A 57,671-nucleotide genomic window follows, 5' to 3' on the forward strand; every position below is an offset into this window, starting at 1 on the left:
ACATCCGTTCCTGGGTGGCGAAAGCGGCACACCTGCCTTACCGGAGCTACCCATCAGTCGCTCAGAGATGTTCGATGAGCAATTTCATCTCGTATCGAGCGAAGGTGGCGAACCGTTACCCAATCAGCCCTACCGCATCACTGCCTCCGACGGGCAAGTCTGGGAAGGCATTTCCGATGCAGACGGCCTGACGGAACGGGTCTACACGCGGCAATCCGTCGATCTCAGTGTCGAAGTCCTGCCCCACGACCACGACGGGGAAACCATCACATGACCGACAAGAACAAAGGTAAGCCAAAGGCTACGGCCCAGGGCGCAACCTCGACCAACAAGACGAAGAAATCGCTCGTCAAAGTGGTGGTGGTCGAAGATGTCGGAAAGTGGGTTTCGCCGTCTGCAAAGCAGGAATTCTATATCGATGAAAGCGCGACCTTCCCGACCATAAATTTCGAGATAGACACGCAGGAGCCGCCGCCATACGCATGGAAGTGGTCGATCTCATGGGACGCCAAGGTCGGCACCAGGGAAGGCGGGAGCCGGGGAAAAAAACTAAAGACGTTCACCGAAAGCGGCACCTTCGATTCAAATGACAAGAAATGGACCGCCGATGTAAATAAAAAGGTGGTCGGCGGAAAACTAACCGTCGAGGTGACTGCTGGCGCCAGCAAATTCAAACGATTCGTCATCATCAAAGGTAAGAATCCGTCAGAGCAGTCGGTCAAGGATCTACTTGCCACCATCAGCGACGTCAAAGGCTTTGAAAAAATAATTACACAGGAAAGCCACTTCAAGAATTTCATCAATTCCGACGGCGAACCCATCGTTGCCTTCGATGGTGGCTACGGCCTTACGCAGATGACCACACCCGCTCCTACCTATATGCAAGTCTGGAATTGGAAGGAGAACGTGAAGGGTGGATGCTCGTTATACCAGCAAAAGCAAAAAGCGGCCAAAGCGCACCTTGGCCAAAGCAAACGGACCTATACGGACGAACAACTGAAACTTGAAACATGGTCACGCTGGAATGGTGGAAGCTATCACGTATGGGACGACAAAACAAAACAATGGGTGAGGAACGACAACATCCTATGTGACACCGAAACGGGAAACATAGGCTGGGATATGACGAAAGAAGACAATAAAGATAAGACAGAGGCCGATCTGCATAAACGCGACAAAGGCGAGTACAAAAAACCACCCGCCAAGAAAGATCGTAAATGGACATATACAGGAATATGCTATGCAGATCACCTCAATCAAGAATAGCCTTGCTCTGACCTTCTTCGTTGCTGCAGGATTAGCTTCATTCACAGCTTCGGCCCAAAATATCGATTTATCGCTTTCCAAAAATACTTCGCTAGAGCTAAAGCAGAAAGCCAGTAGCTTTACGACCGTTCTCCATGGGAGAACAGAGACCACACCTGCAAAATTGAACCGAACCTTGTCGGATGTCTTGAGCCAATCCGATCAAATCATTGTGCTATCGAAAAAATCCATCCCCTTCGATTCGGCAGAGGCTATTACTGCGATAGCACGCATCCCGTCATCAAAGAAACCCGATGGCTTTTGCGGGGCCGGGCATGAGGATTACCTGCTTTTTATCAAGGTTCAGAAACATCAGCTCCGGCTGGTCGACAAAGCACTTATCCAAAGCTGCCTGCACAATGTGTCTCTGGAGTCCGACAACGGCAGCGATGATCCCAAGGATGCCGTGGCGAGCGGAACGTTCCCGATCATCGCCCAATTCAAGGCAATGTCCCCTCCGGATTATGAAGTCAAAGAGTTGCAAGCCAAGATAGAAGAACACAAGATTACTATCGAGCAGCAGCAAGCACATTGAAGAAGATACTTCCACCTAGCTTTTCTAATTAAATAAAAGCGGCGTGGCGGTCCGCAGCAGACTCATCTTTCAACAAATCCGGACTAATCAAATTCCTGTCTGTCAGAAAGCCTAGTACGCCTACGCAATGTAGTAAGTAGGCATAGGGAGTTTCTATGTCCGACTTACGACAAGATATCGAGCGATCACAGCAGGCTCTATCCTGGTGCTCGGTTTTTCTTCGCCCTCAAGAGTACTTATGCAATGGCTCAATAGAGCTGAAATCAGCTCTATCGCATCAATGGCTGACGCCGCTCGATACCTTCTGGCCGGCTTTGCGGCCTCAGTATGTTCGCGGAAATGCGAAGCACCCGTGGATCACAGCCACACTCTAGCGACCGACTTTCTCTGCGTTGCGCAACCACGCCTCGTAAGTCGGCCTGTCCACCGGAATACCGTCGCCATTGCAGCTCCCCAGCTTGCACAACGCCTCGCGGATGCGCGGGGCGTGCTGGACGATGACGTGGAAGATCGCGTTTTCTTCCAGTTCGCCGTGGAAGGCGGCGGCGCCGGGGCCGTTGGTGAAGATGGCGACGTCTTCGCCGCCATGGGTCTCGCCGCCCAGCGGCACGGTCGCTTCCTGCATGTAATCCGGATCGGTGGTGTCGACCTGGGTGAGGTCCGGGCGGCCCTTGCTGATCGCGGTGTAGCGCTTGGGCTCGTGCGGGAAGCGTTTGGACCCTTCCGGCTGCTTGTCGCTGGCACCGGTGTAACCCGGGCCGTTGGCGAAGCCTAGCGTGGTGTACGGCAGTCCGGTGGCGTCCGGTGCGAGGCCGAGCGTGCTTTCCTCGTCGTAGCTGTCGGTGTGGCCCTGTACCTTGCCGAGGATGGGGTTGCCGCGGCGCGGGTAGCCGGCGAAGGTCATGGTGTGGCTGTGGTCGGCGGTGACCACGATCAGGGTGTCGGCCGGATCGGTGTGGTCGAGCGCCGCCTGCACCGCATCGGCCAGGCCGATGGTCTCGTCCAGCGCGCGGTAGGCGTTGCCGCCATGCAGCGCGTGGTCGATGCGGCCGCCCTCGACCATCAGGAAGAAACCGTTCGGGTTGCGCCTGAGTACCTCGATCGCGCTGGCGGTCATTTCGGCCAGGCTGGGCTCGCCTGCCTTGTCGGCGGCGCGTTCGTGCTCGTAGTTCATGTGCGAAGGCTGGAACAGGCCGAGCAGGCGCGGCGTGCGTGCCAGGTCGAGCGCCTTCAATTGCGCCTCGTTCCAAACGTATTTTCCATCCGGGTGTCTGGACGTCCATTCGTCGATCAGGTTGCGACCGTCCAGGCGTTGACCGGCCTTGTTGGCATACTCCGGGTCGGGCACGCCCTTCGGCAGGAATTCGGTGCGCCCGCCCCCCATCGCCACGGTGAGCCCATCGGGCAGCGGGAAATCGACCAGTTGCGCGGCGAAATCCTTGCAGCCCTGCGCGCGCGCCTGCGGCGTCATCGCCGCGTCGACCTCCCAGTTGCGCTCGGGCAGATGGCCGTAGGTGGCCGCGGGCGTGGCGTGGGTGATCCGCGCGGTGGTGACCGCGCCGGTGCCCATGCCGGCGGCGGCGGCCAGTTCCAGCATGGTGACCAGTTCCTGCCCGCGGGTGGCCGCGCAATCCTGCCGCCGCGGCACCTGCGACACGCCGATGTAGCCCGCCCGCGTCTTCACGCCGGTCATGATGGCGGTCATGGTGCCGGCCGAATCCGGGGTCTGCTGGTCGGTCTCGTAGGTGCGGCTCAGGGCGCTGAAGGGAAACCGCTCGAAGCTGAGCCGGTAGCTTTCGCCGTCCACGCCCTTGCGCTGGCCGGCCAGCACGTGCGCTGCTGCAATGGTGGGAATGCTCATGCCGTCGCCGAGGAACACGATCACGTTCCTGGCGGGCTGGCCGTTCGCGTTGGCCACCGCCGAGGCGGTTGCCGCCTGCGCCGCGCCGTTGCGGAACCACCATTGCGGCGTCTCCTGCTGCGGCCGCCGGATGGCGGGCACCTCGATCGCCGCGGCGGCCGTCGGACTCGCTGGCGCCACCGGCTGGGCCGCGCAGGCGGCCAGCAGCGAAACCGCCAGGGCCAGCAGGCCGTTGCGTGCCTGGGAAGGAAGATCGCTCATCGATACATTTCCGGAACTTGGGCGACAAGCGCCAAGGGCATCGATCATAGACGATGGTTTCGCATGGGACGGTTACAGCGGAACCTGCCTTCCCTCGTGCTGCCTCAAAGGTGCGTCTCCTGGAATGTGCGGCGCGGATGCCGCTTTCCTCGTCACTTAGGGCCTATTCAAAGTCTCCCTGCCGGACTGCTCCCCGCTCGTCGCCCCTGCGGCTTTCAACGGCCGCAGGGCCGGTCAATCAGAAGCCGCTTTTCAACAGTTGGAGGACTGGTCATCCAGCGACTTTCTTCCCTCAAAGCCTGGAGGCACTGGATCCCAGCTTTCGCTGGGATGACGTTCGCGCGGATAGGGCGGCGCATGCCGTTCCTATGGAACGGCGCGGTCCGCGAGCTGGGTCGGGCCGGGTGCACCGATCATGTTGGGGATATCTGGAGATCGTGAACAGGCTCTCAGAGCTTGAGGTAGCAGCGCTTGCGATCCATCGCGGCGACGATCAGCCACCACAGCGCGACGAAGGCCAGCGCCCAGGCCAGCGAGGCGATCCACGGGCCGGCCAGCGGCGTGATCCAGCTCGCGAAGAGGTGCCGGTAGAGGAAATCCTGCCAGCCCAGTGCGGGCAGCAGCACCTGCATCAGCTCCGAGCCACTGTAGGCGGCAATTGCATTCAGGCCGAAGCGGCGCCCCCAGGCGGGCAGGCCGCGGCGGTCGATCCCCAGGTGGGCAAGCCACAGCGCCACGCACGCCCAGCCCGCCGTCCACAGTACGAAGGACGGCGTCCACAGGTTCTTGTTGAACGGCAGCCAGTGCGACCAGGCCAGCCCCAGCAGCAGGGCGACCGCGCCGGCGACCGCCAGCCGCAGCGTCCTGCCCTGCCGCAGCCAGCGTCCGGCCATCAACCCGAGCAGGGTCGTCGCCAGCGACGGCAGCGTGCCGAGCAGGCCTTCCGGATCGTGGCCGCGGCCGGTCGCCGGATCGATCAGGTAGACGAAGCGCCCGAACAGCGCGCTGTCGCTGCGGCTGACGATATTGGCGAAAGGCTCCAGCGTGCCGCCGGCCAGCAGCAGCCCCGCATAGCCGAGCAGCAATACGACGATCGCCGCCCACTGCACCCGCGGGCGCGTGTACAGCGAGAACGCGGCGACGCCGGCAAAGCACAGCCCGATCCGCTGCAGCACGCCCGGGAAGCGCAGGTGCGCCCCCGGCAGCAGCCACCACGCCAGCAGGTTGATCGCCAGGCCCAGGCCGAGGATACGCAAGGCGCGCAGCAGCGCCGCCCGCATCAGCACGGACCGCTGCGCGCCCTGCTCCAGGCGAGGCTCGACCGCCAGCGCCGTCGACACGCCGACGATGAACAGGAAGAACGGGAAGATCAGGTCGGTCGGCGTGCAGCCGTGCCATTCGGCGTGCTCGAGCGGCGCGTAGACGTGGCCCCAGTCGCCCGGGTCGTTGACCAGCAGCATCGCCGCCACGGTGCAGCCGCGCAGCGCATCGACCGAGGCGAGCCGCTGGTTCAAGGCGCCGGCACCAGGCTTACCCGGCCCAGCCCGTACAGCGGCCCGTCGATCGGCGCGGTGTAGACCAGGCACAGCGCATGCTCGCCCTGCTGCGCGGGCAGCGCCGCCGAAAGCTCGACCTTGCGCGCGCTGCGGGCCGGGTCGGGCAGCGGCAGGCTGGCCAGCACCGGGCCGTTGCACTGGTCCAGGTGCACCACCAGCTCGCCGAACGGCGTGGCATGCGGACGCGATACCACCAGCCTCTGCTCGTGCGCCAGCGCATAGTTGCGTTCGATGCGCACCGCCTCGACCCGGATCGACTTCAGCCCGTCCAGCGACGTGGCGGGAAACAACTGGCAGCCGTCGAACACGTTGATGCTGTAGACCGGCGCCACCGACGCCGCATCCGGCAGCGGCTGCACGCGCAGGCGGAAATCGCTGCCCGGGCAGTTCGGCAGCGTGTTGCCGGCGAGGGTGAGCAGGCTGGCCCGATCCAGCATGCGCTGGCGCGGCGCGGCCAGCATGCTGCCGTCGCCGGCGAAGCTGGCGGCGCGCACGGTGGCTGGGAGCGTCACGTTGAACGGCGTGCCGTAGCGCGGCGAAGCCGGCGTGGGCGCGCTGCCGTCCAGGGTGTAATGGATGGCGCCGAAATCGGCCTGGTTGGAGAGCGTGACCGTGGCCCTGCCGGTGGCCAGCGCGAGGTTGCGATCCAGCGCGATGTCCACGGCGAAGGCGCTGTCGGCGTACGGGACGTGCTGCGCGCGATAGCGCGCGAGCTGCGCCGGCAGGCGGGCGAGGAAGCCCGGCCAGTCGCTGCCGGCGGACGAGGACCATGCCACGTCGCTGAGCGCGTCCAGCCGCGGGAAGACGGCGTGCTCCACGTGCGCGAACGTGGGCATGTGCTCGGTCCATACGTTGGCCTGCACGCCCAGCACATGCCTGGCCTGGGCCGCGCCGAGCACGCCGGGCACGGCCTGGAAGCCGTGCACGCTGCGCAGCGATTCCACGCCGAGGCGGCCGGCGTACTCGTCGGCCAGCTCGCCCTGCACGTGGTCGAAGTACAGGCTCGGCGAGGGCGACATCACCACATCGTGGCCCATCATCGCCGCCTTGATCGCGCCGTCGGTGCCGCGCCAGGACATCACCGTGGCGTCGGCCGGCACGTTGTCGCCCTCGAGGATCTCGTCCCAGCCCACCAGCTTGCGACCGTGCGCGTCGAGATAGCGGCCGATGCGGCCGATGAACCAGCCTTGCAGCGCATCCTCGCTCTTGATGCCCAGCTCGCGCATCTTCGCCTGCACTGCGGGCGAGGCCTGCCACTGGTCCTTCACCGCCTCGTCGCCGCCCACGTGGATGTAGGTGGACGGGAACAGCGCCATGACTTCGTCGAGCACGTTCTCGATGAACCCGAAGGTGGCGTCGTCGACGTTGTACAGGTACGGATTGACGCCCCAGTCGATCGACACGGCCGGTCGCCGGCCGGTGACCCCGAGCTGCGGGTAGGCGGCCACGGCGGCCTGGGCGTGCCCGGGCATGTCGATCTCGGGCACGATGGTGATGTGGCGCGCGGCCGCGTAGGCCACTACGCGGCGGATGTCGTCCTGGCTGTAGAAGCCGCCGTAGCGCTTCGGGATGCCGTCGTGTCCGGCGCCCGGCGGCGTGCGCCACGCGCCGGTGCGGGTGAGTTCGGGGTAGCGCTTGATCTCGATGCGCCAGCCCTGGTCGTCGGTGAGGTGCCAGTGCAGCGTGTTGAACTTGTGCTGGGCCATCTGGTCGAGCAGCGTCTCCACTTCGGACACGCTCTGGAAGTGGCGCGTGGAATCGAGCATCAGGCCGCGCCAGGCGAAACGGGGCCAGTCGCGGATGGACAGCGCGGGCACCTCCACCGCACCCCGCTTCGCGTCGGGCGTGAGCAACTGGTAGAGCGTCACCGCGCCGTTGAGCAGGCCGGCGGCGTCGCGCGCCTGGATGCGGATGCCCTGCGGCGTGACGCCGAGCGCATAGCCTTCGGCCTCGGCCACCGGGGCCTGCGGGTCGCGCTGCAGCACGATGGCGGGCGCGGCATCGTCGGCTGCGCCGATGCGCAGGCGCAGGCCGCGCGTGCGCGCGAGCAGGTCGATCAGGTAGTTCGCGGTCTGCCTCGTCGAGGCGTCGCGGTCGGCGAGCACCACGGGCGTGCTCTCGTCCACGGTGAAGCCGCCGTGCTGCAGCGCGAGCTGTGCCGGCAGCGGAATCAGGGAAGGCGGCGCGGCATCGCTGGCGCGCGCGGCATGCAACGGCAGCAGGACCAGCGCGAGCAGCAGGCAGAGGCCATGGGACGGTATGGAACGGCGATTCATCGGCGTCTCCTGTGCCGGCGACCCACTATGCCATCGTCGCAGCGGCCCGGACAAAAGTGCGGGCCCGCGAAACATCACCGGGCCCGCTCGGGGAGAGTACGCAGGCCGTCCGTGGCCTGCGTGCGTCGCAACGGTCAGAACGAGAGATGCGCGTTCAGGTAGTACTGGCGGCCGTTCTCGTAGAACGAGGTCGGGATGACCGAGCTCTGGTAGTACTTGTAGGTCGGGTTGTTGAGGTTCAGCGCATCCAGGCTGAAGCTCAGCCAGTCGGTGGCCTTGTAGCTGAGCGATGCCGACAGCGTGCCGAACTTGTCCTGGTAGTACGGGCTGGCGCCGGACAGGCCGATCAGGAACGCCGAGCGGTGGGTGTAGCTCACCCGCGCGCCGAAGGTGTCGTTCTCGAAGTAGGCGCCCACGTTGTAGGTGTTCTTCGAGGTGCCCAGCAGGTTGTGGCTGCCATCTTCCCAGGTGTGGTCGGTCGAGCCGTCGGCATAGGTGTAGTTGGCGTTGACGCCGAAGTACTTGCCGATCGGCTGGTCGTACGCCAGCTCCACGCCGGTGACCTTGGCGTCGGCGTTGATCGGCATCGAGACCCGGTACGTCTCCAGCTGGTGGCTGAGCTCGCTGAACAACTGCTGGTCCACGGTGCCGTAGGCGACGTAGTCCTTCAGGTTCATCGAATAGGCGGTGGCCGACAGCAGGCCGCGCGGCATGAAGTACCACTCGATGCCGGCATCGAAGTTGGTGGACAGCACCGGCTTCAGGTTCGGGTTGCCGGCGGCGCCGGTCTTGTTCAGATCCGAGCCCGAGGCGGACTGGCCCAGCGCGGAGTAGTCCGGCAGGGTCTGGGTCTGCGAGGCGGCGAAGCGGAACACCAGGTTCTCGGCCATGTTGAACTTGAGGTTCGCGCTCGGCAGCACGCGGTGGATCTTGTTGTTGGTGTGCAGGCGGACCCATTGGCCGAACAGGCTGCTCACGTCGGCGTCGGCCACATTGCTGACGGCGCGGTAGCTGTCGATGTCCTGGTCGATGCCGACGTAGCGCAGGCCGACGTTGCCGCTCCAGTTCTCGCCCTCGAAGTTGGCCTGGAAGTAGGCCGCGAAGTTCTTCTCGTTCACCGAGAACTCGCCGCCGTAGTTGTGGCGGCCGGTGGGGCCGTCGTTGTTGGACAGCCAGGTGGAGTTGGCCATGATGGCGCCCTTCAGCGCGCCCGGGGTGAAGTACCACAGGTCGCGCGGGAAGGTGCCGCCGATGCCGCCGGCGAAGTCGCCCGGGTAGTTGGCGGTGGCGCCGTTCTGCAGCGCGGGCCAGATGTTGCCCGGGGTGGCGCCTTCCGGCGACTGCGCGCGGCGCTCGTGCTTGGCGTAGCGCACGCCGTAGTTGAACGAATTCAGCACGCCGGTGTTGAAGTACTGGGTGAAGTCGGCCGTGCCCCAGTTCTCCTTGTCGGTGGCCTTGACCTGCTGGTTGCCCCAGGTGCCGAAGTTGCCGAAGCCGGCCGGGCTGATGTCGCCGTTCGTGCTCCAGTCGACGGGCGCGCTGTTGCCGTGCGTGGTCCAGCTCGCGCCGCCGCCGTTGCTTCCGGTCACCTCGGCGATGAACTGGCGCGGCGTCTCGCCCACGCCCTTGGTGGTGCCGGCCTGGAACTTCGCCGACAGGCTGTCCGACGCCTGCCAGTCCGCATCCAGGGTGTAGTAGCGCGTCTTCGACTTGGCTTCGCGGTAGATCATGTCGTACACGACGTAGTTCGTACCCGGCACGCCCGCGTAGTTGGCATGGGTCAGCACGCCGTTCTCGACCTTGTAGCCGGGCTCGGGGGCCTGGCTGGCGCCGAAGCTGTTGCCGAACAGCATGAAGTTGCGGTTGTAGTTGTTGGCGTCCATGTCCGAGCGGAAGGCGCTCAGGCCCAGCGTCAGGTCGTTGTTCGGCTTGAACTGGGCTTCGAGCAGGCCGCCCTTGCGGTCGCGGGTCTGCTCGAACAGGGTGGAGCCCAGCAGGCCGGGAATGGCCACGCCGACCAGGTCCGGATTCGTCGAGGCGACGCCATCGGTAGGCTTGATCGTGTAGAAGCCGCCCGGGATCTCCTGGGCCTCGCGGCGCAGGTGGCGCTTCTGCTTGAACACCTGCAGCATCACGCCGAAGGTGCTGTCGGCGTTCTTGTAGTTGAACAGGCCCGACAACTGCGGGTCCGTCTTGTCCGCCAGGGTGGAGTTGACCGCGCCGACGCTGAGGTTGGTGGTGAACTGCTTCTCGAAGTCGAGCGGCTTGCGCGTGATGATGTTGATGTTGCCGGTGGTGCCGCCGTCGGGCAGGCGGGCCTCGGACGACTTCTGCACTTCCACGCGGCTGACCAGTTCGGACGGCAGCAGGGTGTAGCTCACGCTGCGGCCCATGTTGCCGCCCTGGCTGAGCACGAACCAGTCGGCCGTGCCGACGCTGTGGCCGTCGATCAGGGTCTGCGTGAGGCTGGGGCTGGTGCCGCGCAGGCTGACGCGGTCGGCTTCGTCGAAGCCGCCTTCGTCGGCGCTGGACGAGCTGATGTTGACGCCCGGCAGGCGCTGCAGGGTGTCGGCCACGTTGTGGGCCGGCAGCTTGCCGACGTCCTCGGCGGTCACCACTTCGATGTTGGCGTTGGCGTCGCGCTTGATGTCGAGCGACTTCTCCACCGACCCGCGGATGCCGGTCACGGTGACGGTGGACAGGCTCTTCACGTCCTTCTTGTTCGAAGCGGCGCTCTGGGTCGTGTCCTGGTTCTGCGTGCTGTCCTGCGCATATGCGCCTACGGACAGGCACAAGCCGGCGACGATGCTCGCGGCCAACAACGTTTTGCGGTGTGACATGGTCGTCCTCCCCTCAAGATTTCCAGCGCCGTGCGATGGCTGGGGCGCTGCCTGGTTGTATGGGCTCGCGCCCGGTCGATTGCAGTTGTCGGTCAAACTCATCCGGACCCGGCACGGCCGGCGATCGCCATGCTTGCCGCGCCGATCACGCCGTGCTGGCCGTGCTCCATCAGTCGTACGGGTACCTGTTGCAGGAACGGGCGCATCACGCCCTTGTTGAAGAAACGCTCGCGGAACCGGCTGGCCGGCAGCAGTTGGCGAATCTGCGGCAGGATGCCGCCGGCGAGGAACACCCCGCCGCTGGCGCCGTACAGCAGCACCAGGTCGCCGACGAAGCTGCCGAGCAGGGCACAGAACACGTCCAGCGCCTCGACCGCGGCGGCATCGCTGCGCTCCAGCGCGTGCCGGGTCACCCCGGTCGGCTGGTCCAGCGTCGCCGGCGAGCCCTGCAGCTCGCTGATCGCGCGGTACAGGTTGAGCAGGCCGGGGCCGGACAGCGCGTGCTCGACCGACACGTGCGGGCGCTCGCGCGCGAGCACGCGCAGGATCTCGATCTCGCGCTCGGTACCGGGCGCCAGCGCGATCTGCCCGGCCTCAGTGGCAAGCACCGTGGCGTGCGGCGACCCGGGCAGCAGCACGGCCGAACCCAGGCCGGTGCCCGGCCCCATCACCAGCACCGGGCCGTTCGCGCGCGGCGCGCTGTTCTCGATGACCGGCAGCGTGTCGGACTCGGCGAGGAACTGCGTGGCATAGGCCACCGCCTCGAAGTCGTTGACCACCGCCAGTTGCGTCAGCCCAAGGCTGTCGCGGACGTCGCGGATCGATACCGGCCAGGGCAGGTTGCCGTTGACGATGGCGTCGTCGAGCACGTAGCCGGCGCTGGCCACCGCGCAGCGGTCGATGTGGAAGGAACGGTCCAGGTAGGCCACGAAGTGCTGCAGCACCGCGGTCAGGCTCGGCCACTCGGCGCAGGCGTAGCGCTCGTAGCGCAGCACGCTGACCGGGCCGGCGGCGCCGGCCGGCTGGCTGACCAGCCCGACGCGCACGTGCGTGCCGCCGACATCCGCGGCCAGCAGGACCTGGTCCTGCGCCACGCTGCGCACCGCATTCCTGTGCTTGACGATCTCGCCCACGCGTTCCTCCCCGAAACCGGGAGGTCACGCCCCTGCAACATGGCCTCCGATGCGGCCGGAGTCTGGTCACGCATGACAACGTTGTCAACGGGTCAAAAGTCCTAGTCGCCGGGTCGCCGTAGCGCACCGCAGCATCCGCCGGCGAATCCGCCGCCTGCGCGCGGCGCGCATTCCGCCCGGATGCCGTAAGACGGCGGGCGTCAAGCCAACGAAAGGTCGTCCGAGACGCCTTTCTGCGATGCAACATCGATTTCCCCGGGCGTTTCCCCGAGGCTGTCGCGCGCGCGGTCCGGGGCGCCACGGGCGCGGGTCGAAATTGACAACGTTATGCCTTGCGTCCCATAAAGCCAGCGGGGAGCGTGCCGGCGCACGCGGCTACATTCGTTACATCCATCCAAGCGGGGACCCACAAGCTCATGTCGTCCACCACCATCACGCCAGCGGCGGGCCAGGCCCAGCGCTCCACCCTCGGGCCGGTGATCATCATCGGCGTGCTGTTCTTCATCTTCGGCTTCGTCACCTGGCTGAACGGGCCGCTGATCACCTTCGTCAAGCTGGCCTTCGACCTGGACGACGTCAACGCGTTCCTGGTGCCGATGGCGTTCTACCTGTCGTACTTCTTCCTCGCGCTGCCGGCGTCGGCGGTGCTGCGCCGCATCGGCATGAAGAAAGGCATGGCGCTGGGCCTGTTCGTGATGGCGATCGGGGCCGCGCTGTTCGGCCAGTTCACCACCATGCGGCTTTACCCGGGGTCGCTGACCGGGCTGTTCGTGATCGGCGCCGGCCTGTCGCTGCTGCAGACCGCGTCCAACCCGTACATCAGCATCCTCGGCCCGATCGAGAGCGCGGCGCAGCGGATCGCCTTCATGGGCATCTGCAACAAGCTGGCCGGCGCGCTGGCGCCGCTCGCCTTCGGCGCGCTGGTGCTCAGCGGCATCGGCCATTTCGCCGACGAGGTCGCGGCGGCGCCGAGCGCCGAGGCGCGCGAGGCGCTGCTGTCCACCTTCGCCGCCAAGGTGCACCTGCCGTACATGGCCATGGCCGGTCTGCTGGTGGTGCTGGCCGTGTGGGTCGCGTTCTCCTCGCTGCCGGAGATCAAGCCGGCGGCGGCCAACGACGAGCATTCGATCGGCCATGCGCAGGGCAGCATCTTCAGCTTCCCGCACCTGTGGCTGGGCGCGCTGTGCCTGTTCCTCTACGTGGGCGCGGAGGTGATGGCCGGCGACGCGATCGGCACCTACGGCGCCAGCTTCCACCTGCCGCTGGCATGGACCACGCGCTTCACCACCTTCACCCTGGCGGCGATGCTGCTGGGCTACGTGGCCGGCCTCCTGCTGATTCCGCGCGTGGTGTCGCAGCAGCGCTATCTGGCGATCTCGGCGGTGCTCGGGGTGCTGTTCACCATCGGCGCCTACCTCACCTCGGGCTTCGTCTCGGTGGGCTTCGTCGCCGCGCTGGGCTTCGCCAACGCGATGATGTGGCCGGCGATCTTCCCGCTGGCGATCAACGGCCTGGGCCGCCACACCGAGGCCGGTTCGGCGCTGCTTATCATGGGCATCGCCGGCGGCGCGGTGATCCCGTACGTGTTCGCCCACCTCAAGCAGCACTACGATTTCCAGTTGGTGTTCGCCGCGCTGATGCTGCCGTGCTACCTGTATATCCTGTACTACGGCCTGCGCGGTCACCGCGTCGGCCTGCACGTTTCCCGATGACCGGCGATGTCGCGCGCGCCCCGTGACTACGCTGAAATCTTCACGGCCGGGTGGGCTACGATGCCCGACCGATCCAGCGGAGTATCCGTCGTTGCGCCACACCACCATCAAGGATGTCGCCAAGCGCGCCGGCGTCTCGCTGAAGACCGTGTCGCGCGTGATCAACCAGGAAGCCTCGGTACGCACGGACACCCGCGAGAAAGTGGAACGCGCCATCGAGGCGCTGGGCTACCGCCCCAACCTGTCGGCGCGCAGCCTGCGCAGCGCGCACTCGTACGCGATCGGGCTGGTCTACGACAACCCCAACGCGCACTACGTGATCAGCATGCAGGACGGCGTGCTGTCGGCCTGCCGCGAGCGCGGCTACGGCCTGCAGATCCATCCCTGCGATTCGTCGGTGCCGGAGCTGGCCGACGAGCTGTGCACGCTGGTCAAGCGCTCGCGCCTGGCCGGGCTGGTGCTGGCGCCGCCGATGTCGGAGCAACCCGAGCTGATCGCCACGCTGAAGGCGCACGACATCGCCTTCGTGCGGATCATCGCCGCGCGCAAGGACCCGCAGGACGGCTCGCCCTGCGTCTACGTGGACGACCGCGACGCGGCCTACGCGATCACCGAGCACCTGATCCAGCTCGGCCACAAGCGCATCGGCTTCCTGTGGGGCGAGCCGCACCACCGCTCCAGCCCGGAACGCTACCAGGGCTATGCCGACGCGCTGAAGGACTACGGCATCGCGCTGAACAAGAAGCTGGTGCTGCCCGGCCGCTACGCGTTCGACGACGGCTTCCGCGGCGCGCGCAAGCTGCTCGCGCTGAAGGAGCCGCCCACCGCGATCTTCGGCAGCAACGACGAGATCGCCGCCGGCGTGCTGGCCGCGGCGCGCTCGGCCGGCCTGGACGTGCCGTGGGACCTGTCGATCGCCGGCTTCGAGGACAATCCCTTCTCCAAGCAGGCCTGGCCGGCGCTGACCACCGCCCGCCAGTCGACCAGCGAGATCGGGCGCCACGCCGCGCTGCGCCTGATGCGCGAACTGCAGCAGCACGACAGGGACGAGCACGCGGCGACCGCCAACGAGGGCTTCGTGCCCGAGCTGGTGGTGCGCGGCTCCACCGCGCCGCCGCGCAACGGCGGCCCGCGCAAGGACTGAACCGCGGCGGCGCCGCGCCGCTGCCGCACGCCTCGCACCGTTCCGATCGCGCCTTTGCGGCGCGCGCCCCCGCTCGCCTCGACGGCGGGCGCGGCGGCCCCCTCTCCTCCATCGTTTCCGCCACCGGATTCCCGCATGAAAGACGCCAGTGACACCCTGATGTACCGCGAGGCGCGCTCCAGCGCCGAGGTGGTCGAGCGCCAGCTCGCCGCCAACGCCGGCCTGCTCGCCGCGCTCGGCCAGCGCCTGCGCGAGCGGCCGCCGCGCTTCATCGTGACCTGCGCGCGCGGCAGTTCCGACCATGCCGCGGCCTACGCCAAGTACGTGTTCGAGACGCGATTGGGGCTGATCACCGCCTCCGCCTCGCCGTCGGTGTCCTCGATCTACGACGCCGACCTCAAGCTCGACGGCGCGCTGTTCGTGGCGATCTCGCAGTCGGGCAGGAGCCCCGACCTGCTGCGCAGCGCGCAGGCGGCGAAGGACGCCGGCGCGGAGGTGGTCGCCTTGGTCAACGTGGAGGATTCGCCGCTGGCCGCGCTGGCGGACACGGTGGTCCCGCTGCGCGCCGGTCCGGAACACAGCGTGGCGGCGACCAAGAGCTACCTGGCGACGCTGGCGGCGGTGCTGCAATTGACCGCGCACTGGAGCGGCGACGCCGACCTGCACGCCGCGCTGGCGCGGCTGCCGGACGACCTGCGGCGCGGCTGGGACGCCGACTGGAGCCCGCTGGTCGAAGGCCTGCGCGACGTGCACAACCTGTTCGTGGTCGGCCGCGGCTTCGGCCTCGGCGGCGCGCTGGAGGCGGCGCTGAAGTTCAAGGAAACCTGCGGCCTGCACGCCGAGGCGTTCAGCGCCGCCGAGGTGAAGCACGGCCCGATGGCGCTGGTCGGCGCCGGCTTCCCGGTGCTGTTCCTCGCCCAGGACGACGACACGCTGCAGAGCACGCTGGCGGTGGCCGCCGAATTCCGCGGGCGCGGCGCGCGCGTGTGGGTCGCCGCGCCCGGCGCCGAGGGCCCGGACATGCTGCCGCTGGCGGTCGGGCTGGCGCCGATCGCGACCCCGCTGCTGGCGCTGCAGAGTTTCTACCGCGCCGCGAGTACGCTGGCGCTGGCGCGCGGCTACGACCCGGACGTGCCGCCGCACCTGCGCAAGGTGACGGAGACGATGTGATGAACCAGCACGAACCCCTGCTCGCCCTGGTCAATGGCCGCGTGCTGTCCGACGACGGCCTGCATGCGGATCGCGCGGTGCTGGTACAGGGCTCGCGCATCGTCGCGCTGGTCGATGCCGGCGATGCGCGCCTCGCCGATGCCCGGGCGCACGACCTGCACGGCCACCTGTTGCTGCCCGGCTTCATCGACGTGCAGGTCAACGGCGGCGGCGGCCTGCTGTTCAACGACGCGCCCACGGTGGAGACGATCCGCGGCATCGCCGCCGCGCACCGCCGTTTCGGCACCACCGGCTTCCTGCCGACCCTGATCACCGACACCGCCGAAGCGATGCACGCCGCGCTGGCCGCGGTCGACGAGGCGATCGAGCAGGGCGTGCCCGGCGTGCTCGGCATCCACCTCGAAGGCCCGTTCCTGGCGCCCGCGCGCAAGGGCATCCACAACGTCGACCTGTTCCGCCTGCCCGAGGTCGACGACCTGATCGCGCTGGGCGCGCGCCACCGCGGCGCGGTGATGCTGACGCTGGCGCCGGAACGGGTGGCGCCGGAAATCATCCGCCAGCTCGGCCAGGCCGGGGTGATCGTGGTCGCCGGACACACCGCGGCCGACTACGACACCGTCCGCCGCGCGCTCGACGCCGGCCTGCGTGGCTTCACCCACCTGTACAACGCGATGACCCCGCTGGGCAGCCGCGAGCCCGGCGTGGTCGGCGCGGCGCTGGACGACCCCCATAGCTGGTGCGGCCTGATCGTCGACGGCCACCACGTGCACCCGGCCAGCCTGCGCGTGGCGATCGCGGCGAAGGCGCGCGGCAAGTGCGTGCTGGTCACCGACGCGATGCCGCCGGTCGGCGCCGACCGGCCCGACTACAAGATCAACGGCCAGACCATCGTCGCCCGCGACGGCATCTGCCAGAACGAGGCCGGCACCCTGGCCGGCTCGGCGCTGGACATGGCCGGCGCCGTGCGCAACGCCGTGCAGTTGCTCGGCCTGCCGCTGGAGGAAGCCTCGCGGATGGCCAGCGCCTACCCGGCCGCGTGGCTCGGCCTGGAGCGCAGCCACGGCCGCATCGCCCCCGGCCAGCGCGCCGACTTCGCGGTGCTCGACGATGCGCTGGTGGTGCGGCAGAGCTGGATCGGCGGCGTGCCCTACGGCGTGGACTGATGCCCGGCGGCGGCCGCGCCATCTGCCCGGCCGTCGATGCTCCTGCGGGTAACCCGGCTTCGCCTGGCCGCCGCGGCCCTACGGCACGCGGCGGCAACCCTCTTGCTCACTCGTAGACGTGCAGCCGGCCGAACGTCCAGGCGTGGTAGGACTGCACCAGCGCCGGGTTGGCGCAGTCGGTGTACAGGCCGGTGCAGCGCGTGCGCAGCACGGTCTCCGCGGAGAAGTACGGATCGGTCGGCACGCCGGCCGCCTGCAGCACCATGCTGGGCAGGTAGGCGATGTCGAGCATGGGATAGCTCGGCAGCGGCGCGCCGGCGAAGTTGCTCTTCAGCACGAAGTAGGTGAGGTAGTGCTTGTACGCCCCCAGACCGGGCGGCAGGGTGCGCGGCAGGTCGCGGATCAGCCCGTCGAAGGAGGGCTGGTGGTCGCCGAAGTGCAGCAGCACGGTGGGCTGCGTGCGGTCCAGGAAATCATGCTCCAGCATGCGCATCGCCCGGTCCGAGTCGCGCAGCCGCGACAGGTAGGTGTCGAAGTTCAGCGCGGCGCGCGCCGGCAGGCCGCGCAGCACGCCGCGGTCGAACGGCGGCGGCAGGGTGTTGCGCGGGTCGATGTCGTGCGGGCCGTGCTGGTTCAGCGTGAGGATCATCACGAACACCGGCTGGCCCGGCTTCTTCACCTTGTCGTAGACGCGCTTGGCCGCGGCGAACATCTGCGCGTCGCTTTCCTCCCACTCCTCCAGGCCGAGTTGCTGGGCGTCGTAGAACTGCTCGAAGCCGTAGGCGTGGTACGCGTTGCGGCCGTTGAGGAAGCTGCCGTTGGTCGGGTAGATCGCCACCGTGAGATAGCCCAGCCGCTGCAGCGCCAGCGCCAGCGCGTCGTGCACGTGCGGCGCCAGCACGTACGGCGCGTACATGCCGCCGGGGCCGAAGATGTCCTGCGGCATGCCGGTCAGCGCGGCGAACTCGCTGACCCAGGTGCCGCCGCCGAAGGTGTGCACGCGCAGCAGGCCGTGCGCGCGGGTGCGCTCGTCCGGCCGGAACATCGCCGCGCGGCAGGCCGGCACGCTGCAGTCGGTGAAGATCGACGGATCGAAGGTGCTCTCCTCCAGCACCTGCACGATGTCCGGGTACGGCGGCGGCCGCGTCGTCGCCGCGCCGCGCGCGGTGGCCTGCCAGTCCCGCTCGGCCTGCGCCTCGCTGGCCTGCGCCGGCAGTTGCACGCCGGAGTCGTGCAGGTTGACGAAGAAGTTGGTCAGTTGCGCGTCGTCGGACAGCTTTTCCCACACGTTGCGCGTGTGCACCCGGGCGAACGGCCCGGCCGGCAGCAGGCAGGCCCAGAACGCCAGCGCGCACAGCGCCGCGCCGCCCGCGCGCAGCGCCAGGCCGAGGCGCGGCGGCCGGGTGCGCAGGATCCGCCAGTCCCAGCGCCAGGCCAGCCACAGCGCCAGCGGCACGCCGACGCACACCGCGATGCCCAGGCCGAGCAGGTGCGGGTAGTGGCGCAGGGTCTCCAGCAGGCTGGAGCGCAGGTAGTAGACGAAGTCCGACGCCATCAGCGGCGAATCGAGGTAGCGCAGCTTAAGCACCGACATGAACTTCAGCAGCGCGAACAGACCGCCGCTCACCACCAGCGCCGTGGCCACCCGCGCCAGCCCGAACAGCAAGGTGCCGAACACGCACAGCATCAGCGTCAGCACGAAGCCCTTCTGCAGGGGCTCCGGCTCCTGCCATGCGCTGGCACCCACGCAGAGGACGAAGAAAACCAGCGCGCACAGCGGCGCGACGCTGCGGCGCGCGACGCGAAACCCGATCCGTTGCATGTGCCCGAAGCCCCCTGAGGCCGGTGTCATCGAGGCGCCATCTTACGGTCACGCCCTTGTCGCCGTCAGCGCGGGCGCGATGCCCGTTCAACTGCCAGCATGCCGCGGCAGGGAGGAACCGGCGCGCCGATCTGCTACGTTCTGCGCCCAGTACGCATCACCGGAACCGCCATGACCGCTCGCCCCGCTACCCCGCGCCCTATTACCCCGCACCCTATTGCCCCGCGCCTCATTACCCCGCGCCTCATTACTCGGCATCTCGCCCCGCTCGCCCTCGCAGCCGCCCTGCTGGCCGGCTGCGCCAGCCCCACCCACAAGCCAGGCGGGCTGCCGGACGGCTCGCGCGCCAACGTGGCGATCCTGGAAACCACCGACATCCACTCCAACGTCCTCAGCTACGACTACTTCAAGCTGAAGGACGATCCCTCGGTCGGCTACGAGCGCACCGCCACCCTGATCCGCCGCGCCCGCATGGAGTTCCCCAACAACTTCCTGTTCGACAGCGGCGACACCATCCAGGGCACCGTGCTGGCCGACTACCAGGCCCAGGTGAAGCCGGTGGCCTGCGACGAGGAGCTGGCGATCTACCAGGCGATGGACCTGATCGGCTACGACGGCGGCACCGCCGGCAACCACGAGTTCAACTACGGCCTGCCGTTCCTGTCGCAGGTCACCGGCACGCCGATGAACGTCGACGGCGGCCACCGGGACCGCTGCGCCGGCCCGCACTTCCCGCTGGTGCTGTCCAACGTGTACAGCGCGCGCGACGGCCAGCCGATCTTCAAGCCCTGGGCGGTGGTCGAGAAAAGCATCGAGGCGTACACGCCGGACGGCAGCAAGCTCAGCGTGCCGCTGAAGATCGGCATCATCGGCTTCACCCCGCCGCCGATCCTCGAATGGGACAAGCAGAACCTGGCCGGCAAGGTCACCGTGAGCGGCGTGGTCGAGGCGGCGAAGAAGTACCTGCCGCAGTTGCAGGCGCAGCATCCTGACCTGGTCGTGGCGGTGCTGCACGGCGGCCTGAACACCGCCGACTACACCGCCGACATGGAGAACGGCGGCTGGTACCTGGCCGGCGTGCCGGGCATCGACGTGCTGCTGCTCGGCCACTCGCACACCCAGTTCCCCGGGCCGCGCTACGCCGGCATGAAGGACGTCGACGCCGAGCGCGGCTTCGTGCGCGGCGTGCCGGCCGTGATGGGTGGCTTCTTCGGCAAGGACCTGGGCGTGGTCAAGCTGGCGCTGGACCGCCAGCAGGGCCGCTGGGTCATCGACAAGGAGCACACGCACAGCGAGGTGCGCCCGATCTGCCCGGGCAAGCACGACTGCGTGCCGGCCGACGCCGCGATCGCGCCGGTGGTGGCCAAGGCGCACCAGGCCGCGGTGGCCTACGTCAACACGCCGATCGGCGAGAGCACGCTGCGCATGAGCAGCTACTTCGCCGACGAGGGCAACATGACCGCGCTGGCGCCGGTCAACGCCGCGCTGCGCGACTACGTGATGGCCGAGCTGCCGAAGCTGCGCCCGGACCTGGCCGGCCTGCCGGTGCTGTCCGCCGCCGCCGCCTTCCGCACCGGCTTCGGCGGCCCGGACGACTACACCGACGTGCCTCCCGGCCCGCTGACCCTGCGCAACGCCGCCGACCTGTACTACTACCCGAACACGCTCACCGCGGTGAAGGTCGACGGCGCCGGCCTCAAGGCCTGGCTGGAGCAGTCCGCGCGGCGCTTCAACCGGATCGACCCCGCCCTCGCCGGCGAGCAGCCGCTGATCAACAGCCGCTACGTCGGCTACAACTTCGACCAGATCCAGGGCGGCATCGCCTACGCCATCGACGTGTCCAAGCCCGCCGGCGAACGGATCGCCTCGCTCACCTACCAGGGCAAGCCGGTGACGCCGCAGCAACAGTTCGTCGTCGCCACCAACAACTACCGCGCCAGCGGCGGCGGCCACTTCCCGGGCCTCGACGGCGGCAACATCGTGCTGGCCGCGCCCGACGGCGCGCGCGAGATCCTCGCCCGCTGGCTGCAGCGCCACCGGCGCATCGCCGCCACCGACCTGCCGCCGCGCTCCTGGCATTTCGTCCCGCTGAAGACGCGCGGCGAAGTGGTGTTCAACGGCGCCAGCGGCAAGCAGGCGATCGCCAGGGACGCCGGCCTGCACGGCATCCGCCAGTTGAAGGACCACGGCGACGGCACCGCGACCTACGCGATCGACCTGTCGCGCTGACCTTGCCGCAGGCCGCCGCTCCCGCCGGGAAGGCGGCCTGCCCGCCCACGCGGACGTCCGGACGTCCACTCGCCCCGGCGCCCGCGGCGCGGATTCGTTGCAAAAGATCCCATTGACAGCGCCGCCGCACCGCTCCTAGTCTTCGGGACCATGTCGCCGCATTCCGCGCCCGCACGCATCCATCCGCTCCCGGTCCGTTCCGGGCGCATGGCCGCATGCGCGGGCGCCGCCGCTTCCACCGTCACCACGATTACCACCACCACGACCATTACCCGGTCGGGGTGGGGTTCCGTGCGCGACTAAGCTTCTCAACGCAACGGCCCGCCCTCGACGAGGCGGGCCGGCCTGCAGACCGACACCGCCAGCGAGCACGGGCCTCCTCCGGAGGTCATCGTGAACACCTGTGCGCCATCGCTCCAAGCCATCCACCCGCTGCCGCCGCGCGTCGCGCCCGTTGCGGCCACCCGCCGGCGCACCCTCGCGGTGGGCCTGATCGGGCCGGGCCGGGTCGGCAGCGCCCTGCTCGACCAGTTGCGCCAGGCGCGGCCGCGGCTGCTGCACGACGCCGGGCTGGAACTGCAACTGCGCGGCGTCGCCGCCAGCAAGCGGATGTGGCTGGACTGCGACGACGCCGAGCTCAACGAGCGGCACGACGGCGCGCAGACCTGGCGCCCCAGCGACCTCGACGCCTTCGCCGCGCACGTGCGCGGCACCCACCGCGACGCCCTGCTGATCGACTGCAGCGCCGACGAGGCGGTGGCGGCGCGGTACCCGTGCTGGCTGGCCGCCGGCATCCACGTGGTGACGCCGAACAAGCTGGCCGGCAGCGGCCCGCTGGAACGCTGGCAGGCGATCCGCGCCGCCGGCGCCGGCGGCGCGCGCTTCCGCTACGAGGCCACCGTCTGCGCCGGCCTGCCGGTGGTACAGACCCTGCGCGATCTGCTCGACACCGGCGACGAGCTGCTCGCGGTCGACGGCATGTTCTCCGGCACCCTGGCCTGGCTGTGCAACCGGCACGACGGCCACCAGCCGTTCTCCGCCCTGCTGCGCGAGGCGCACGCGCTGGGCTATACCGAGCCGGACCCGCGCGACGACCTCTCCGGGCGCGACGTCGCGCGCAAGCTGGTGATCCTCGCGCGCGAGGCCGGCTGGCCGCTGTCGCTGGACGAGGTGGCGGTGGAAAGCCTGGTGCCGCCCGCGCTGGCGGCCTTGCCGGCGGACGCGTTCATGCAGCGGCTGGACGAACTCGACGCGCCGATGGCGGCGCGCCTGGCCGAGGCCCGCGCCGGCCACGGCGTGCTGCGCCACGTCGCCAGCCTCGACCGCCACGGCCGCGCCCGCGTGCAACTGACGGTGCTGCCGGCGGGGCATCCGTTCGCGCATACCCGGCTCACCGACAACGTGGTGCAGTTCACCACCCGCCGCTACTGCGATAATCCGTTGCTGGTGCAGGGGCCGGGAGCCGGCCCCGAGGTCACCGCGGCCGGCGTGTTCGCCGACCTGCTGCGCATCGCCGAATCGCTGGAGGTGCGTGCATGAACGCCCACGCGCTGCTGCAGGAATCCATGAAAGCACCCTCCGCCCGCCCCGACCGCGCCGCCGCCTTCGCCCCCGCCTGCGTCGGCAACGTCGGCGTCGGCTTCGACATCCTCGGCCACAGCATGGCTGGCGCCGGCGACCGTGCCGAGGTGCGCCGCATCGACGAGCCGACGGTACGCATCGCGGCGATCCACGGCGGCGTCGAGCTGCCCACCGATCCGCGCGCGAACACCGCCGGCATGGCCCTGCTCTCGCTGCGCAAGGCGCTGGGGCTGCACCACGGCTTCGAGCTGACCCTGCACAAGGGCATCGCGCTGGGTTCGGGCATGGCCGGCTCGGCGGCGTCCTGCGTGGCCGCGCTGGTCGCCGCCAACGCGCTGCTTGAGAAGCCGCTGTCGCGCGAGGCGCTGTACGGCTTCGCGCTCGACGGCGAGGCGGTCGCCAGCGGCAGCCGCCACGGCGACAACCTCGGCCCGATGCTGCTCGGCGGCCTGGTGCTGGCCACCCACGACCGGCTGCTGCGCATCCCGGTGCCGGCCGACTGGCACTGCGCGCTGGTGCATCCGCACTACGTGCTGGAGACGCGCAAGGCGCGCGCCGCGCTGGCCGGGCACTACGCGCTGGGCGAGTTCGTCGCGCAGAGCGCCAACCTGTCGCTGCTGCTCGCCGGCTGCTACCGCGGCGAAGCGGAGCTGGTGCGCGAGGGCCTGAAGGACGTGTTGGTGGAGCCGCGCCGCGCGCCGCTGGTGCCGAACTTCGCGCAGGTGAAGCAGGCCGCGCTCGACCACGGCGCCCTCGGCGCCAGCATCTCCGGCGCCGGTCCCAGCGTGTTCGGCTGGTACGATCGCCAGTCCGATGCGCAAGCCGCCGCGGACGCGATGCGCGCCGCCTTCGCCGACGCCGGCCTGGACAGCGACGCCTTCGTCGCGCCCATCGACGGGCCGGCCGCCACCCTGCTCGAAGCCATCGACGGAGCGGTCGCATGACGGCACTGCATGGCCCCTGCCGTTCCATGCCCCCGCATGCCCGCCCGGCGGAGCGAACCCGGTCGCGGCAGCCTCGGCGCTGCACGCATGCAGCCAGGGCCGAAGCCCGGACGCCTCGCTTCCCGCCGTCTCTTCGCAGGCAAGAGGAGAAACAACGCCATCGTACGCATGGCCCCCAGCCCTATCCTCGGGAGGTGGCTGAGAAGCGATCCGCGCCCACCGTCGAAACGGGCTGCCGGAGGCAGGCATGAACGCGCCCTTGCGCTACGTCAGCACCCGCGGCGCCAGCCCCGCCGCATCGCTCGGCGAAGCGATCGCCGCCGGCCTCGCTCCCGACGGCGGGCTGTACGTGCCCGAAAGCCTGCCCCGGCTCGACCCGGCCGCCTTCGACCCGCACGGCACGCTCGCCGACACCGCCGCGACCCTGCTCGCGCCCTTCTTCGCCGGCGACACCCTCGCCGGCGATCTGCCGGCGATCTGCGCCGAGGCGCTCGACTTCGCCACGCCGCTGCGCCCGCTGGCGTCGCCGCCCGGCGCGCACGTGCTGGAGCTGTTCCACGGCCCCACCGCGGCGTTCAAGGACGTCGGCGCGCGCTTCCTCGCCGCCTGCCTGCGCCGCCTGCCGCGCCGCGACCCGCGGCCGCTGACGATCCTGGTGGCGACCTCCGGCGACACCGGCGCCGCGGTCGCCGCCGCCTTCCATCGCCAGCCGGGCGTCCGCGTGGTGATCCTGTATCCCGACGGCCGGGTCTCGCCGCGCCAGGCGCACCAGCTCGGCTGCTTCGGCGACAACGTGCGCGCGCTGCGCGTGGCCGGCCGCTTCGACGACTGCCAGCGCATGGTCAAGGCCGCGCTCAACGACGCCGCGGTACAGGCCGCGGTGCCGCTGTCCTCGGCCAACAGCATCAGCCTCGGCCGCCTGCTGCCGCAGATGAGCTACTACGCGCACGCCACGCTGCAATGGCGGCGCGTGCACGGCGGGCCGCTGAACCTGATCGTGCCCACCGGCAACCTGGGCAACGCGCTGGCCGCGCTGTGGGTGCGCGAACTCGGCCTGCCGATCGGCGAGGTGCAGCTTGCCTGCAACGCCAACGCCACCCTGCCCGACTATTTCGCCGGCGACGCCTACCGGCCGCGCGAAGCCGTGGCGACGCTGGCCAACGCGATGGACGTGGGCGCACCGAGCAACTTCGAACGGCTGCGCTGGACCTTCCCGGACGAACACGCGCTGCGCCAGAGGCTGCACGCGCACAGCGTCGCCGACGCGGACATCCGGCAGGTCGTCGCCCGCCACGCACGCGAGCATGGCGAACTGCTCTGCCCGCACACGGCCACCGCCATGCACCGGCTCGAACGCTTGTGCGTCGGCGGCGACACGGCCGCCTGGACGGTGGTCGCCACCGCGCATCCGGCCAAGTTCGAAAGCGTGGTGGAGCCGCTGGCCGGCCATCCGGTGCCGGTACCGGCCGCCCTGGCGGCGATGCTGGCGCGCCCCGCATCGGCCGATCCGCTGGCGGCCTCCGACGAGGCCTTGCACGCATGGCTGCTCGCGCGGAGTGCGGCCGCGGCCTGAACATGCTTCGGCCACCCTTCGCGGGTGGCCGGCGTTGGCGGCACACGATCGAGGCCTCCAGGCGCGCCGTGCCGGGAACTGCCCGCATGCATGCCGAAGAAAAGCAACCGGCCCCGAACCTGCACGCCTGGCACGGCACAAGCTGGTATTCGCGGAGCCTGGCCGCGATCTCCGACGCGACGCGCCTGGAATCGCCCCCATCCAGGCTCGCCCACATCGAAGCTGGAATGGAAACTCCGACTCGCAGCCGCAACCGTGCACGCAACACAGGCTAAGCGCCGCCAGAAGCCGGGAAAAACAAGAAGCGGGTTGCCGCTCCGAACCCATCCCAAATCTCCAGCCCCCTCCACAACCCGTCATCCCGGCGAACGCTGGGATCCAGTGCCTGTTGTTGGCGCGCCCAGATACCGGATGACCAACCCTGTGGCCACCGAAAAGCGCCCCTGCCCGCCCGGGAATGCCGAAGAAGACAATCGGATGGATCTCGAACAGGCACTCAGCTTTTCGACGGAGCGGTAACCACCGCCCCGCTTCGCTCCGCCGCCATGCGCTGCTGCGCCAGCATCAGCTTTTCCAGCACGGCGCGATCCACCACCGTGCTCATGTGCTGCTCGCCGAGCGTCAGCCGGCTGTTCCGCGTCTGCGTGATCTGTGCCATCAGCAGGCTGCTGAGCTCGGCCTGGGTCAGGCGCAGGCTCAGCGTGATCAACGGCTCGTCCATGACAGCCTCCCCCGTGGCAGGTTGCGCGCAGCGCGCGCGGTTTTGCCGCCAGTCCGTGGAAACGGTTGCGCCCGCTCGCCGTGGCGAAGCGGCCGAACCGTGGCGGCTCGCCAAAATAGCCACCTACAATTGCCATTGTCAACAAATTGAACTTGGATTTGCGACCTGGCCCGGATGCAAGACTGCGGGCGCATGAGTTCCAAAGCCTCCGCTCCCGGCCATTTCGGGCAGCGCCTTCAGCAAGCGCTCGACCGCACGGCCATCCCTCCGGGTCGCCGGCGCACGACGGCGCTGGCCAACCATTACGCCATCGCCCGCGAAACGGCCCGGCTGTGGCTGGCCGGCCGCGCCATGCCCGAACTGCCGCGGCTGATCGAGATCGCGGACGACTGCAAGGTCAGCCTGGACTGGCTCGCCACGGGACGCGGCCCGATGATCGTGCCGTTCGTCGGCGAGGAAGCCGGGAGCTACGAGATCCTCAGCCCCGAGGAGCAGAAGGTGCTCAAGGCCGTCCGCAAGCTGTCGAGCAAGCGTCGCCAGGGCCTGCTGGCCATGCTCGACACCCGCGACTGAGGGTCCCGGCGGCCCTTTCGATCCAGGGCGAAATCCCTCCAGAACGCCGTATCCGGCCGGGCGAAAACGTCCGCCCGACACTCCTTGCAAACTCCAGACACGACAACGGCTTGGCGCGGGCCGCCAAGCCGTTCGGACGGATAGCCATCCATACCGCCACGATGCGGGTCTGTAAAAATTTTCAAAAGAAACTGTTGACGGCGGGTTTCGACCTCGCGTAAGGTCGATCGCATGTCGCACCGCAGCAGCCACTGCCGCATCGCCGAAACGAACCGTCTCCTGACGGTCGCCGGCCTGCTGCAGCTTCGCGGCAGCCTCCTTCTTGCGCTCGTACTCGTACTCCTCATTACCAACGGAGGTGCGGGCTGAGGCGTATCCAGGCAAAGCAAAACTGACCTGAATAGGACCAAAGAACCCCGCACCCGGTAACGGATGCGGGGTTTTTTATTGCCTCGGCGACGCACCCGCGGAGCCACACAATGAACCCCCAGAACACCGCAGCAAGCCACGACGACGGCGCCCAGGGCGACGCCTCCGACCGCGTACGCATCTTCGACACCACCCTGCGCGACGGCGAGCAGACGCCCGGTTTCTCGATGGACCGCCGCGCCAAGCTGCGCATGGCGCAGATGCTCGAAGCGCTCGGCGTGGACGTGCTCGAGGCCGGTTTCCCGCAGGCCTCGCCGGACGATTTCGCGGCGGTGTCCGAGATCGCCCGCACCCTGCAGGGGCCCACGATCTGCGCGCTGGCGCGCTGCGTGCCGGGCGACATCGACAGCGCCGGCCGCGCGCTGGAACGGGCGCGGCACTCGCGCATCCACCTGTTCCTCTCCACCAGCCCGCTGCACCGCGAGCACAAGCTGGGCATGAGCAAGGCGCAGGTGCTCGACGCCGCGGTGGCGGCGATCGAGCGGGCGCGCGGGCTGTGCCATGAGGTGGAGTTCTCCGCCGAGGATTCGACCCGCACCGAGCCCGACTTCCTCGCCGAAGTGTTTAGCGCGGCGGTGGCCGCCGGCGCCACCACGCTGAACGCGCCGGACACGGTGGGCTACACCACCCCGGCCGAGATGGCCGAGCGCTTCGCCTGGCTGCGCCGCAACGTGAAGGGCGCGGAGCGGGTGGTGTTCTCCTGCCACTGCCACAACGACCTGGGCATGGCGGTCGCCAACAGCCTGGCCGCGGTGGGCGCCGGCGCGCGCCAGGTGGAGTGCACCATCAACGGCATCGGCGAACGCGCCGGCAACGCCGCGCTGGAGGAGATCGTGATGGCGCTGAAGGTGCGCGCGGCGCACTTCGGCGTGGACACGCGCATCGACACGCGCAAGCTGTATCCCGCCTCGCGCCTGCTCAGCCAGCTCACCGGCCAGGCCGTGCAGCGCAACAAGGCGATCGTCGGCGAGAACGCGTTCGCGCACGAGTCCGGCATCCACCAGCACGGCATGCTGAAGCACCGCGACACCTACGAGATCATGCGCCCGCAGGACGTCGGCATCGCCGAGACCAAGCTGGTGCTCGGCAAGCATTCGGGCCGAGCCGCGCTGCGCCAGCGCCTGCAGGCGCTCGGCCACGCTCCCGACGAGGCAGCGATGGACGGCATCTTCGCGCGCTTCAAGACGCTGGCCGACAGGAAGCGCGAAGTGCACGACGAGGACCTGGAGGCGATCGCGCTGGGCCAGGATCCGGACGCGCTCGGCCCGTGGCGCTTGGTGCAGCTGAACACCAGCACGCACCTGGGCGGCAGCGCCTCGGCCTCGGTGAGGCTGCGCCACGACGACGGCCGCGAAGCCGGCGAGGCGGCCATCGGCGACGGCCCGGTGGACGCGGTGCTGCGCGCGATCGAGCGCGCCACCGGCAGCGACCTGCAACTGACCGACTTCCAGGTGCGCGCGGTCAGCGAGGGCGGCGACGCCCAGGGCCAGGCCCGGCTCACCGCCCGCCACGACGCGCGCGACTGGCGCGGCCACGGCGTCAGCACCGACATCGTCGAAGCCACCGCGCAGGCCGCGCTGGCCATCGTCAACCGCATCGCGCGGCAGGTTCCGGCGGCGACGCCGGCGGCCGTCGCCAACCTGTAACCGCGAGGATCCCCATGAACGCTACGCCTTTCCTCTGGCACAACGGCCGTATCAAGCCCTGGGCCGACGCCACCGTCCACGTCAGCACGCACGCCCTGCACTACGGCTCCTCGGTGTTCGAGGGCGAGCGCGTCTACGCCACGCCGCAGGGGCCGGCGTACTTCCGCCTGGCCGACCACACGCGGCGGCTGTTCGAATCGGCCCGCGTCTACGACATCGACATCGGCTACGGCGAGGACGAGATCAACGCGGCCTGCCTGGAGCTGATCCGCGCCAACGGCATGCGCTCGGCCTACGTGCGGCCGATCGTGTTCCGCGGTGCCGGCGGGCTGGGCGTGCTGGCGAAGGAGGACGCGCCGGTCGAGGTGGCGATCATGGCGCTGGACTGGGGCGCCTACCTGGGCGACGCGGTGACGCGCGGCGCGGACGTGTGCGTGTCCTCGTGGCACCGGCCGGCGCCGAACACGCTGCCGAGCTGGGCCAAGGCCGGCGGCAACTACCTCAGCAGCCAGCTTATCGCCGCCGAGGCGCGCCGCGGCGGCTACGACGAGGGCATCGCGCTGGGCCACAACGGCCTGCTCAGCGAAGGCGCCGGCGAGAACCTGTTCCTGGTCAAGCGCGGCAGGCTGCTCACGCCGCCCTCCAGCGCCGGCATCCTCGCCGGCATCACCCGCGACAGCGTGATCGCCCTGGCCGCCGACCTCGGCATCCCGGTGGAGGAACGCGAGCTGCCGCGCGAGGCGCTGTACTCGGCCGACGAAGTGTTCATGACCGGCACCGCCGCCGAGATCACCCCGGTGCGCTCGGTCGACCGCAAGGCGGTCGGCGCGGGCGCGCCCGGCCCGGTCACCAAGGCCTTGCAGCAGGCGTTCTTCGGCCTGTTCGACGGCCGCACCGAGGATCGCCGCGGCTGGCTGAGCCCGGTGCACGCCGGCGCCGATGCACAGGAGGCCGCGTGATGGCCCGGACCCTGTTCGAGAAAGTGTGGGACGCGCACGTCGTCGCCGCCGAGACCGCCGACACTCCGGCGATCCTGTACGTCGACCTGCACCTGGTGCACGAGGTCACCTCGCCGCAGGCGTTCGACGAGCTGCGCGCGCGCGGCCTGCCGCTGCGCCGGCCCGACCTGGTGCTGGCCACGCTGGACCATTCCACCCCGACCTTGCCGGCGCATGCCGACGGCAGCCGCCCCTACGCCAACGCCGAGGCGCAGGCGCAGGTCGCGCAACTGGAAAGCAACTGCCGCGAGTTCGGCGTGGAACTGCACGGCTGGGACAGCGCCGACCGCGGCATCGTGCACGTGATCGGCCCGGAGCTGGGCGCCACCCGGCCGGGCATGACCATCGTCTGCGGCGACAGCCACACCTCCACGCACGGCGCGTTCGGCGCGCTGGCGTTCGGCATCGGCACCACCGAGGTCGGGCACGTGATGGCGACGCAGTGCCTGCTGCAGCGCAAGCCGAAGACCATGGCGATCCACGTGGACGGCGCGCTGCCGCCGGGCGTCGGCGCGAAGGACCTGATCCTGCACATCATCGGCACCATCGGCGTCGATGGCGGCACCGGCTACGTGCTGGAGTACCGCGGCGCGGCGATCGAGGCGCTGTCGATGGACGAGCGCATGACCGTCTGCAACATGTCGATCGAGGCCGGCGCGCGTGCCGGCATGATCGCGCCGGACGAGACCACCTTCGCCTGGCTGAAAGGCCGCCCGCGCGCGCCGCAGGGCGCGGACTGGGACGCGGCGGTGGCGCAGTGGCGCACGCTGCGCAGCGACGACGGCGCCCGCTACGACCGCGAGGTGCGCATCGACGCCGCCGCGGTGAAGCCGACGGTCACCTACGGCACCCATCCGGGCATGGCGATCGCGATGGACACGCCGGTGCCGGCGGCCGCCAACGCGCAGGAACGCCGCGCGCTCGACTACATGCGCAGCGAAGCGGGCAAGCCGATGCAGGGCACGCCGGTGGACGTGGTGTTCGTCGGCAGTTGCACCAACTCGCGGCTGTCGGACCTGCGCGAGGCGGCGCGCGTGCTGCACGGCCGGCGCGTCGCCGACGGCGTGCGCATGCTGGTGGTTCCCGGCTCCGAGGCGGTGCGCCGCGACGCCGAGGCCGAGGGGCTGCACCACGTGTTCGCCGCCGCCGGCGCCGAATGGCGCGTGCCGGGCTGCTCGATGTGCATCGCCATGAACGGCGACCTGGCGCAGCCGGGCCAACTGGTGGTGAGCACCTCCAACCGCAACTTCGAGGGCCGCCAGGGCAAGGGCGCGCGCACCGTGCTCGCCAGCCCGGCCACCGCCGCGGCATCGGCGATCGCCGGGCGCATCGCCGACCCGCGCGAGTACCTGGTGGAGGTGGCGGCGTGAAAAGCAGGAGCGAGGGGAGAGGAGTGAGGAGCGAGAGAGGGCAGAGGCCAAGCCTCGACGATTCTCCGCCCGCTTTTGCCCTTCGCCCTTCTCTCACTCCTCACTCCTCTCCACTCACTTCTCCCCCGAGCCATCCATGAAACCCATCACCCGCCTCCACTCGCGTACCGCCGTGCTGCCGGACGAGAACATCGACACCGACCGCATCATCCCGGCGCGTTTCCTCACCACCACCACCCGTACCGGCCTGGGCCGGCTGTGCTTCCACGACTGGCGCTACCAGGCCGACGGCAGCGACAACCCGGCCTTCCCGCTGAACCGGCCCGAGGCGCGCGGCTGCGCGATCGTGGTCGCCGGGCGCAACTTCGGCTGCGGCTCCTCCCGCGAACATGCGCCGTGGGCGCTGCTGGACTACGGCATCAAGGCGGTGCTGTGCAGCGAGATCGCGGACATCTTCCGCAACAACGCGCTGAAGAACGGCCTGCTGGCGATCGTGATCGACGAGGTCGAGCACCGCTGGCTGCTCAAGCATCCCGGCATCGAGCTGTCCATCGACGTGCGCGAGCAGGCCATCGAACTGCCCGACGGCGGCCGCATCCGCTTCCAGCTCGAACCGTTCGCGCGCCACTGCCTGCTCAACGGCGTCGACCAGCTCGGCTACCTGCTGCAGCACGCCGAGGCGATCACGGCCTACGAGCAGCGGATGGAAGCAGCCGCATGACACGGCACCTCCGATCCCGTCACCCCAGCACCCGCTTCCCCGGAACCCGTCACCCCAGCGAAAACCGGGGTCCAGTGCCTTCGGTCCAGTCCAAGTCTCTGGATAGCAGCTTGAGCGGCCCTTCGGCCGTTGAGAGCCGCCGGGATGACGTAGAGCCGACTCACACCCTCTCCCCCCCCCACCGCGGAAACGAATCCATGAAAGCACGCATCGTCACCCTGCCCGGCGACGGCGTCGGCCCCGAGGTCACCGCGGCGGCGGTTGCCGTGCTGGAAGCCGTCGCCGCGCACTACGGTCACCGTTTCGATTTCGACGAGCAGCCGATCGGCGGTTGCGCGATCGACGCCACCGGCGCGCCGCTGCCGCCGGCCGCGCTGGCCGCCTGCCAGGCCGCCGACGCGGTGCTGCTGGGCGCGGTCGGCGGGCCGAAGTGGTCCGATCCGAACGCCGCCGTGCGTCCCGAGCAGGGCCTGCTTGCGCTGCGCGCCGCGCTGGGCGTGTACGCCAACCTGCGCCCGCTGCAGGTGCATCCCGCGCTGGCCGCGCTGTCGCCGCTGAAGAACGAGAAGCTGGCCGGCGTGGACGTGCTGTTCGTGCGCGAGCTCACCGGCGGCGCCTACTTCGGCGCGAAGACACGCGACGCCGACGCCGCCACCGACGAATGCAGGTACACCGTGGCCGAGGTCGAACGCGTGGCGCGCCGCGCCTTCGAGCTGGCGCGCGGCCGACGCAGGCACGTCACCTCGGTCGACAAGGCCAACGTGCTGGAAACCTCGCGGCTGTGGCGCAGCACGGTGCAGCGCGTCGCCGCCGACTACCCCGACGTGGCGCTGGAACACCAGTTGGTCGATTCGATGGCGATGCTGCTGCTGACCCAGCCCAGCCGCTACGACGTGGTGGTCACCGAGAACCTGTTCGGCGACATCCTCACCGACGAGGCCGCCGCGCTGGCCGGCTCGCTCGGCCTGCTGCCGTCGGCGTCGCTCGGCGAGGGGCGCAACGGCCTGTACGAGCCGATCCACGGTTCGGCGCCGGACATCGCCGGCCAGGACGCCGCCAACCCCACCGGCGCGATCCTTTCCGCCGCGCTGCTGCTGCGCCACTCGCTGGGGCTGGAGGACGAAGCCTGCGCGGTCGAGGCGGCGGTCGAGTACGTGCTGCAACACGGCCCGCGCAGCCGCGACCTCGGCGGCAGCGCCGGCACCGCGCAGGTGCGCGATGCCGTGCTCGCCGCACTGGAGGAGCACGCCGGTGCCCACGCGGCGTTCTTCAGCGGCGTGCGCGCATGCGGTTGACGCGCGCCACCACGGTTTCCGCGGCAGGACGCTGCGCCTTTGCTGCCCCCTGCGTGCTTTCCCGCCGGGCCGCCTGCGTACCTCCCCATGGCGCCACGCGGCCCGCCCCTTTGACCTCCCCGGCACGCAGGGGGCGCTCTCTTCTCCGCCCTGGATACGGACCGGAATCCGCCGTGCACTACGGCCAGGTCGGGAGCGGCGCACGCCGCCCTCCCGCGCTCGCCGCACGGCAGGCGAGCACCGCCCGCGGCGCGTCCGCGAAACGTGTGCGCCCGATCGCTTCCGGCGACGTCACCGCCCATCCGTCCGTTCCATCCGGCACGGCCTTCCTTTCCCGGCACTTCCACCACGCCACTACCGCAGGAGTCACCGCATGAGCAGCAACACCAACGACACGCTGGCCAAGGCACGCATCGCCGTCCTCGGCTACGGCAGCCAGGGCCGCGCCCACGCCCTCAACCTGCGCGATTCCGGCCTCGACGTCGTGGTCGGCCTGCGCAAGAACGGCCCCTCGTGGGAGAAGGCCCGCGCCGAGGGCTTTGCCGTCGCCGAGCCCGGCGAGGCGGTGAAGGGCGCCGACCTGGTCGCCGTGCTCACCCCCGACATGGTGCAGCCGAAGCTCTACCGGGAGCACATCGAACCGAACATCAAGCCCGATGCGGCGCTGCTGTTCGCGCACGGCTTCAACGTGCACTTCAAGCAGGTCGAGCCGCGCAAGGACATCGACGTGATCCTGGTGGCGCCCAAGGGCCCCGGCGCGCTGGTGCGCCGCGAGTACGAGATCGGCCGCGGCGTACCGTGCATCTGGGCGGTGCACCAGGACGTCAGCGGCCACGCCGAGGCCAAGGCCAAGGCGTATGCCGACGGCATCGGCGGCGGCCGCGCGCTGCTGATCAAGACCGACTTCAAGGAAGAGACCGAGACCGACCTGTTCGGCGAGCAGGCCGTGCTGTGCGGCGGCGCCAGCTCGCTGGTGCAGGCCGGCTTCGAGACCCTGGTGGAAGCCGGCTACCAGCCGGAGATCGCCTACTACGAGGTGCTGCACGAGCTGAAGCTGATCGTCGACCTGTTCTACGAGGGCGGCATCGCCCGCATGCTGGAGTTCGTCTCCGAGACCGCGCAGTACGGCGACTACGTGAGCGGCCCGCGGGTGATCGACGCCGGCGTGAAGGAGCGCATGCAGGGCGTGCTGAAGGACATCCAGGACGGCACCTTCGCGAAGAACTGGATCGCCGAGTACGACGCCGGCCTGCCCAACTACAAGCAGTACAAGCAGGCCGACCTCGACCATCCGGTCGAGCAGGTCGGCAAGAAGCTGCGCGCGCGCATGCCGTGGCTGCAATCCGCCGCGCCGAAGGCGGCTGAGCCGCTGAAGAAGGCCGGCTAGGAGAAGGCCGGCCAGCGCGGAGGGCGGAAGCGCCCCAGGCGAGGGCGCGCAGCGCGGGAACGGATGCCTTGCCGGTTGGCCCGGTCCATGGAGTTCCATGGCCTAGGCGGCGGCAGGCAGGCGAACCGCGCGGCGCACTTCGCAGCCAGGGTGGCCTCCGCCCACCACGCCCCGGATCGCCCGTGACGGGCCGCGCGCACGAGACCGTGCGGCCCGTCCGACCAAGCACCATCGAACGAATAGAGAGAGGTCTGCCATGAAACGCTTCCACATCGCCCTGGCCGTTGCCGACCTGGACGCCTCCATCGCCGACTACAGCGCGCGCCTGGGCCAGCCGCCGCACACCGTGGTCGCCGGCACCTATGCGATGTGGCGCACCGACCAGCTCAACTTCTCGATCAACCGCGATCCCGCGCGCGCCGGCCAGTTGCGCCACGTGGGCTTCGAGGACGACGACGCCCGCGGCTTCACCTGCGAGGCCGACGTCAACGGCATCGCGTGGGAGAACTTCTCCACCGTGGCGCAGGACCTGAAGATCATCTCCACCTACGGCGTCCCCGTGCATGCCTCACCCGCCGAGGACGAGCTGATCCGCAACTGAGGGCCAGGCCGGGCATCTCCATCCGCGCCCCAGCCTCCGCTCGTCACCCCAGCTCCTAGCCGCCCGTCGTTCCAGCGAAAGCTGGAACCCAGTGACTTCCAGGCTCCACGCAAAGGCACTGGATTCCTGCTTGCGCAGGAATGACGGCGAGGCGAACCAGATACCCATCGCCATCCACCGGCCAATCGGCACATCCAGGAACCCATCGTGACCACCCAAGCACAGACGGCCACCGCCGCCACCGATTCCGACCGCCACCCGCTCGCCGGGCAGCCGATGACCGGCGCCGAGATCGCGGTGCAGGTACTCGCGGACGAGGGCTGCGGCGTGCTGTTCGGCTACTCCGGCGGCGCGATCCTGCCGGTGTACGACGCGGTGTTCCGCTACAACGCCGACCACCCGCGCACCGACGGCCGCGAGCCGATGCCGCTGGTGGTGCCGGCCAACGAGCAGGGCGCGGGCTTCATGGCCGCGGGCTACGCGCGCGCCTCGGGCAAGGTCGGCGTGGCCATCGTCACCTCCGGCCCCGGCGCCACCAACATGGTCACGCCGGTCCGCGACGCGATGGCCGACTCGATCCCGCTGGTGGCGATCTGCGGCCAGGTGCCGACCTCCGCGCTGGGCAGCGACGCGTTCCAGGAAGCGCCGGTCAGCAACATCATGGGCGCCTGCGCCAAGCACGTATTCCTGGTCACCGAGCCGGAACAACTGGAAGCCACGCTGCGCACCGCATTCGAGATCGCGCGCAGCGGCCGCCCCGGCCCGGTGGTGGTGGACATCCCCAAGAACGTGCAGAACGCCGCGCTGCATTTCGACGGCGCCTGCCGCCTGCCGATCCCCGGCTACCGCGCCCGCCTGCGCGCCGCCGAGAACGCCCGCCTGGACGACGAGGCCTGCGCGCGCTTCTTCGCCGCGCTGGCGCAGTCGAAGCGGCCGCTGGTGTATGCCGGCGGCGGCGTGGTCGCCGGCGGCGCCGCGCCCGCGCTGCGCGCCTTCGCCGACGCCTTCGGCCTGCCTGTCACCACCACCCTGATGGGCCTGGGCGGCTTCGACACCGCGCATCCGCTGGCGCTGCACATGCTGGGCATGCACGGCACCGCCTACGCCAACTACGCGGTGGAGGACTGCGACTTCCTGCTCGCGCTGGGCGCGCGCTTCGACGACCGCGTGGCCGGCGTGCCCGACAAGTTCGCTCCCGGCGCGGCCTTCATCGCGCAGATCGACATCGACCCCGCCGAAGTGGGCAAGGTGAAGCCGGTGGACTGGCACCACGTCGGCCCGCTCGCCGCCGCGCTGGAACGCCTCACCCGCTACGGCCAGGCGCGCGGCCTCCGCCCGGCGCTGGGCGACTGGCACGCCCACGTCGCCGCGCTGAAGCGCGACCACGCGATGGACTACGACCGCGCAAGCAAGCTGATCCAGCCGCAGGCGGTGATCGAGGCGATCAACCGCCGCACGCAGGGCCGCGCCATCGTCAGCACCGGCGTGGGCCAGCACCAGATGTGGGCGGCGCAGTACTTCGACTTCAAGGAACCGCGCCAATGGCTCACCTCCGGCTCCATGGGCACGATGGGCTTCGGCCTGCCCGCGGCGGTCGGCGCGCAGTTCGCGCGGCCCGACGCGCTGGTGATCGACATCGACGGCGACGCCAGCATCCGCATGAACCTGGGCGAGCTGGAGACGGTGACCACCTACGGCCTGCCGCTGAAGGTGGTGGTGCTCAACAACGTCGGCGACGGCATGGTGCGGCAGTGGCAGAAGCTGTACTTCGGCCACCGCTTCGCCGCCTCCGACAAGAGCCTGCACCGCAAGGACTTCATCAAGGCCGCCGAGGCCGATGGCTTCGGCTGGGCGCAGCGGCTGGACGACAAGGCGGCGCTGGAAGCCACCATCGAGGACTTCCTCGCCTTCGACGGGCCGGCGTTCCTGGAGGTGATGGTCGATCCCGACGCCTGCGTCTACCCGATGGTGGGCCCGGGCGTGGCTTACGCGCAGATGATCACGGGCGAGTTCATCGCCTCGCGCGGCGCGGCGCCCGTCGAGGCGAGCGAGGTGCAACCCACGTCGATGTTCTGACATGTCCAAAACGTCATTCCAGCGAATGCTGGAATCCAGTGCCTTCACGCTTCGATCGCCCAAAGTTGCCGGATGACTCGCTTCGCTCGCCCCTTCGGGCGTTCTGCGCGCGTAGCGCTTGTCCGGCCTTCGCCGGGATGACGAGCCTGAAATCGGGCCGCGTGGGAGGAAGCAGGCTGCGGGTGCGATCTGCGGCGGCCTGAAGTCTCTGAGGGACGCCGTAAAGCACCTCGCTCCGCCCGCACCCTCACCCGCCTGCCGGCACCCTCTCCCAAAGGGAGAGGGATTCACTTTCAACGATTCGGATGACCGTATCGGGAGCCTTGCCATGAAGCACACCCTGTCCATCCTGCTGCAGAACGAATCCGGCGCACTGGTGCGCGTGGCCGGCCTGTTCGCCGCGCGCCACTGCAACATCGACGCGCTCACCGTGGCCGCCACCCACGATCCGGCGGTGTCCCAGCTCACCCTGGTGCTGCACGGCAGCGCCGCCGTGCTGGAACAGATTGTGCGGCAGACGCGCAAGCTGGTGGACGTGATCGACGTCAACACGCTGTCGCTGGTGGGCGACGACAACGCACCGCTGGCGCTGGCCGCCCGACCGTGAACGCACGCCCCGCCGACCTCGCCGGACCCGCCAGCGCGGATGACGACGCGCGCGACGTGCTGTGCCGCGCGCGCGCCGCGCGCGTCTACGACGTGGCGCACGAAAGCGCGCTGGACGAGGCGCCGCTGCTGTCCGCCCGGCTCGGCGCGCGCGTGCTGCTCAAGCGCGAGGACCAGCAGCCGGTGTTCTCGTTCAAGCTGCGCGGCGCCTACAACCGCATGGTGCGGCTGGATGCGGCGCAGCGTGCGCGCGGCGTGGTCGCCGCCTCCGCCGGCAACCACGCGCAGGGCGTGGCGCTGGCCGCGGCGAGGCTGGGCGTGCACGCCGTCATCGTGATGCCGGTGACCGCGCCGCAGGTGAAGATCGACGCGGTGCGCCGCCTCGGCGGCCGCTTCGTGGAGGTGGTGCTGGCCGGCGATTCCTACAGCGACGCGCAAGCCGCCGCCGCGCGCCTGGAAAGCGAGCGCGGCCTGGTGTTCGTGCATCCCTTCGACGATCCCGACGTGATCGCCGGCCAGGCCACCGTGGGCCTGGAGCTGCTGTGCCAGTGCCCCGAAAACCTGCACGCGGTGTTCGTGCCGGTGGGCGGCGGCGGCCTGCTGGCCGGCATCGCCGCCTGCCTCAAGGCCGAGCGTCCCGGGGTGAAGGTGATCGGCGTGCAGGCCGCCGACTCCGACGCGATGGCGCGCTCGCTGGAAGGCGGCGCACGGGTGACTCTGGACGAGGTCGGCCTGTTCGCCGACGGCACCGCGGTGAAGCGCGTGGGCGAACGCACCTTCGAGCTTTGCCGCCGCCACGCGGACGCGATGCTGCGCGTGGACACCGACGCGCTGTGCGCGGCGATCCGCGACGTCTACCAGGAAACCCGCAGCGTGCCGGAACCTTCCGGCGCGCTGGCGCTGGCCGGCCTGAAGCAGTACGCCGCCGCGCACGCCGGCGTCGACGGCGCGCTGGTGGCGGTGGTCTCCGGCGCCAACATGAACTTCGACCGCCTGCGCTTCGTCGCCGAGCGCGCCGAGGTGGGCGAGCAACGCGAGGCGGTGTTCGCGGTGACCATCCCCGAGGAGCGCGGCAGCTTCCGCCGCTTCTGCGCCGCGCTGGGCCGGCACGACATCACCGAGTTCAACTACCGCATCGGCGATGCGCGGCAGGCGCACATCTTCGTCGGCGTGCGCATCGCCAGCCGCGACGAGCGCGAGGCGCTGGCCGCGACCTTCCGCGCGCAGGGCTTCGACGTGCTCGACCTCACCGACGACGAACTGGCCAAGCTGCACCTGCGCCACATGGTCGGCGGCCGCTCGCCGCTGGCGCGCGACGAACGCCTGTACCGCTTCGAATTCCCCGAACGCCCCGGCGCGCTCACCCGCTTCCTCGGCCACCTGCACCCGGACTGGAACGTCAGCCTGTTCCACTACCGCAACCAGGGCGCCGACTACGGCCGCATACTGGTCGGCCTCCAGGTGCCCGCCGACGAGGCCCCCGCCTTTCGCCGCTTCCTCGACACGCTGGGCTACCCGCACCGCGACGAGAGCGACAACCCCGCCTACCGCCTGCTGCTGCGCAGCTGATGGATTGTCCATGATCCCAGGCTCGCCGCATCCGCTCCCACCCGTCATTCCAGCGAAAGCAGGACAAAAGCGAGCTTTGCGAGCGTTGAACGGCCGAAGGCCGGCCCCGAAGGGGCGAGCGCAGCGAGTCATCCAGTGCCTCCGCACGCTCTGGAGGGAAAAGTCGCTGGATTCCAGCTTTCGCTGGAATGACGACGGGGCGACCGAAAGCTCGCGGGCAAGCTCCCCATTCCCGGCCGCACGACGGCGGCCTCCCGACCATCCCAGCCTCACCCCGGAGTGAAACCATGCCCGCCTACCGTTCCCGCACCAGCACCCACGGCCGCAACATGGCCGGTGCCCGCAGCTTATGGCGCGCCACCGGCATGAAGGACGGTGACTTCGGCAAGCCGATCATCGCCATCGCCAACAGCTTCACCCAGTTCGTGCCCGGCCACGTGCACCTGCGCGACCTCGGCAAGCTGGTGGCCGAAGAGATCGAGGCAGCCGGCGGCGTCGCCAAGGAGTTCAACACCATCGCGGTGGACGACGGCATCGCCATGGGCCACGGCGGCATGCTCTATTCGCTGCCCTCGCGCGAGCTGATCGCCGACAGCGTGGAGTACATGGCCAACGCGCACTGCGCCGACGCGCTGGTGTGCATCTCCAACTGCGACAAGATCACCCCCGGCATGCTGATGGCTGCAATGCGGCTCAACATCCCCGCCGTGTTCGTCTCCGGCGGCCCGATGGAATCGGGCAAGGCGCTGCTGAAGGGCGTGCAGCGCAAGTTCGACCTGATCGACGCCATGGTGGTGGCCGCCGACGACAGCTACAGCGACGCCGAAGTGGCCGCGGTTGAACGCTCGGCCTGCCCCACCTGCGGCTCCTGCTCGGGCATGTTCACCGCCAACTCGATGAACTGCCTCACCGAGGCGCTGGGCCTGGCCCTGCCCGGCAACGGCTCGGTGCTCGCCACGCACGCCGACCGCGAGCAGCTGTTCCGCCGCGCCGGCCGCCAGGTCGTGGAACTGGCCCGCCGCTGGTACGAACAGGACGACGCCAGCGCCTTGCCGCGCGGCATCGCCGACCGCGCCGCGTTCGAGAACGCGATGAGCCTGGACATCGCCATGGGCGGCTCCACCAACACCGTGCTGCACCTGCTGGCGGCGGCGCGCGAGGGCGGCGTGGACTTCACCATGGCCGACATCGACCGCCTCTCGCGCCGCGTGCCCTGCCTGTGCAAGGTGGCGCCCGCGAAGAGCGACGTGCACATGGAAGACGTGCACCGCGCCGGCGGCATCATGGCGATCCTGGGCGAGCTCGACCGCGCCGGCCTGATCGACGCCACCCGCCCCACCGTGCACGCGCCCACGCTGGGCGACGCGCTGGCGCAGTGGGACATCGCGCGCAGCGAAGACGACGCGGTGCACAGCTTCTACCGCGCCGCCCCCGGCAACGTGCCCACCCAGGTGGCTTTCAGCCAGTCGGCGCGCTGGGAATCGCTGGACACCGACCGCGAGCGCGGCGTGATCCGTTCGGCGAAGACGCCCTTCAGCCAGGACGGCGGCCTGGCCGTGCTGTTCGGCAACCTCGCGCCGGAAGGCTGCATCGTGAAGACCGCGGGCGTGGACGATTCCATCCTCGTCTTCAACGGCACCGCCAAGGTCTACGAAAGCCAGGAAGCGGCGGTGAGCGGCATCCTCGGCAACAAGGTGAAGGCCGGCGACGTGGTGGTGATCCGCTACGAAGGCCCGCGCGGCGGCCCCGGCATGCAGGAAATGCTCTACCCCACCAGCTACCTCAAGTCGAAGGGCCTGGGCAAAGCCTGCGCGCTGATCACCGACGGCCGCTTCTCCGGCGGCACCTCGGGCCTGTCCATCGGCCACGTCTCGCCCGAAGCGGCCGAAGGCGGCCTGATCGCCCTGGTCGAAGACGGCGACCCCATCGCCATCGACATCCCCAACCGCCGCATCCGCCTCGACCTGCCCGACGACGTGCTCTCCGCCCGCCGCGCCGCGATGGAAGCGCGCGGCCGCGACGCATGGAAACCGCAGAACCGCACGCGGCCGGTCTCCGTCGCGCTGCAGGCCTATGCCGCGCTCGCCTCCAACGCCGCCAACGGCGCGGTGCGCGACCTCGGACGGCTGGATGCCGCGCGCACGACCGGCACGGCGGCTTGAGAGGCGCCCGGGCGAGCTGGCGGCCCGAAGAGGCGATCGGGCACCAGATGAAACAACGCAGACTTGAATCGCTTAGATGCGGCCGGCGCTTTGTGCCGTGTGATGGAGCGCAACCAGCCTCAGGGACAGCGCCGTACCCACCGGGCCGCTCCCCGTCAGCAGGGTTTCCCATGCAAGCTGGCTCGTCCTGCGCGCCTGGGGAAGGCTCAGCGCCTGCGCAAGATTCACGACGGCCGGATAGAAATATTTTCGGGCGAAAAGCGACACGAAGGGCGAGAACCGTTCCCTATAGAGATCGAGAAACTGAAGGCTGGCGAGGCCGACCAGGACTTCAAGGCCCACGGTGTCGAGGATCGGAACCAGGAGGCGAAGCTCCGGGTGGCCGATGAGTACCAGGACGAGTATCCAGGTCGCGATCTGGAGCAACGCTTTCCAGGTTTTCCTGCGCTTGAGCTTTGCGAACATGGTCATGGGCCTGTCGGGTAAGCCGCGCCAGAAATTGAGTTGCTAGGCGTACACAGGCACGGCTCTTGAGCAATTTACCGCTGCTCCATGCGATTCACATTGCCGCGTGAATCGGTTGTGCAGAGCCACTGGACGCCCTTGAGGCTGAGGAACACCTCATAGCCACCAGCTGCAGGCACATGCGATACCGGAAGAACAAAGACTGAATTTATGCCGCTCTTCAGTGCTAGCGCGCTCTTGCATGCAGCAACGGCGGCGTCCGCAGATTCCTTGCTCGTACTGCCGGAATGCGTCGAATAGCTCTCGCTGGCATACGCGTCGCTCCGGGACACGTTGCGGAACACAGCGCGGCAACCGTTGCGAACCCAGACAGAGTGACGATTGAGCCCCCAGTCTTGGCCTTCAACGCAACTGCTGTGACTAAGTCGCCGCGTGATCTGAACCTCGCCACGTGTATTCATGGGGCACTCGGTTTGTTCATTGTTTTTTGATTCGCAGGTGACCTCGTTGGCGGATTCGCTCCCGGACGCGATGTATGGGCTGTGATCGGCTTGGGTACCCCGAGGCGCGGAAGCCGAATCAATCGAGCAAATGCCGTTGACACCATGCTTTCCGGTGTAGGACATCTGCGTGCCCCGGCCGGGGGTACGGTTGATCGAAAGCGTTACTCCGCTCATGGCATCCCGAGCTTCGTAGTAGTTGTCGCTGAACTTGCGAAGAGAAGCCTCTCTGCCGTTTACGAACACGGGGCCGCCTTCATCGGCATGCACCTCAATTCCGCCAGGGCAAGTGACGTTGAAGGACGAAATGGCAGCAACCGCCGACGGCGCTGCGAATAGCATAAATACCGACACCAATGCGGCAACAACGCACGTACGGGTCATGGCTTTATCTACCTTGTGATGGGGCGAACTTGGAGCCTATGCCGATCAGCGTTTTATCGCCACCGGCCTGACGCTGGAATTAAGCGGTGGCGGAGCTGTCGCCTGAGTCAAGCGGCGGCGAAGCCGTCCGCCTTGAACGAATTGTTAGACAGTCGTTGCCTAGCGACCCTGTTCTAGGGCGAAGACAATATTTGTGACTGCCTGATCAAATGCCTCGTGTTGATCGGGATCGTTAAAGATTGCCCTTACAGCTTCAAGGCGCTTTGGACTGAACGGCTCCTTTGGTTCTCCATGCGCGAAAAATAGTCGAGGGTCTGGCAGAAGCTCTGAATATGGCCGGTTATAGGTTTGCAGCAACGGCCAATGTTCGATGAGCGACCCAGCATATCGAAAAGCTGCAGTTACCCTTGGGTATGACTCTTCATGCGATAGAACCAATCGGTCGTCGATTTCTGTCAATTCGATGGTGAAAAGAACATCGTCCTTGTAGACGAACATCCGGTTTCCGTGAATGAGCCAATCTGCCCTATTAGAATGGTTCATGATTTTTTGCAGTTCCGCGTATTTCACGTATGCCTCCAAAAGGCTGTCAAACGCTTGAGTTAAGCGGCGGCGAAACCGTCCGCCTTGAACGAAATGTTAGATGGTATGCCTAGTTCCGTTTGCCTAACGAAGGTAGGCCGCCTGAAACTGTATAGATACTTCTCCTGCGCTTGCCGCCGTGTTCCGCCCGTATTTGTTTGCGCTCTTCGGCTGGCTTCACCCTGCACTGGTGGCACATACGTTCATGAGAAAACATGCGCTTCTTTTTGCCGCAGACAACACACCGTCGCGAGAGCTTACCATCGCTCCGGTACAACCCGGCTGAAGCTGCATTCTTGGCAAATCGCGGCTGCTTCTTACGCATGTGACTCATGCAATCTAACGCCTGAATTAAGCCACGCCGCGAAGCGGCGTTGGCTTGAATGAATTGTTAGGGCACCACTACCACGGGAGGCCACAAAGATCTATCGCGGCAGGATCGATCACTTCCCGTAACGGACTCAAAACCATACATTCTGCCCCCCATACGCACTCTCGCTCACCCTGCATGAAGCGAACTTCAGAGGAAACGCGCTGCCAGCCCAGTCGCCGATAGAAAGGTATCAGGTGATTGGCGCAAAGTAACAAGCCGTAGCTCGCGTTGAATACAGAGAACCATTGAGCTTCTGTACTACTGAGCAGATGGGACGCCAGTCCCAGGCGTTTGTAATCTGGGGCTGTTACAAGGTTATTGAGGCCTACTACCTTGACCGGCTGGTCGTTGAACCGAACGACTCGTTCAACAAGATTATAGAAGCACGCAAGTTGCCCTTGGCTTTCGATGCCAAGGAACGACCAATCCGGTGTGGCCCAATTGGTCTGCTGGACAATGGGAAACTGATCAAATTCATTGCTTGCGAGCGACCTCAGTTGGTCCCGTCGTTCCTTAGAAAGCTCGCTGTATCGATATGTACGGATTGTCAGCATGCTGAGCGCCCTAACGCTTGAGTTAAGCGGCGGCGAAGCCGTCCGCCTTGAACGACTGGTTAGGTGCCCAACGCGGAACGTTTACGGCGCAGAACCAGCACGACACGTGCGAGCAACATTACAGCAAATGCGATAGCAGCCATTTGAACAAGCGCTGGGTGACTGGCTGGCGAGTTGGATTGGAATGCGAGCCAAAGCATGCCGAACGCAAGGACGAACATGGCAAGAACAAGCAAAGACTTGGCGACGCGAGTAGAAAAGGAAAATGCCAGCAGTGGTGCTGCCACCAGCAAGAACCCAGCGCCAGCAACATAGCCTGCGACTAGATCGGTTTTGACCGCGCCCGATGCCACCACGAAGGCCCAAACCACTCCAAGCAAGGCGATGCACGCGCCTACAAGGAAGGTGAAAACCTTTGTCAAAGTGCGGAGTTTCACCTTGGGCACCTAACGCCTGAGTTAAGCGGCGGCGAAGCCGTCCGTCTTGAATGAATTGTTAGGGCTCATACGCAGTGTTCTGAAGTGCGGCATGCTCAGCAAGTTCTGCGTTGATGAAGCCAGAGATCATTGCCCGGTACACCTGCTTCGTGACGTCTGTATTGGCACCTAGCTCTCCGGCTAGCGCTGCAACCTTGTTTATTACCTGTTCCACGCGCTGAGGTGCACGAACATCATCCGTGGACTTCTTGAACTTGGCGGCTTGCTTAACGTAGCCGCCGCGCTCCGCCAAGCAGGCGACAATTTGACGATCAATGCGATCGATATTTAACCGAACATCATCAAGCGAATCACAGGTCAATACTTGAAGGTTTTTCATATGGGCCCTAACGCCGGAGTTAAGCGGCGGCGAAGCCGTCCGCCTTGAATGAGTTGTTAGGCGAGTCCGAAAGTTGACCCACTCCCCTTTACCCGCTAGCTTACACCTCAGGTGCTCAACACACCTTACCGCTAGCAGTGCCCGCGGCTGTCATCGCGGATTTTTTGTGTCCATAGGTCTCCTATGGTCGAGTAGCGTCCAGTGATACAAGACCCGGCTTGCCGGGGAAAGCTGGGGGCCGTCTAGCGGCGGTGTTGAAGTACTCGGCCGCCCTCTCAACAAGGGCGCATTCAACGAACCGCTAGGAGGCCATCATGGCTGCTCGAATTCATGCTTTCGCCGCACGCCGCCTGCTCACCATTGGCTACAGTTTCTACATCTACAAGCGAAGCCATCGCCGACCGCCGCCACCTGTTCCGTACCTGCGCCTGCGTGGCTTCTGGCTGAGGCAAGCTGGCTTCGCCGTAGGCCAGAGAGTACGCGTCGACGTCATTGATGGACGCATTACCATCACGCCTAGTCAGGAGGCCTGATCCGAGTATGGCGGGTGAACGAGGCATGGTTTCTTCACCCGCCTAATGCCTGAATTAAGCCACGCAGCGAAGCGGCGCCGGCTTGAATGAATTGTTAGGATGCATTCTGCCGAACAATTGCTGCCACCCACTCGAAATACTCTGGCGTACCTACCTCTGCACTGAAAATCCGCGCACCATTGGCGTCGATTGCGAGCTTGCCTTCGCCCTCGGTAAGATGAATCTTCAATACTTTCGGAAAGTTCCAACTCTCTTGATATTCCTCGTCGTCATCAATTAGCTCCGCCTCCACATAGCCGGGGAAATATGTAGCAGTGAAGTGCGTTGCCCCAAGATACAGCTCTACGATCTCTAAGTACTCAAGTGCTTCATCTTCGGTTGGGAGATGGTAGTCGTGCTCTATTCGATTTCGGAGCCGGTTGATTCTTCTAATAATCGTTGGCGAAATCACTCCGCATGACCCAAGAAAATCTAACTTCTTCGGGAATGAATCTCGAAGCCCGATCCGACGTGACCCAAAGGCTACTGCCAAGGCTTCTACCTGATAGTGCAACGCACGCTTGGCGTTCGAAACCGCATTCACCCAAGACCGTTGCCCATCAGCCTGATTAAAGTCCAATTGAGCGTAATGCAGATAGGTTGCCGGCCACAGATTGGCAACGGGATACCTTACCGGCTGGCTACCGAAGACGAGGTACCAGCCAATCATCTCAGGGGACACGGTAATCGTCATGATGCGACCTAACGCCTGAGTTAAGCCACCACTGCAACGCAGCGGTCGGCTTGGACGAGTGGTTAGGCTGCCGGTGCAGGCTCGATACCGCTGTAGTCGCAGACGCCGCAGCGGCGCACAGCTTGACCACCGTCTAGCGTGAGCACTTTATGCAGCGTCTGATTGCTGCAATTGGGGCAGGAATTTCCCTTGCCTTTGCCTACGCCAGAGACNTGGAACGTCAGCCTCCCGCAACCCGGACACTTAGAACCGCGACCTGCCATTTCATTCCCCTGTGGTGGTGAAAAGCCTAACGCTTGAGTTAAGCGGCGCGCGGCTTTTCGCGCGTCCGCTTGGACGAGTGGTTAGACCTTGACGCCAAATGCCAAGACGACCACGACGGAAACGGCGAGCAGATATTGGATAATTACAAACATTGCCAAGTATTGTGACAGCCGTGCTGGCGAACGTATTGGGCTAAGTGCGTCCGTGCTTTTAGCTGAGGCTGAGGCAATGCGGCAGATAAAAAGACAACGATAAGGCAGGATAAGCAAGCTTGCGAATGACTGCAAAAAAGCTGTGGGGTCGAGCTCCAGGCTGCGGAGTTGAAGTGCCTCAGTGCTGAAAGCCAAGCCCGCTCTTACAGGTATGGCTAACCACTGTGCGAGAAGGCCGAAGAGCATGGAGCCAGCGAACAGGAAGAGCGCAACGCGGATACACGAGATGCTGATGAGCAGCGAGACAGATGAGTGGTTAGCGACGAAGAACGTGAGAGCAGCGCCAAGTCCCGTCATGAGCCAGCCAGAAAATTTCGGAAGCTCAGTTACGGCGGCAGACGTGGCCAACGACGCTAACCGCCATGCTGCCGTTTCCTCTTTGGTGAGCGACGAATCCTGAGTCACAACCTCTCCGTAATGCTGCTTCAAGGTCTAACGCTTAGTAGACCCCATATCGTGGCATATGTGCCCCATGCTCGTTCCGTGCAGGATTGGCGTCAAGCAGGGAAATCCCACACGCGAACAGGGTCTTGCTGGGCACTCTTCCTGCCGGACTGCGTGCATGATCGCATGCATATCTCACGGAACGAGGTTGTTATGATTTATCGCCCCGAAAACGCCGATATGCACGTCGCTCGAGGCCGGGCGCCACGACTTCTGGATGAGCTGCGTCGGGTGCTGCGGGTGAAGCACTACAGTCTGCGAACCGAGCAAATATACGTGGACTGGACCCGTCGCTTCATCCTGGCAAACGGCAGGCGCCATCCGCGCGACATGGGTGCGGCCGAGGTCGAGGCTTTTCTTTCGCACCTGGCCGTGCAGGGCAATGTGGCGGCGAGCACGCAGAACCAGGCGCTTTCGGCGCTGCTGTTCCTGTACCGCGAGGTGCTTGGCATCGAATTGCCGTGGCTGGATGGCGTGACCCGGGCCAAACGCCCGACCCGGGTGCCGACGGTGCTTTCCCGTGACGAGGTGACGCGGCTGTTGGCACGTATGGACGGCCGCCCCTGGCTGCTGGCCAGCCTGCCGTACGGCTCGGGACTGCGCCTGATGGAGGCGTTGCGCTTGCGCGTGAAGGACGTGGATTTCTCGCGCAACGAGATCACGGCGCGCGACGGCAAGGGTGGCAAGGATCGACGCACCATGCTGCCGCGCACACTGGCGGATCCCCTGCGACGCGAGGTGGAACGAGCCCATCACTTGCATGAGGCAGACCTGCGTGCAGGCTTCGGGGCGGTCTGGCTACCGCATGCGCTGGCGCGCAAGTATCCCGCGGCAACGCGCGAGTTCGGCTGGCAGTACGTGTTTCCGTCCGCGCACCGTTCGCGCGACCCGCGCGACGGGCAGGAGCGCCGTCACCATTTCGATGACGGTATGCTCGCGCGTGCCTTGAAGAAGGCCTGCCGGGAGGCGGGCATCGTGAAGCCTGTGAGCGCGCATACGCTGCGGCATTCGTTCGCCACGCACCTGCTGGAATCGGGCAGCGACATCCGCACGGTGCAGGAATTGCCGGGCCACAGGGACGTGAAGACCACCCAAATCTATACACATGTGCTGAACCGCGGCGGCCAGGACGCGACGAGCCCGCTGGACCGCTGACGGCCGCCATGCGCCGCGCGGCCTGTTTCATGTGCCGTGTCACGCCATCGCCTCCACCGTCGCACGCTAAACTGCGCCGATGGCACCCTCACCGCGCAAGCGCCAGCGGCGCAAACCCGCATCGTCCACCCAGGAACGGCAGCACGCACGTGCGTCGCGACCGGCTGCCGCCCGGCCCGCCGGCCCCGCCGACAGCTCCACCCGCGCCAGCCGCGTGCTGGACTGGCTGTTGCAGAAGCTGCCGCCGCGCCAGCGCGAGAAGGCGCACGACTACCTGGTGCTCACCCGCATGGACCGCCCGATCGGGGCGCTGTTGCTGCTGTGGCCGACGTGGTGGGCGCTGTGGCTGGCGGCGGGCGATTTTCCGCCGTGGAAGCCGCTGGTGATCTTTACCCTCGGGGTGTTCGCGATGCGCGCGGCGGGTTGCGCGATCAACGACTTCGCCGACCGCAAGCTGGACCCGCAGGTGGCGCGCACCGCCGGGCGGCCGATCGCGTCCGGCCGGGTGACGCCGCGCGAGGCGCTGGTCGTGTTCGGCGCGCTGCTGGCGTTCGCCTTCGTGCTGGTGCTGTTCACCAACGCGCTGACGATCAAGCTGTCGTTCGCCGGCGCCGCGCTGGCCGCGCTCTACCCGTTCACCAAGCGCTATACGTACATGCCGCAGGTGGTGCTGGGCGCCGCGTTCGGCTGGTCGATCCCGATGGCCTTCGCGGCGGTGACGAACGGCGTGCCGCCGCTGGGCTGGCTGCTGTTCATCGCCAACATCCTGTGGTCGGTGGTCTACGACACCGAGTACGCGATGGTAGACCGCGACGACGACCTGAAGGCCGGCGCGAAATCCACCGCGATCCTCTTCGGCGACGCCGACCTGCCGATCCTCGGCGTACTGATGGCCACCCTGCTGCTGGCCCTGCTGTTCGTCGGCCAGCGCGCCGCGCTGGGCTGGCCGTACTGGCTGAGCCTGCTGGCCGCCGCCGGGCTGTTCGGCTACCAGTTGTGGCTGATCCGCGGCCGCGCCCGCGACGCCTGCCTCGCTGCGTTCCGCCACAACAACTGGCTCGGCCTGGCCGTGTGGATCGGCATCGCGCTGGCGCTGGCGGTGCGCTAGAACTGTTCAAAGCCTCCCTGTCGGACTGGAGTCCCCTCACACTCCCCGCTCGTCATTCCTGCGAGGCACTTTTCAACAGTCGGAGAGCTGGTCATCCAGCGACTTTCCCCCTCCCCAAAAACCTAGAGGCACTGGATCCCAGCCTTCGCTGGGATGACGCTTCATAGGTAAGGGATACCCGGGAGCCTTTGAACGGGCACCTGGAAACCCTCCGCATTCCCCTCGGGCCAGCCGCCATCGGGCGGCGTTCGGACGTCCGTATGACAACGCATGTCATCCGGCTTGCGCCTTACTGTCATGGCCGCTCCCTAGGCTGGCGCCCGCTCAGAGCCTGTGCGGAAAACGGAGCTGCACGGGCAGGGATGCCTGCCGCACGGAACCTGCGTCGGCGCTGCCGGCGCCGGCGTACCGCGTCATCCGCACGGCTCCGCATCCTCCCCCTCCCCGGAGCCACCAACTTGCGTACTTCCCTCATCAGCCGGGCCGTCGGCCTGGCGCTGCTCGGCGGCCTGTCCCTCTCCGCCGCCCCGCCGGCACGCGGCCAGGACGCCGCGACCGCCCCGAACGACAAGGCCAGGACGCTGGACGGCGTGGTGGTCACCGCGCGCTCCGGCGTGGACGAGCGCACCAAGGCCGAGACCAGCTACTCGATCACCACCATCGACGAGGACCGCCTGCGCATGCAGGCGCCCACCTCGGTCACCGAGGCGATGAAGTCGGTGCCCGGCTTCTGGGTCGAGGCGTCCGGCGGCGAGGCCAGCGGCAACATCCGCGCGCGCGGCATCCCGGTGGACGGCTTCGGCTCGGTGAACCTGCTGGAGGACGGCATCCCGGTGCAGCACGACCCGGCGCTGGGCTACCTCAACGCCGACCAGGCCTTCCGCCTGGACGAGACGATCGAGCGGATCGAGGTGGTGCGCGGCGGCCCGTCGTCGGTGTTCTATTCCAACGCGCCGGCCGGCGCGATCAACTTCATCCCGCGCCGCGTCGGCAACCGCGCGGAGGGCATGTTCAAGTTCACCGTGGGCGACTACGGCCTGAACCGCGGCGACTTCTGGCTCGGCACGCCGGTCGGCGACGGCTGGAAGCTCGGCGTGGGCGGCTTCTACCGGGTCGACAACGGCATCCGCGACCCCGGCTTCCATGCCAACGACGGCGGCCAGATCCGCGCCAACCTGGCGAAGGATTTCGAGCACGGCCACTTCAGCGTCGACGCCAAGCACATGGACGACAAGGTGGCGCTGTACCTCGGCATCCCGATGCGCACCACCGCGGGCGGCAGCATCGAGGCGGTGCCCGGCTTCGACGGCAACTTCGGCACCCTCGCCGGGCCGCAGACCGAGCACGTGCGCATGCGCCAGGGCGACGGCCGCACGTACGACTTCGACAACCGCGAAGGCACCCACGTGAAGCGCGACCAGCTCACGCTGAAGTTCGAGCACGACCTCGGCGCCGGCTGGAAGCTGGCCGGGTCGATGCGCTACAGCGACACCGACACGCAGCGCAACGGCGTGTTCCCCAACACGCTGCAAAGCGCGGACAGCTTCCTCGGCTCGGCCAAGAACCTCGATGCGTGGAAAAGCTACCTGCCCACCGGCACCGCGGGCCTGCAGTTGCGCTACGTCGACGCGCCCGCACAGATGTTCGACAACAAGGGCCAGAACGGCAACGGCCTGCTGGTGATCGGCGGCCTGCGCGGGGTGACCATGCCGGTGCAGGAGTTCATCAACGATACCCGGCTGATGCGCAAGTTCGAGTCCGGCGGGCAGAGCCACGACGTCACGCTGGGCTACTACTACGCCCACTTCAACCAGGACTTCGACCGCTATTCCTCCACCGCCCTGCTCGACGTGCGCGACAACGCCAGGCTGCTCGACCTGGTCGCGGTGGACGCCGCCGGCCGCCCGCTCGGCACGCTGACCGACCGCGGCATCTACCACTACGGCTACGAGTGGGAGCACGCCAGCGGCCGCTCGGCGACCCATGCGTTCTATCTCTCCGACGAGTGGCAGGCGACCGACCAGTTGCGCATCGACGGCGGCCTGCGCTGGGAGCGCGTGAACACCCGGGGCTGGGTCGAGCAGAAGCGCACGGCGAACCTCGGCACCCTGCCCACCTCGACGATCCAGGCCGGCAACGGCCAGCTCGCCTTCTACGACCACAGCTTCGACAAGCTCGGCTGGACGCTGGGCGCGAACTGGCAGTTCTCCGGGCGCTCGGGCGTGTTCGCGCGCTGGACGCCGGCGTTCCGCCTGCCCAACCTGAGCACCTACATCACCAACGCGAACGGCAAGCCGCTGATCCAGACCATGAAGCTGGGCGAGGTGGGCTACAAGTACACCGACCGCCAGCTCGACCTGTACGCCACCGGCTTCTACACCAAGTACGACAACGTCGGCTTCAGCAACTACGTGTTCGACCCGAACAACAACACCTCGGTCGCGCAGCAGGGCTACGCCAGCACCAAGACCAAGGGCATCGAGCTGGAGGGCACCTGGTTCCCGGTGGACTGGTTCGACGTGCAGCTCACCGCCACCTGGCAAGACCCGCAGTACGAAGGGCTGCGCTACACCGACAAGGGCAGCGACGGCGGCCCGGTGCTGGTGAACTACACCGGCAACCAGCTCATCCGCGTGCCGAAGCTGAGCTACCGCGTGGTACCGGGGGTGAACCTGCTCGACGGCAGGCTGCGCCTGCAGCTTGCCTACGAGTACGAGGGCGAGCGCTTCGTGGACACCGCCAACTCGGTGAAGCTGCCCTCGTACGATGTGTGGAACGCCAGCGCGCGCTACGACGTGTCGCCGATGTTCTCGGTCTACCTGTACGCCGACAACCTCACCGACTCGCTCGGCCTCACCGAAGGCAACCCGCGCGCGGGCGAACTGCTGAGCGCCGATGCCGGCGCCAACACCTTCATCGCGCGGCCGCTGCTGGGCCGCGCGTACCGTGCCGCGGTCATGTACCGGTTCTGAGCCTGCGGCCGGGCAGCGCGTCCCGCCCGGCCATCCCTTCGCCCCCATCCATCCGCGCCGCCGCGCGCCGCCACCGGAAACGCCATGAACCTGCGTGCGCGTCACCTGCTGATCCAGTGGCTGGCCGGCCTGATCCTGCTGCTCGCCGCCGTCGGCACGCCGCATGCCGCCGTCGCGCCGGCGCAGGACGGGTCGCCCGACCTGGTCCTGCGCGGCGAGCTGGACGGCCGCGACAACCTCACCTACCGCACCCTGCCTTTCGATGTGCCGGCCGGCACCAGCCGCATCACCGTGCAATTCGACTACGGCGGGCACGAGGACGAGCGCACCACGGTCGACCTGGGCCTGCTCGGCCCGGACGGCTTCCGCGGCCAGGACGGCTTCCGCGGCTGGAGCGGCGGCTCCAAGGCGCTGTTCACCGTATCGGCCACCGACGCCACGCCCTCGTACCTGCCCGGCGCGATCCGGCCGGGGCGCTGGAGCCTGCTGCTGGGCATCCCGAACATCCGCGCCGGCAGCCGCTCGCGCTACACGGCGCGGCTGTGGTTTGGCCGTCCGGACGATCCGGCGTGGGAGCCGGCCGTGCTCAACCCGCCGCTGCGCGACCGGGCCGGCTGGTATCGCGGCGACCTGCACATGCACACCGCGCACAGCGACGGCAGTTGCGCCAGCCAGTCCGGCCGGCGCGTGCCCTGCCCGCTGTTCTTCACCGCCGAGGGTGCCGCCCGGCGCGGCCTCGACTTCATTGCCATCACCGACCACAACACGGTCGCGCACGCCGATGCCATGCGCGAGCTGCAACCGTACTTCGACCGCCTGCTGCTGATCCCCGGCCGCGAGATCACTACCTTCAGCGGCCACGCCAACCTGTTCGGCACCACCGCGCCGGTCGATTTCCGCGTCGGCAGCCGCGAGGTGCCGGACTGGAACCACCTGCTGCGCGCGCTCGCGCCGCTGCGCGGCCTGGTCTCGATCAACCACGCGATCCGCCCTTCCGGCGAAGCCTGCATGGGCTGCGGATGGACCGCCGATCCGCCGGCCGACATGGCCCTGGTGCAGGCCGTGGAGATCGTCAACGGCAGCGACGCCGGCACGCCGTTGTCCGCGGTCGGCTTCTGGGAACGGCAGCTCGCCCGGGGCCATCGCCTCACCGCCATCGGCGGCAGCGACAACCACGACGCGTTCCAGAGCGTGCCGCGGATCGGTTCCGACCCCACCGGCGTGCCGACCACCGTGGTGCACGCGCAGGCGCTGTCGATGCCGGCGATCCTCGACGGCATCCGCGCCGGCCACGTGTTCGTCGACGTCGAGGGCAGCCGCGACCGCATGCTGGAACTCGCCGCGCGCAACGGCGCGGGGCAGGCCGCCGGCATGGGCGACGCGATCGAGGTCGCCGCCGGCGAGCCGGTGCGGTTCGAGGCGCATGTGCAGCACGTGGCGGGCGCCCGCCTGGTGGTGCTGCTCGACGGCCGCGCCTACGCGCCGATGGCCGATGCGCCGATCGCCGGCGACGACCGGCGGCTGCGCTTCGACTGGACCGGCGACGGCCAGCGCCACTGGCTGCGCGCGGAGGTGCGCGACGCGCACGGCAGGCCGCTGCTGATCGGCAACCCGATCTACCTCGAACCGGCACGCCGCTGACCGCTAGCCGCGCGGCGACGGCGCCCGCGCCAGCGCCCACGCGTCAACCCGCGCCACGCCTGCGCCCTTCAGCACGCGCGCGCATTCGGACAGGGTGGCGCCGGTGGTCATCACGTCGTCGAGGATCGCCACGTGCGCGGGCCAGCGCACGTCCGCATCCGCCTCGAACGCGCCGCGCACGTTGCGGCGCCGGCCGGCCGCGTCCAGCTCGGTCTGCGCCGCGGTGGCGCGGCGGCGGCGCAGCAGGTCGTGGCGCAGCGGGACGGCGAGCGAGCGCGCCAGCGGACGGCCCAGCTCCAGCGCCTGGTTGAAGCCGCGTTCGCGCAGGCGCCGCGGATGCAGCGGCACCGGCACGATCAGCGACGGCAACGCCAGCGGACGCGGCTCGCGTCGCCAGGCCTCGGCCAGCGCGCGCCCGGCAGCGAGATCGCGGCCGAACTTGTAGCGCGCCTCCAGCCGGTCCAGCGGCCAGCCGTAGCGGAACGGCGCCCAGGCCGCGTCCCAAGGCGGCGGCCGGCGCTGGCATTGCCCGCACAGCGCGGCGGGCGCCGGCAGCGGCAAGGCGCAGCGCGCGCAGCAGCGCGGGTTGCGCGGCAGTTCCGCGGCGCAGGCCGCGCACAGGTCGGTGCCGTCGGCGCCCGGCGCCTGGCACAACAGGCAGCGCAGCGGCAGCAGCCAGCGCTGCAGGCCGAGGCAGCCGCGTCGAAGCGCATCCATGCGCATGGCCGTCCGCTCAGTTGCGCGGCTTGTACAGCGCCGCGTCGAGGATCGACCACAAGTGGATGATCCAGCCCAGCCAGATGATCCACAGCGCGCCCGCCAGCAGGAACATCACGATGGCGATCAGCAGCCGCCCCTGCACGAGCTGGCCGAGGCCGGGGATGAAGAAACTGCAGATCGCCGCGAGCACGTTGCCCGTACTGCCCTGTCCTGCACTCATGCTGCCGCTCCGTAAGTCATGGCCTGCCGGCGATGGTAGCGGCAGAACGCCCCGCGATTCGTCAACCTCGAAAAAACCGTTCAAGTTGACGAAAAACCGGACGCTCCCGCACACTGCCGCCCTTCCCCGGTATGCCGAGTGACAACCCCCATGGTCGAAGCCGTGATCCGCCACGACTGGGCGCGCGACGAGGTCGTCGCGCTGTTCGCCCTGCCGTTCAACGATCTGCTGCACCGTGCGCACGCAGTGCATCGCGCGCACCACGATCCGAACGCGGTGCAGGTCTCCACCCTGCTGTCGATCAAGACCGGCGGTTGCCCGGAGGATTGCGCCTACTGCCCGCAGGCGGCGCGCTACGACACCGGCGTGCAGGCGCAGAAACTGATGAGCGTGGACGCCGTGGTGGCGCGCGCGCAGGCCGCGAAGGACGCCGGCGCCAGCCGCTTCTGCATGGGCGCGGCCTGGCGCAGCCCGAAGGACCGCGACATCGCCAAGGTGGCCGAGATCGTCGGCGCGGTGAAGGCGCTGGGCCTGGAAACCTGCGCCACGCTGGGCATGCTGACCGGCGGGCAGGCCGCCACCCTGAAGGGTGCCGGGCTGGACTACTACAACCACAACCTCGACACCGCGCCGGAGTTCTACGGCGAGATCATCCACACCCGGCAATACCAGGACCGGCTGGACACGCTGGAGCACGTGCGCGAGGCGGGCCTGAAGACCTGCTGCGGCGGCATCGTCGGCATGGGCGAGTCGCGCGGCCAGCGCGCCGGCCTGCTGCAGACGCTGGCGAACCTGCCCGAGCATCCGCAGTCGGTGCCGATCAACCAGTTGGTGCAGGTGGAAGGCACGCCGCTGGCCGGCACCGGCGCGCTGGACCCGTTCGAGTTCGTGCGCACCATCGCGGTGGCGCGCATCCTGATGCCGGCCTCGATGGTGCGCCTGTCCGCCGGCCGCCAGCAGATGGACGACGCGGTGCAGGCGCTGTGCTTCTTCGCCGGCGCCAACTCGATCTTCTACGGCGAGAAACTGCTGACCACCGGCAACCCGGACGTGGAGCACGACCGCGCGCTGTTGCGCCGGCTCGACCTGCATCCGCTGGACGTGGTCGAGGAAGCCGGCACCGTGCACGCCGACATCCTGGAAACCGGCCACGCCGCCGGGGCGGCGGGCTGCGGGCAAGGCTGCGGCTGCGGTGCCGCGGCCTGACCTTCTCGCGCGCCTGGCCGTCCAGACGGCCGAACGCAGCCAAGCCCACCTGCTGCGCCGGCTGCGCACGGTCGAGCGCGCCGACGGCCCCTGGCTGGAAACCGGCGGCCGCCGCCTGCTGTCGTTCTGCAGCAACGACTACCTCGACCTCGCCGGGCACCCGCAACTGGTCGCCGCGTTCCGCCGCGCCGCCGCCGACGGCGGCGTAGGCAGCACCGCGGCGGCGCTGGTATGCGGCCAGCGCGCCGAGCACGCGGCGCTGGAGGAGGCGCTGGCCGCCTGGACCGGGCGCGAGCGCGCGCTGCTGTTCTCCAGCGGCTACATGGCCAACCTCGGCGTGATGCAGGCGCTGCTCGCGCAGGGCGAGCCCGGATCGCGCCCGGGGCAGGCGCTGTGCGTGCAGGACAAGCTCAACCACGCCTGCCTGCTCGACGGCGCGCGGCTCGCCGGCGCCGAACTCAGGCGCTACCCGCACGGCGACGCCGCCGCGGCCGCGCGCCAGCTCGCCAGCCGCGCGGACGCCGCGGCCCTGCTCGCCACCGACGGGGTGTTCAGCATGGACGGCGACCTCGCGCCGCTGCCCGAGCTGGCCGCGCTGTGCGCGCGCGAAGGCGCCACGCTGATGGTGGACGACGCGCACGGCCTCGGCGTGCTCGGCGGGCACGGCGCGGGCAGCCTCGACGCGGCCGGGCTCGGCCAGCGCGAGGTGCCCGTGCTGATGGCCACGCTGGGCAAGGCGCTGGGCTGCTACGGTGCCTTCGTCGCCGGTCCGGCCGCGCTGGTCGAGGGCGTGATGCAACTGGCGCGGCCGTACATCTACACCACCGCGCTGCCGCCCGCGCTGGCCGCCGCCGCGGTCCAGGCGGTGCGGCTGGCGCGGGAGGAAAGCTGGCGCCGCGAGAAGCTCGCCGCGCTGGTCGCCCGCTTCCGCGCCGGCGCGGCGCAGCTCGGCCTCGCGCTGAAGCCGTCGTCCAGCGCGATCCAGCCGCTGCTGCTCGGCTCGGCGCAGGCCGCGCTGGAGGCCGCGCGGCAACTGGAGCAGGCCGGCCTGCTGGTCGGCGCGATCCGCCCGCCGACGGTGCCCGCCGGCAGCGCGCGGCTGCGCATCACGCTGTCCGCCGCGCACGAGGAGGCGCAGGTCGACCGCCTGCTGGACGCGCTCGCCGCGCTGCGTCCGGCCCATTCCCGATCCGGGCCCCCGGCCGAGCCGGAAAGCCCGCCCGGCCGGGCCCGTATAATGGCGCGCTGAGCGTTTCCCGGCCCTGCGCATGTCGATCGTCAACCTGTCCGCCTACCGTTTCGTCAGCCTGGACGGGCTGCCCGCGCTGCGCGAGCGGCTGCTCGAACGCTGCACGGCGCTGGCGCTGAAGGGCACCATCCTGCTCGCGCCGGAAGGGATCAACCTGTTCCTGGCCGGCGCGCGCGAGGCCACCGACGCGTTCATGGCGTGGCTGCGCGAGGACCCGCGCTTCGCCGGGCTGGAGGCGAAGGAATCGCCGTCCGACGCGGCGCCGTTCGGCCGCCTGCGCG

Annotated in this window: 48 protein-coding genes (1 of these 48 running past the window's edge); 31 read left to right on the forward strand and 17 right to left on the reverse strand. The window is 68.4% G+C overall.

All coding sequences use genetic code 11. The annotated features are described in order from the left end of the window. The 3 genes from ASG87_RS20400 to ASG87_RS19755 form a co-directional block, all read left to right on the forward strand. The coding region (locus tag ASG87_RS20400; RefSeq protein WP_162258298.1) for a hypothetical protein at nucleotides 1–274 on the forward strand (274 nt) is incomplete at its 5' end. Further along, entirely contained in the window at nucleotides 271–1,266 is a 996-nt protein-coding gene (locus ASG87_RS19045; RefSeq protein ID WP_082582687.1) for a hypothetical protein, read from the forward strand. The genes ASG87_RS20400 and ASG87_RS19045, both read left to right, overlap by 4 nt. Further along, nucleotides 1,241–1,840 carry a hypothetical protein gene (locus ASG87_RS19755; RefSeq protein ID WP_157510839.1) on the forward strand — a complete coding sequence of 200 codons (600 nt, stop codon included), beginning with the start codon at nucleotides 1,241–1,243 and terminating at the stop codon, nucleotides 1,838–1,840. Before ASG87_RS19045 ends, ASG87_RS19755 begins: the two co-directional genes overlap by 26 nt. Before the next feature lie 370 nt (nucleotides 1,841–2,210). Here ASG87_RS19755 and ASG87_RS02100 read toward each other — a convergent pair whose 3' ends face one another. The 5 genes from ASG87_RS02100 to glk all read right to left on the reverse strand — a co-directional run bounded on the left by ASG87_RS02100 (nucleotide 2,211) and on the right by glk (nucleotide 11,758). Then, nucleotides 2,211–3,962, reverse strand: a complete 1,752-nt coding sequence (locus tag ASG87_RS02100) for an alkaline phosphatase (protein WP_056000002.1) — start codon at nucleotides 3,960–3,962, stop codon at nucleotides 2,211–2,213. 449 nt (nucleotides 3,963–4,411) lie between these two features. Beyond that, nucleotides 4,412–5,476: a heparan-alpha-glucosaminide N-acetyltransferase domain-containing protein gene (locus ASG87_RS20745; RefSeq protein ID WP_082582688.1), complete on the reverse strand. Its 1,065-nt coding sequence runs from the start codon at nucleotides 5,474–5,476 to the stop codon at nucleotides 4,412–4,414. After that, nucleotides 5,473–7,794, reverse strand: a complete 2,322-nt coding sequence (locus tag ASG87_RS20750; RefSeq protein WP_056000004.1) for a family 20 glycosylhydrolase — start codon at nucleotides 7,792–7,794, stop codon at nucleotides 5,473–5,475. The genes ASG87_RS20745 and ASG87_RS20750 overlap by 4 nt, the downstream gene beginning before the upstream one ends. Before the next feature lie 134 nt (nucleotides 7,795–7,928). Then, complete coding sequence (locus ASG87_RS02115; RefSeq protein ID WP_056000006.1) at nucleotides 7,929–10,634, reverse strand: TonB-dependent receptor; 2,706 nt, start codon at nucleotides 10,632–10,634, stop codon at nucleotides 7,929–7,931. A gap of 98 nt (nucleotides 10,635–10,732) precedes the next feature. Then, the gene (glk, locus tag ASG87_RS02120) at nucleotides 10,733–11,758 is read right to left on the reverse strand and encodes a glucokinase (RefSeq protein WP_056000294.1); all 1,026 of its coding nucleotides are present in this window, start codon (nucleotides 11,756–11,758) and stop codon (nucleotides 10,733–10,735) included. A 425-nt stretch (nucleotides 11,759–12,183) separates the two neighbouring features. On the opposite strand from glk, the gene ASG87_RS02125 reads away from it, so the two are divergent. The 4 genes from ASG87_RS02125 to nagA all read left to right on the forward strand — a co-directional run bounded on the left by ASG87_RS02125 (nucleotide 12,184) and on the right by nagA (nucleotide 16,956). Further along, nucleotides 12,184–13,479 carry a sugar MFS transporter gene (locus tag ASG87_RS02125; protein ID WP_056000009.1) on the forward strand — a complete coding sequence of 432 codons (1,296 nt, stop codon included), beginning with the start codon at nucleotides 12,184–12,186 and terminating at the stop codon, nucleotides 13,477–13,479. 91 nt (nucleotides 13,480–13,570) lie between these two features. Beyond that, nucleotides 13,571–14,623: a LacI family DNA-binding transcriptional regulator gene (locus ASG87_RS02130; RefSeq protein ID WP_056000012.1), complete on the forward strand. Its 1,053-nt coding sequence runs from the start codon at nucleotides 13,571–13,573 to the stop codon at nucleotides 14,621–14,623. Between the two features lie 135 nt (nucleotides 14,624–14,758). Beyond that, nucleotides 14,759–15,793 (forward strand): SIS domain-containing protein, encoded by a 1,035-nt coding sequence (locus ASG87_RS02135; protein ID WP_056000015.1) that lies wholly within the window; start codon nucleotides 14,759–14,761, stop codon nucleotides 15,791–15,793. Continuing rightward, entirely contained in the window at nucleotides 15,793–16,956 is a 1,164-nt protein-coding gene (gene nagA / locus ASG87_RS02140; protein ID WP_056000019.1) for an N-acetylglucosamine-6-phosphate deacetylase, read from the forward strand. The genes ASG87_RS02135 and nagA overlap by 1 nt, the downstream gene beginning before the upstream one ends. 106 nt (nucleotides 16,957–17,062) lie before the next feature. On the opposite strand, the gene ASG87_RS02145 is transcribed toward nagA, so the two are convergent. After that, nucleotides 17,063–18,778, reverse strand: coding sequence for an LTA synthase family protein (locus tag ASG87_RS02145; protein ID WP_056000022.1), 1,716 nt, complete (start codon nucleotides 18,776–18,778; stop codon nucleotides 17,063–17,065). Nucleotides 18,779–18,949: 171 nt separating this feature from the next. On the opposite strand from ASG87_RS02145, the gene ASG87_RS02150 reads away from it, so the two are divergent. From ASG87_RS02150 to thrC, 4 genes are all read left to right on the forward strand, one after another. After that, nucleotides 18,950–21,007 carry a bifunctional 2',3'-cyclic-nucleotide 2'-phosphodiesterase/3'-nucleotidase gene (locus ASG87_RS02150; protein WP_157510842.1) on the forward strand — a complete coding sequence of 686 codons (2,058 nt, stop codon included), beginning with the start codon at nucleotides 18,950–18,952 and terminating at the stop codon, nucleotides 21,005–21,007. Nucleotides 21,008–21,430: 423 nt separating this feature from the next. Then, nucleotides 21,431–22,546 carry a homoserine dehydrogenase gene (locus ASG87_RS02155; RefSeq protein WP_235499551.1) on the forward strand — a complete coding sequence of 372 codons (1,116 nt, stop codon included), beginning with the start codon at nucleotides 21,431–21,433 and terminating at the stop codon, nucleotides 22,544–22,546. Then, the gene (locus tag ASG87_RS02160) at nucleotides 22,543–23,532 is read left to right on the forward strand and encodes a homoserine kinase (protein WP_056000028.1); all 990 of its coding nucleotides are present in this window, start codon (nucleotides 22,543–22,545) and stop codon (nucleotides 23,530–23,532) included. The genes ASG87_RS02155 and ASG87_RS02160 overlap by 4 nt, the downstream gene beginning before the upstream one ends. A 247-nt stretch (nucleotides 23,533–23,779) precedes the next feature. Then, on the forward strand, nucleotides 23,780–25,105 hold the full coding sequence (thrC, locus tag ASG87_RS02165) for a threonine synthase (protein WP_056000031.1): 1,326 nt from the start codon (nucleotides 23,780–23,782) through the stop codon (nucleotides 25,103–25,105). A gap of 496 nt (nucleotides 25,106–25,601) precedes the next feature. Here the strand turns inward: thrC and ASG87_RS02170 are convergent, their stop codons facing one another. Then, on the reverse strand, nucleotides 25,602–25,826 hold the full coding sequence (locus ASG87_RS02170; protein WP_056000034.1) for a hypothetical protein: 225 nt from the start codon (nucleotides 25,824–25,826) through the stop codon (nucleotides 25,602–25,604). Nucleotides 25,827–26,018: 192 nt separating this feature from the next. Between ASG87_RS02170 and ASG87_RS02175 the strand changes: the two genes are divergently transcribed. From ASG87_RS02175 to ilvD, 12 genes are all read left to right on the forward strand, one after another. After that, nucleotides 26,019–26,399, forward strand: coding sequence for a helix-turn-helix domain-containing protein (locus ASG87_RS02175; RefSeq protein ID WP_056000037.1), 381 nt, complete (start codon nucleotides 26,019–26,021; stop codon nucleotides 26,397–26,399). A gap of 479 nt (nucleotides 26,400–26,878) precedes the next feature. Further along, nucleotides 26,879–28,474: a 2-isopropylmalate synthase gene (locus tag ASG87_RS02180; RefSeq protein ID WP_056000039.1), complete on the forward strand. Its 1,596-nt coding sequence runs from the start codon at nucleotides 26,879–26,881 to the stop codon at nucleotides 28,472–28,474. Between the two features lie 14 nt (nucleotides 28,475–28,488). Next, nucleotides 28,489–29,433, forward strand: coding sequence for a branched-chain amino acid transaminase (locus tag ASG87_RS02185; RefSeq protein ID WP_056000042.1), 945 nt, complete (start codon nucleotides 28,489–28,491; stop codon nucleotides 29,431–29,433). Beyond that, nucleotides 29,433–30,842 (forward strand): 3-isopropylmalate dehydratase large subunit, encoded by a 1,410-nt coding sequence (leuC, locus tag ASG87_RS02190; RefSeq protein WP_200948968.1) that lies wholly within the window; start codon nucleotides 29,433–29,435, stop codon nucleotides 30,840–30,842. Before ASG87_RS02185 ends, leuC begins: the two co-directional genes overlap by 1 nt. A gap of 136 nt (nucleotides 30,843–30,978) precedes the next feature. Further along, nucleotides 30,979–31,563, forward strand: a complete 585-nt coding sequence (gene leuD, locus ASG87_RS02195) for a 3-isopropylmalate dehydratase small subunit (RefSeq protein WP_056000048.1) — start codon at nucleotides 30,979–30,981, stop codon at nucleotides 31,561–31,563. Nucleotides 31,564–31,760: 197 nt separating this feature from the next. After that, on the forward strand, nucleotides 31,761–32,858 hold the full coding sequence (gene leuB, locus ASG87_RS02200) for a 3-isopropylmalate dehydrogenase (protein WP_056000051.1): 1,098 nt from the start codon (nucleotides 31,761–31,763) through the stop codon (nucleotides 32,856–32,858). A gap of 373 nt (nucleotides 32,859–33,231) precedes the next feature. Further along, nucleotides 33,232–34,245 carry a ketol-acid reductoisomerase gene (gene ilvC / locus ASG87_RS02205; RefSeq protein ID WP_056000054.1) on the forward strand — a complete coding sequence of 338 codons (1,014 nt, stop codon included), beginning with the start codon at nucleotides 33,232–33,234 and terminating at the stop codon, nucleotides 34,243–34,245. A 256-nt stretch (nucleotides 34,246–34,501) separates the two neighbouring features. After that, nucleotides 34,502–34,846 carry a hypothetical protein gene (locus ASG87_RS02210; protein ID WP_056000057.1) on the forward strand — a complete coding sequence of 115 codons (345 nt, stop codon included), beginning with the start codon at nucleotides 34,502–34,504 and terminating at the stop codon, nucleotides 34,844–34,846. Between the two features lie 276 nt (nucleotides 34,847–35,122). Next, nucleotides 35,123–36,922, forward strand: coding sequence for a biosynthetic-type acetolactate synthase large subunit (gene ilvB, locus ASG87_RS02215; protein ID WP_082582706.1), 1,800 nt, complete (start codon nucleotides 35,123–35,125; stop codon nucleotides 36,920–36,922). Between the two features lie 328 nt (nucleotides 36,923–37,250). Then, on the forward strand, nucleotides 37,251–37,529 hold the full coding sequence (gene ilvN, locus ASG87_RS02220) for an acetolactate synthase small subunit (protein WP_056000062.1): 279 nt from the start codon (nucleotides 37,251–37,253) through the stop codon (nucleotides 37,527–37,529). Then, entirely contained in the window at nucleotides 37,526–39,097 is a 1,572-nt protein-coding gene (gene ilvA, locus ASG87_RS02225) for a threonine ammonia-lyase, biosynthetic (protein ID WP_056000065.1), read from the forward strand. Before ilvN ends, ilvA begins: the two co-directional genes overlap by 4 nt. A 287-nt stretch (nucleotides 39,098–39,384) precedes the next feature. Beyond that, entirely contained in the window at nucleotides 39,385–41,259 is a 1,875-nt protein-coding gene (gene ilvD / locus ASG87_RS02230) for a dihydroxy-acid dehydratase (RefSeq protein ID WP_056000068.1), read from the forward strand. 72 nt (nucleotides 41,260–41,331) lie between these two features. Here ilvD and ASG87_RS02235 read toward each other — a convergent pair whose 3' ends face one another. The 6 genes from ASG87_RS02235 to ASG87_RS19060 form a co-directional block, all read right to left on the reverse strand. Then, entirely contained in the window at nucleotides 41,332–41,730 is a 399-nt protein-coding gene (locus ASG87_RS02235; protein ID WP_056000072.1) for a hypothetical protein, read from the reverse strand. 68 nt (nucleotides 41,731–41,798) lie between these two features. Next, entirely contained in the window at nucleotides 41,799–42,608 is an 810-nt protein-coding gene (locus tag ASG87_RS19050; RefSeq protein ID WP_082582690.1) for a DUF3011 domain-containing protein, read from the reverse strand. A 159-nt stretch (nucleotides 42,609–42,767) separates the two neighbouring features. Beyond that, complete coding sequence (locus ASG87_RS19765) at nucleotides 42,768–43,178, reverse strand: hypothetical protein (RefSeq protein ID WP_157510843.1); 411 nt, start codon at nucleotides 43,176–43,178, stop codon at nucleotides 42,768–42,770. Nucleotides 43,179–43,592: 414 nt separating this feature from the next. Beyond that, nucleotides 43,593–44,117, reverse strand: coding sequence for a GNAT family N-acetyltransferase (locus ASG87_RS19055; RefSeq protein ID WP_082582691.1), 525 nt, complete (start codon nucleotides 44,115–44,117; stop codon nucleotides 43,593–43,595). A 59-nt stretch (nucleotides 44,118–44,176) separates the two neighbouring features. Continuing rightward, entirely contained in the window at nucleotides 44,177–44,554 is a 378-nt protein-coding gene (locus ASG87_RS19770; protein ID WP_157510844.1) for a hypothetical protein, read from the reverse strand. A gap of 58 nt (nucleotides 44,555–44,612) precedes the next feature. Further along, entirely contained in the window at nucleotides 44,613–44,933 is a 321-nt protein-coding gene (locus ASG87_RS19060; RefSeq protein WP_082582692.1) for a chorismate mutase, read from the reverse strand. Nucleotides 44,934–45,247: 314 nt separating this feature from the next. Here ASG87_RS19060 and ASG87_RS19065 point away from each other — a divergent pair, with 314 nt between their 5' ends. Beyond that, complete coding sequence (locus ASG87_RS19065) at nucleotides 45,248–45,466, forward strand: SymE family type I addiction module toxin (RefSeq protein ID WP_082582693.1); 219 nt, start codon at nucleotides 45,248–45,250, stop codon at nucleotides 45,464–45,466. Nucleotides 45,467–45,560: 94 nt separating this feature from the next. On the opposite strand, the gene ASG87_RS19775 is transcribed toward ASG87_RS19065, so the two are convergent. Beyond that, entirely contained in the window at nucleotides 45,561–46,199 is a 639-nt protein-coding gene (locus ASG87_RS19775; RefSeq protein WP_157510845.1) for a hypothetical protein, read from the reverse strand. A gap of 344 nt (nucleotides 46,200–46,543) precedes the next feature. Beyond that, a complete protein-coding gene (locus ASG87_RS19780) occupies nucleotides 46,544–47,104 on the reverse strand; it encodes a hypothetical protein (protein WP_157510846.1) in 561 nt (186 codons plus the stop codon). Nucleotides 47,105–47,272: 168 nt separating this feature from the next. Here ASG87_RS19780 and ASG87_RS02240 point away from each other — a divergent pair, with 168 nt between their 5' ends. The 4 genes from ASG87_RS02240 (at nucleotide 47,273) to ASG87_RS02255 (ending at nucleotide 53,995) form a co-directional block, all read left to right on the forward strand. Then, nucleotides 47,273–48,274, forward strand: a complete 1,002-nt coding sequence (locus ASG87_RS02240) for an integron integrase (protein WP_082582694.1) — start codon at nucleotides 47,273–47,275, stop codon at nucleotides 48,272–48,274. A gap of 214 nt (nucleotides 48,275–48,488) precedes the next feature. Next, nucleotides 48,489–49,382, forward strand: a complete 894-nt coding sequence (gene ubiA, locus ASG87_RS02245) for a 4-hydroxybenzoate octaprenyltransferase (RefSeq protein ID WP_056000075.1) — start codon at nucleotides 48,489–48,491, stop codon at nucleotides 49,380–49,382. Between the two features lie 458 nt (nucleotides 49,383–49,840). After that, on the forward strand, nucleotides 49,841–52,354 hold the full coding sequence (locus tag ASG87_RS02250; protein ID WP_235499544.1) for a TonB-dependent receptor: 2,514 nt from the start codon (nucleotides 49,841–49,843) through the stop codon (nucleotides 52,352–52,354). A gap of 84 nt (nucleotides 52,355–52,438) precedes the next feature. Further along, nucleotides 52,439–53,995: a CehA/McbA family metallohydrolase gene (locus tag ASG87_RS02255; protein WP_056000077.1), complete on the forward strand. Its 1,557-nt coding sequence runs from the start codon at nucleotides 52,439–52,441 to the stop codon at nucleotides 53,993–53,995. 3 nt (nucleotides 53,996–53,998) lie between these two features. Here ASG87_RS02255 and ASG87_RS02260 read toward each other — a convergent pair whose 3' ends face one another. Together ASG87_RS02260 and ASG87_RS02265 are read right to left on the reverse strand one after the other, a co-directional pair. Continuing rightward, nucleotides 53,999–54,712 (reverse strand): ComF family protein, encoded by a 714-nt coding sequence (locus ASG87_RS02260; protein ID WP_056000080.1) that lies wholly within the window; start codon nucleotides 54,710–54,712, stop codon nucleotides 53,999–54,001. Between the two features lie 16 nt (nucleotides 54,713–54,728). Continuing rightward, nucleotides 54,729–54,935 (reverse strand): hypothetical protein, encoded by a 207-nt coding sequence (locus ASG87_RS02265; protein WP_056000083.1) that lies wholly within the window; start codon nucleotides 54,933–54,935, stop codon nucleotides 54,729–54,731. Between the two features lie 150 nt (nucleotides 54,936–55,085). On the opposite strand from ASG87_RS02265, the gene bioB reads away from it, so the two are divergent. The 3 genes in view from bioB to ASG87_RS02280 are tightly spaced (at most 19 nt apart) and all read left to right on the forward strand, a layout consistent with a single transcriptional unit that may run on beyond the window. Further along, the gene (gene bioB / locus ASG87_RS02270) at nucleotides 55,086–56,141 is read left to right on the forward strand and encodes a biotin synthase BioB (RefSeq protein ID WP_056000086.1); all 1,056 of its coding nucleotides are present in this window, start codon (nucleotides 55,086–55,088) and stop codon (nucleotides 56,139–56,141) included. Further along, complete coding sequence (gene bioF, locus ASG87_RS02275) at nucleotides 56,128–57,390, forward strand: 8-amino-7-oxononanoate synthase (RefSeq protein WP_056000089.1); 1,263 nt, start codon at nucleotides 56,128–56,130, stop codon at nucleotides 57,388–57,390. The genes bioB and bioF overlap by 14 nt, the downstream gene beginning before the upstream one ends. Nucleotides 57,391–57,409: 19 nt before the next feature. Further along, on the forward strand, nucleotides 57,410–57,671 hold the beginning of the coding sequence (locus ASG87_RS02280) for a sulfurtransferase (protein WP_056000092.1). The gene runs 698 nt beyond the window's last position; only the first 262 of its 960 coding nucleotides appear in the window; it begins with the start codon at nucleotides 57,410–57,412; the stop codon falls past the right edge of the window.

This window comes from Frateuria sp. Soil773, assembly GCF_001428405.1.
GTDB lineage: Bacteria > Pseudomonadota > Gammaproteobacteria > Xanthomonadales > Rhodanobacteraceae > LMSL01.

Bases quoted from the DNA above. Each gene is read 5' to 3' on its own strand.
- ASG87_RS19045 (WP_082582687.1), top strand. From the start codon at position 271: ATGACCGACAAGAACAAAGGTAAGCCAAAGGCTACGGCCCAGGGCGCA.
- ASG87_RS19755 (WP_157510839.1), top strand. From the start codon at position 1,241: ATGCAGATCACCTCAATCAAGAATAGCCTTGCTCTGACCTTCTTCGTT.
- ASG87_RS02100 (WP_056000002.1), bottom strand. From the start codon at position 3,962: ATGAGCGATCTTCCTTCCCAGGCACGCAACGGCCTGCTGGCCCTGGCG.
- ASG87_RS20750 (WP_056000004.1), bottom strand. From the start codon at position 7,794: ATGAATCGCCGTTCCATACCGTCCCATGGCCTCTGCCTGCTGCTCGCG.
- ASG87_RS02115 (WP_056000006.1), bottom strand. From the start codon at position 10,634: ATGTCACACCGCAAAACGTTGTTGGCCGCGAGCATCGTCGCCGGCTTG.
- ASG87_RS02125 (WP_056000009.1), top strand. From the start codon at position 12,184: ATGTCGTCCACCACCATCACGCCAGCGGCGGGCCAGGCCCAGCGCTCC.
- ASG87_RS02135 (WP_056000015.1), top strand. From the start codon at position 14,759: ATGAAAGACGCCAGTGACACCCTGATGTACCGCGAGGCGCGCTCCAGC.
- nagA (WP_056000019.1), top strand. From the start codon at position 15,793: ATGAACCAGCACGAACCCCTGCTCGCCCTGGTCAATGGCCGCGTGCTG.
- ASG87_RS02145 (WP_056000022.1), bottom strand. From the start codon at position 18,778: ATGCAACGGATCGGGTTTCGCGTCGCGCGCCGCAGCGTCGCGCCGCTG.
- ASG87_RS02150 (WP_157510842.1), top strand. From the start codon at position 18,950: ATGACCGCTCGCCCCGCTACCCCGCGCCCTATTACCCCGCACCCTATT.
- ASG87_RS02160 (WP_056000028.1), top strand. From the start codon at position 22,543: ATGAACGCCCACGCGCTGCTGCAGGAATCCATGAAAGCACCCTCCGCC.
- thrC (WP_056000031.1), top strand. From the start codon at position 23,780: ATGAACGCGCCCTTGCGCTACGTCAGCACCCGCGGCGCCAGCCCCGCC.
- ASG87_RS02170 (WP_056000034.1), bottom strand. From the start codon at position 25,826: ATGGACGAGCCGTTGATCACGCTGAGCCTGCGCCTGACCCAGGCCGAG.
- ASG87_RS02175 (WP_056000037.1), top strand. From the start codon at position 26,019: ATGAGTTCCAAAGCCTCCGCTCCCGGCCATTTCGGGCAGCGCCTTCAG.
- ASG87_RS02180 (WP_056000039.1), top strand. From the start codon at position 26,879: ATGAACCCCCAGAACACCGCAGCAAGCCACGACGACGGCGCCCAGGGC.
- ASG87_RS02185 (WP_056000042.1), top strand. From the start codon at position 28,489: ATGAACGCTACGCCTTTCCTCTGGCACAACGGCCGTATCAAGCCCTGG.
- leuC (WP_200948968.1), top strand. From the start codon at position 29,433: ATGGCCCGGACCCTGTTCGAGAAAGTGTGGGACGCGCACGTCGTCGCC.
- leuD (WP_056000048.1), top strand. From the start codon at position 30,979: ATGAAACCCATCACCCGCCTCCACTCGCGTACCGCCGTGCTGCCGGAC.
- leuB (WP_056000051.1), top strand. From the start codon at position 31,761: ATGAAAGCACGCATCGTCACCCTGCCCGGCGACGGCGTCGGCCCCGAG.
- ilvC (WP_056000054.1), top strand. From the start codon at position 33,232: ATGAGCAGCAACACCAACGACACGCTGGCCAAGGCACGCATCGCCGTC.
- ASG87_RS02210 (WP_056000057.1), top strand. From the start codon at position 34,502: ATGAAACGCTTCCACATCGCCCTGGCCGTTGCCGACCTGGACGCCTCC.
- ilvB (WP_082582706.1), top strand. From the start codon at position 35,123: ATGACCGGCGCCGAGATCGCGGTGCAGGTACTCGCGGACGAGGGCTGC.
- ilvN (WP_056000062.1), top strand. From the start codon at position 37,251: ATGAAGCACACCCTGTCCATCCTGCTGCAGAACGAATCCGGCGCACTG.
- ilvD (WP_056000068.1), top strand. From the start codon at position 39,385: ATGCCCGCCTACCGTTCCCGCACCAGCACCCACGGCCGCAACATGGCC.
- ASG87_RS02235 (WP_056000072.1), bottom strand. From the start codon at position 41,730: ATGACCATGTTCGCAAAGCTCAAGCGCAGGAAAACCTGGAAAGCGTTG.
- ASG87_RS19050 (WP_082582690.1), bottom strand. From the start codon at position 42,608: ATGACCCGTACGTGCGTTGTTGCCGCATTGGTGTCGGTATTTATGCTA.
- ASG87_RS19055 (WP_082582691.1), bottom strand. From the start codon at position 44,117: ATGCTGACAATCCGTACATATCGATACAGCGAGCTTTCTAAGGAACGA.
- ASG87_RS19060 (WP_082582692.1), bottom strand. From the start codon at position 44,933: ATGAAAAACCTTCAAGTATTGACCTGTGATTCGCTTGATGATGTTCGG.
- ASG87_RS19065 (WP_082582693.1), top strand. From the start codon at position 45,248: ATGGCTGCTCGAATTCATGCTTTCGCCGCACGCCGCCTGCTCACCATT.
- ASG87_RS19775 (WP_157510845.1), bottom strand. From the start codon at position 46,199: ATGACGATTACCGTGTCCCCTGAGATGATTGGCTGGTACCTCGTCTTC.
- ASG87_RS02240 (WP_082582694.1), top strand. From the start codon at position 47,273: ATGATTTATCGCCCCGAAAACGCCGATATGCACGTCGCTCGAGGCCGG.
- ASG87_RS02255 (WP_056000077.1), top strand. From the start codon at position 52,439: ATGAACCTGCGTGCGCGTCACCTGCTGATCCAGTGGCTGGCCGGCCTG.
- ASG87_RS02260 (WP_056000080.1), bottom strand. From the start codon at position 54,712: ATGGATGCGCTTCGACGCGGCTGCCTCGGCCTGCAGCGCTGGCTGCTG.
- ASG87_RS02265 (WP_056000083.1), bottom strand. From the start codon at position 54,935: ATGAGTGCAGGACAGGGCAGTACGGGCAACGTGCTCGCGGCGATCTGC.
- bioB (WP_056000086.1), top strand. From the start codon at position 55,086: ATGGTCGAAGCCGTGATCCGCCACGACTGGGCGCGCGACGAGGTCGTC.